This is a genomic window from uncultured Fibrobacter sp. (genome assembly GCF_947305105.1).
Taxonomy (GTDB): domain Bacteria; phylum Fibrobacterota; class Fibrobacteria; order Fibrobacterales; family Fibrobacteraceae; genus Fibrobacter.
Genome location: NZ_CAMZCS010000016.1, coordinates 1 through 57,671, shown reverse-complemented (window position 1 = coordinate 57,671; position 57,671 = coordinate 1). Strand labels below are relative to the sequence as shown.

At 51.4% G+C, this 57,671-nt stretch carries 44 protein-coding genes and 1 pseudogene (1 of these 45 running past the window's edge); 23 read left to right on the top strand and 22 right to left on the bottom strand.

The window, feature by feature from the left end; genetic code table 11:
• The 4 genes from Q0Y46_RS08990 to Q0Y46_RS08975 form a co-directional block, all read right to left on the bottom strand.
• Positions 1-663: the 5' portion of a hypothetical protein gene (locus Q0Y46_RS08990; RefSeq protein ID WP_295679391.1), read on the bottom strand. The gene continues 324 nt to the left of window position 1, outside the view; the window shows 663 of its 987 coding nt (coding positions 1-663); it begins with the start codon at positions 661-663; the stop codon falls past the left edge of the window.
• Between the two features lie 5 nt (positions 664-668).
• Positions 669-1,139, bottom strand: a complete 471-nt coding sequence (gene ssb, locus Q0Y46_RS08985; protein ID WP_295679393.1) for a single-stranded DNA-binding protein — start codon at positions 1,137-1,139, stop codon at positions 669-671.
• 236 nt (positions 1,140-1,375) lie between these two features.
• Positions 1,376-2,626, bottom strand: coding sequence for a lamin tail domain-containing protein (locus Q0Y46_RS08980; RefSeq protein ID WP_297946768.1), 1,251 nt, complete (start codon positions 2,624-2,626; stop codon positions 1,376-1,378).
• Positions 2,627-2,708: 82 nt separating this feature from the next.
• Complete coding sequence (locus Q0Y46_RS08975) at positions 2,709-3,200, bottom strand: peptide chain release factor-like protein (protein ID WP_295679398.1); 492 nt, start codon at positions 3,198-3,200, stop codon at positions 2,709-2,711.
• 51 nt (positions 3,201-3,251) lie between these two features.
• Between Q0Y46_RS08975 and Q0Y46_RS08970 the strand changes: the two genes are divergently transcribed.
• The 4 genes from Q0Y46_RS08970 to Q0Y46_RS08955 all read left to right on the top strand — a co-directional run bounded on the left by Q0Y46_RS08970 (position 3,252) and on the right by Q0Y46_RS08955 (position 9,841).
• A complete protein-coding gene (locus Q0Y46_RS08970) occupies positions 3,252-3,917 on the top strand; it encodes a hypothetical protein (RefSeq protein ID WP_295679401.1) in 666 nt (221 codons plus the stop codon).
• 26 nt (positions 3,918-3,943) lie between these two features.
• A complete protein-coding gene (locus Q0Y46_RS08965; RefSeq protein ID WP_297946767.1) occupies positions 3,944-4,792 on the top strand; it encodes a hypothetical protein in 849 nt (282 codons plus the stop codon).
• A gap of 81 nt (positions 4,793-4,873) precedes the next feature.
• The gene (locus Q0Y46_RS08960) at positions 4,874-8,971 is read left to right on the top strand and encodes a C25 family cysteine peptidase (protein ID WP_297946766.1); all 4,098 of its coding nucleotides are present in this window, start codon (positions 4,874-4,876) and stop codon (positions 8,969-8,971) included.
• A 3-nt stretch (positions 8,972-8,974) separates the two neighbouring features.
• Positions 8,975-9,841, top strand: a complete 867-nt coding sequence (locus Q0Y46_RS08955) for a hypothetical protein (RefSeq protein ID WP_297946764.1) — start codon at positions 8,975-8,977, stop codon at positions 9,839-9,841.
• On the opposite strand, the gene Q0Y46_RS08950 is transcribed toward Q0Y46_RS08955, so the two are convergent.
• Entirely contained in the window at positions 9,842-10,723 is an 882-nt protein-coding gene (locus Q0Y46_RS08950) for a YicC/YloC family endoribonuclease (protein ID WP_295679411.1), read from the bottom strand.
• A gap of 140 nt (positions 10,724-10,863) precedes the next feature.
• Between Q0Y46_RS08950 and Q0Y46_RS08945 the strand changes: the two genes are divergently transcribed.
• Positions 10,864-11,766, top strand: a complete 903-nt coding sequence (locus tag Q0Y46_RS08945; protein WP_295679414.1) for an FISUMP domain-containing protein — start codon at positions 10,864-10,866, stop codon at positions 11,764-11,766.
• A 28-nt stretch (positions 11,767-11,794) separates the two neighbouring features.
• Here Q0Y46_RS08945 and Q0Y46_RS08940 read toward each other — a convergent pair whose 3' ends face one another.
• Both Q0Y46_RS08940 and Q0Y46_RS08935 read right to left on the bottom strand, forming a co-directional pair.
• Positions 11,795-13,588: a homoserine O-acetyltransferase gene (locus Q0Y46_RS08940; RefSeq protein ID WP_297946761.1), complete on the bottom strand. Its 1,794-nt coding sequence runs from the start codon at positions 13,586-13,588 to the stop codon at positions 11,795-11,797.
• Positions 13,589-13,646: 58 nt separating this feature from the next.
• Complete coding sequence (locus tag Q0Y46_RS08935) at positions 13,647-14,609, bottom strand: GNAT family N-acetyltransferase (RefSeq protein WP_297946759.1); 963 nt, start codon at positions 14,607-14,609, stop codon at positions 13,647-13,649.
• Between the two features lie 267 nt (positions 14,610-14,876).
• On the opposite strand from Q0Y46_RS08935, the gene Q0Y46_RS08930 reads away from it, so the two are divergent.
• The 6 genes from Q0Y46_RS08930 to Q0Y46_RS08905 are packed head-to-tail and all read left to right on the top strand — an operon-like array spanning position 14,877 to position 19,697.
• Positions 14,877-15,290, top strand: a complete 414-nt coding sequence (locus Q0Y46_RS08930; protein WP_297946757.1) for an FdtA/QdtA family cupin domain-containing protein — start codon at positions 14,877-14,879, stop codon at positions 15,288-15,290.
• Positions 15,287-15,724: an FdtA/QdtA family cupin domain-containing protein gene (locus Q0Y46_RS08925; protein ID WP_297946755.1), complete on the top strand. Its 438-nt coding sequence runs from the start codon at positions 15,287-15,289 to the stop codon at positions 15,722-15,724. The genes Q0Y46_RS08930 and Q0Y46_RS08925 overlap by 4 nt, the downstream gene beginning before the upstream one ends.
• Positions 15,721-16,917, top strand: a complete 1,197-nt coding sequence (locus Q0Y46_RS08920) for a DegT/DnrJ/EryC1/StrS family aminotransferase (RefSeq protein ID WP_297946753.1) — start codon at positions 15,721-15,723, stop codon at positions 16,915-16,917. The genes Q0Y46_RS08925 and Q0Y46_RS08920 overlap by 4 nt, the downstream gene beginning before the upstream one ends.
• Positions 16,901-17,476 (top strand): acyltransferase, encoded by a 576-nt coding sequence (locus tag Q0Y46_RS08915; protein ID WP_297946752.1) that lies wholly within the window; start codon positions 16,901-16,903, stop codon positions 17,474-17,476. The genes Q0Y46_RS08920 and Q0Y46_RS08915 overlap by 17 nt, the downstream gene beginning before the upstream one ends.
• A 2-nt stretch (positions 17,477-17,478) precedes the next feature.
• The gene (locus tag Q0Y46_RS08910) at positions 17,479-18,747 is read left to right on the top strand and encodes an O-antigen translocase (RefSeq protein WP_297946751.1); all 1,269 of its coding nucleotides are present in this window, start codon (positions 17,479-17,481) and stop codon (positions 18,745-18,747) included.
• Positions 18,732-19,697, top strand: a complete 966-nt coding sequence (locus Q0Y46_RS08905; protein WP_297946750.1) for a glycosyltransferase — start codon at positions 18,732-18,734, stop codon at positions 19,695-19,697. Before Q0Y46_RS08910 ends, Q0Y46_RS08905 begins: the two co-directional genes overlap by 16 nt.
• Here Q0Y46_RS08905 and Q0Y46_RS08900 read toward each other — a convergent pair.
• The 3 genes from Q0Y46_RS08900 to Q0Y46_RS08890 are packed head-to-tail and all read right to left on the bottom strand — an operon-like array spanning position 19,694 to position 21,972.
• Positions 19,694-20,437 carry a glycosyltransferase gene (locus Q0Y46_RS08900; RefSeq protein ID WP_295679433.1) on the bottom strand — a complete coding sequence of 248 codons (744 nt, stop codon included), beginning with the start codon at positions 20,435-20,437 and terminating at the stop codon, positions 19,694-19,696. The genes Q0Y46_RS08905 and Q0Y46_RS08900 overlap by 4 nt on opposite strands.
• Positions 20,434-21,420 carry a glycosyltransferase family A protein gene (locus tag Q0Y46_RS08895; RefSeq protein WP_295679435.1) on the bottom strand — a complete coding sequence of 329 codons (987 nt, stop codon included), beginning with the start codon at positions 21,418-21,420 and terminating at the stop codon, positions 20,434-20,436. The genes Q0Y46_RS08900 and Q0Y46_RS08895 overlap by 4 nt, the downstream gene beginning before the upstream one ends.
• A gap of 18 nt (positions 21,421-21,438) precedes the next feature.
• Entirely contained in the window at positions 21,439-21,972 is a 534-nt protein-coding gene (locus Q0Y46_RS08890; protein ID WP_295679436.1) for a hypothetical protein, read from the bottom strand.
• A 171-nt stretch (positions 21,973-22,143) separates the two neighbouring features.
• Between Q0Y46_RS08890 and Q0Y46_RS08885 the strand changes: the two genes are divergently transcribed.
• Complete coding sequence (locus Q0Y46_RS08885; protein WP_297946749.1) at positions 22,144-22,701, top strand: hypothetical protein; 558 nt, start codon at positions 22,144-22,146, stop codon at positions 22,699-22,701.
• Positions 22,702-22,712: 11 nt separating this feature from the next.
• Positions 22,713-23,216 (top strand): hypothetical protein, encoded by a 504-nt coding sequence (locus tag Q0Y46_RS08880; RefSeq protein ID WP_297946748.1) that lies wholly within the window; start codon positions 22,713-22,715, stop codon positions 23,214-23,216.
• A gap of 112 nt (positions 23,217-23,328) precedes the next feature.
• Here the strand turns inward: Q0Y46_RS08880 and Q0Y46_RS08875 are convergent, their stop codons facing one another.
• Entirely contained in the window at positions 23,329-25,449 is a 2,121-nt protein-coding gene (locus Q0Y46_RS08875) for a glutamine synthetase III (protein WP_297946746.1), read from the bottom strand.
• A 272-nt stretch (positions 25,450-25,721) separates the two neighbouring features.
• Here Q0Y46_RS08875 and Q0Y46_RS08870 point away from each other — a divergent pair, with 272 nt between their 5' ends.
• The gene (locus tag Q0Y46_RS08870; protein ID WP_297946744.1) at positions 25,722-27,056 is read left to right on the top strand and encodes an endo-1,4-beta-xylanase; all 1,335 of its coding nucleotides are present in this window, start codon (positions 25,722-25,724) and stop codon (positions 27,054-27,056) included.
• 79 nt (positions 27,057-27,135) lie between these two features.
• Positions 27,136-28,227, top strand: a complete 1,092-nt coding sequence (gene leuB / locus Q0Y46_RS08865) for a 3-isopropylmalate dehydrogenase (RefSeq protein WP_072978351.1) — start codon at positions 27,136-27,138, stop codon at positions 28,225-28,227.
• 74 nt (positions 28,228-28,301) lie between these two features.
• Here the strand turns inward: leuB and Q0Y46_RS08860 are convergent, their stop codons facing one another.
• The 4 genes from Q0Y46_RS08860 to Q0Y46_RS08845 all read right to left on the bottom strand — a co-directional run bounded on the left by Q0Y46_RS08860 (position 28,302) and on the right by Q0Y46_RS08845 (position 36,635).
• Positions 28,302-32,333 carry a hypothetical protein gene (locus tag Q0Y46_RS08860; RefSeq protein ID WP_297946742.1) on the bottom strand — a complete coding sequence of 1,344 codons (4,032 nt, stop codon included), beginning with the start codon at positions 32,331-32,333 and terminating at the stop codon, positions 28,302-28,304.
• 210 nt (positions 32,334-32,543) lie between these two features.
• On the bottom strand, positions 32,544-34,481 hold the full coding sequence (locus Q0Y46_RS08855) for a nucleoside-diphosphate sugar epimerase/dehydratase (RefSeq protein ID WP_297946740.1): 1,938 nt from the start codon (positions 34,479-34,481) through the stop codon (positions 32,544-32,546).
• Positions 34,482-34,552: 71 nt separating this feature from the next.
• On the bottom strand, positions 34,553-36,043 hold the full coding sequence (locus tag Q0Y46_RS08850) for a hypothetical protein (RefSeq protein ID WP_297946738.1): 1,491 nt from the start codon (positions 36,041-36,043) through the stop codon (positions 34,553-34,555).
• A gap of 52 nt (positions 36,044-36,095) precedes the next feature.
• Positions 36,096-36,635: a hypothetical protein gene (locus Q0Y46_RS08845; protein ID WP_295679452.1), complete on the bottom strand. Its 540-nt coding sequence runs from the start codon at positions 36,633-36,635 to the stop codon at positions 36,096-36,098.
• Between the two features lie 298 nt (positions 36,636-36,933).
• Between Q0Y46_RS08845 and Q0Y46_RS08840 the strand changes: the two genes are divergently transcribed.
• From Q0Y46_RS08840 to mtgA, 6 genes are all read left to right on the top strand, one after another.
• On the top strand, positions 36,934-38,598 hold the full coding sequence (locus tag Q0Y46_RS08840; protein ID WP_297946736.1) for a diphosphate--fructose-6-phosphate 1-phosphotransferase: 1,665 nt from the start codon (positions 36,934-36,936) through the stop codon (positions 38,596-38,598).
• A gap of 199 nt (positions 38,599-38,797) precedes the next feature.
• Positions 38,798-41,752 carry an InlB B-repeat-containing protein gene (locus Q0Y46_RS08835; protein WP_297946734.1) on the top strand — a complete coding sequence of 985 codons (2,955 nt, stop codon included), beginning with the start codon at positions 38,798-38,800 and terminating at the stop codon, positions 41,750-41,752.
• A gap of 7 nt (positions 41,753-41,759) precedes the next feature.
• Positions 41,760-42,824: an acyltransferase family protein gene (locus Q0Y46_RS08830; RefSeq protein WP_297946732.1), complete on the top strand. Its 1,065-nt coding sequence runs from the start codon at positions 41,760-41,762 to the stop codon at positions 42,822-42,824.
• 64 nt (positions 42,825-42,888) lie between these two features.
• The gene (locus tag Q0Y46_RS08825; protein WP_295683313.1) at positions 42,889-43,452 is read left to right on the top strand and encodes a methylated-DNA--[protein]-cysteine S-methyltransferase; all 564 of its coding nucleotides are present in this window, start codon (positions 42,889-42,891) and stop codon (positions 43,450-43,452) included.
• Between the two features lie 3 nt (positions 43,453-43,455).
• Entirely contained in the window at positions 43,456-44,574 is a 1,119-nt protein-coding gene (locus tag Q0Y46_RS08820; protein ID WP_297946730.1) for a CHC2 zinc finger domain-containing protein, read from the top strand.
• Positions 44,575-44,592: 18 nt separating this feature from the next.
• Positions 44,593-45,645 (top strand): monofunctional biosynthetic peptidoglycan transglycosylase, encoded by a 1,053-nt coding sequence (gene mtgA / locus Q0Y46_RS08815; RefSeq protein WP_297946729.1) that lies wholly within the window; start codon positions 44,593-44,595, stop codon positions 45,643-45,645.
• On the opposite strand, the gene Q0Y46_RS08810 is transcribed toward mtgA, so the two are convergent.
• From Q0Y46_RS08810 to dnaX, 6 genes are all read right to left on the bottom strand, one after another.
• The gene (locus Q0Y46_RS08810) at positions 45,646-46,875 is read right to left on the bottom strand and encodes a GspE/PulE family protein (RefSeq protein ID WP_297946727.1); all 1,230 of its coding nucleotides are present in this window, start codon (positions 46,873-46,875) and stop codon (positions 45,646-45,648) included. It abuts the gene before it with no gap.
• 84 nt (positions 46,876-46,959) lie between these two features.
• Positions 46,960-50,103: an efflux RND transporter permease subunit gene (locus tag Q0Y46_RS08805; protein ID WP_295683322.1), complete on the bottom strand. Its 3,144-nt coding sequence runs from the start codon at positions 50,101-50,103 to the stop codon at positions 46,960-46,962.
• A gap of 13 nt (positions 50,104-50,116) precedes the next feature.
• Entirely contained in the window at positions 50,117-51,172 is a 1,056-nt protein-coding gene (locus Q0Y46_RS08800; protein WP_295683325.1) for an efflux RND transporter periplasmic adaptor subunit, read from the bottom strand.
• A 13-nt stretch (positions 51,173-51,185) separates the two neighbouring features.
• Positions 51,186-52,607, bottom strand: coding sequence for a TolC family protein (locus Q0Y46_RS08795; protein WP_297946724.1), 1,422 nt, complete (start codon positions 52,605-52,607; stop codon positions 51,186-51,188).
• 122 nt (positions 52,608-52,729) lie between these two features.
• On the bottom strand, positions 52,730-53,038 hold the full coding sequence (locus Q0Y46_RS08790; protein WP_297946722.1) for a YbaB/EbfC family nucleoid-associated protein: 309 nt from the start codon (positions 53,036-53,038) through the stop codon (positions 52,730-52,732).
• A 68-nt stretch (positions 53,039-53,106) separates the two neighbouring features.
• A complete protein-coding gene (gene dnaX / locus Q0Y46_RS08785; RefSeq protein ID WP_297946720.1) occupies positions 53,107-54,834 on the bottom strand; it encodes a DNA polymerase III subunit gamma/tau in 1,728 nt (575 codons plus the stop codon).
• A gap of 465 nt (positions 54,835-55,299) precedes the next feature.
• Here dnaX and Q0Y46_RS08780 point away from each other — a divergent pair, with 465 nt between their 5' ends.
• Positions 55,300-55,677, top strand: coding sequence for a hypothetical protein (locus Q0Y46_RS08780; RefSeq protein WP_297946718.1), 378 nt, complete (start codon positions 55,300-55,302; stop codon positions 55,675-55,677).
• Positions 55,678-55,779: 102 nt separating this feature from the next.
• The gene (locus Q0Y46_RS08775) at positions 55,780-56,418 is read left to right on the top strand and encodes a hypothetical protein (protein WP_295683333.1); all 639 of its coding nucleotides are present in this window, start codon (positions 55,780-55,782) and stop codon (positions 56,416-56,418) included.
• 146 nt (positions 56,419-56,564) lie between these two features.
• On the opposite strand, the pseudogene Q0Y46_RS08770 reads toward Q0Y46_RS08775, so the two are convergent.
• A pseudogene (locus Q0Y46_RS08770) lies at positions 56,565-57,671 on the bottom strand (phenylalanine--tRNA ligase subunit beta); the annotation flags it as partial.

Genomic DNA, 57,671 nt, shown 5'->3' with positions numbered 1-57,671 from the left:
GATGTTCGGCGGAATCAGCTCAAAGTCGTCGATGGAGGCTGCGATGGTGCGCATGCGGTCGATAACTTTGTCCGTCTCGTTGATGTAGCTGTTCAGGCGGCCCTTGGCAGCTTCGGGCGAGCCGGGCTTCGCGTTCTCGTAGGTTTCCGCTGTACTGGCATGGCCGGTCGAGAGGTATGTTCCTGTGCGGGCCACAGTCCCTGACGGGTCCACTTCTTGTGCAGCTTCGCCGTTGTTGAATGACTGGATGTAGTCTTGGTACTTCGCGTTAAGTTCTGCAATCTCGGAAGCGGACTTGTCGGAGGCGATGATGAATGTCGGGCGTTCCCAGTAGGCAATGCCGAGGAAGCCTGCAAGCATTAATGCGGCAAAAATGGCGTTGCCCGCCTTGGCTGCGCTGTCTTCGCTGCGAATGACATACAGGATGCCGAAAAGAAACATGCTCGCAAACGCGAGGAGCACGCCACCGTCCGTGTTGTAGGTGACAATGGTGTTCTTCATAAAATAGAAGATGCTGTCTATTGCCACGAGGAGGAGCGAGAGCAGCGTTCCCAGAAGTTTCTGGTTGCGCGTCGGGGCGGATGCGGACATGAGTATTGTGACGAACGTAATCCCGAGGGGGAGTACGAACATCAATGCAATTTCGGCAACCTGCGTATTCATAGGACTTAGAACGGGAGGTCGTCGTCACCTTCGGACATCTGGGGGTCGTATGCCGGAGCGGGTGACTGGCTGTAGCTGTTGGACTGGTTGTAGCTGTTGCTCTGGCCATAGCCGCCAGCGTTCGGGGCGCCGCCCTGGCCACGCGGGGTGAGCAACTGGAACGTGTCCATGTTGACTTCGGTAGCGTAGCGCTTCTGGCCCGTGGTCTGGTCGGTCCAGCTGCGGTTGGTGAGGGTCCCTTCGACATAGAGGCTCATGCCCTTGCGCACGCCGAGCTGTTCGATGATGTCGGCAATCTTGCCCCAACCGACGATGTTGTGCCAGTCGGTCTGTTCCTTGGTTTCACCGTTATTGTCGCGGTAGCGGCGGGAAGTTGCGAGGGAGAACGATACGCGCTTGCGTCCGGCGGGATTGGCTCGAATTTCCGGGTCCTTGCCAATGTTGCCGATGAGCATAACTTTATTCAAATAAGCCATATTTTTATCCTGTAATAATTTTGCTTTTTTTGCGTGGGCAAAAATAAAAAAAATTGGGTGTCAATTTCTGCCCTTCGCTAAAAAATGCGGGGTTAGTGCCGTTTTTCCCTTTTTTTTGCAAAAAAATGGGGGGTGCGGCGGTGTTTAAAAGCCTTGCCGGGGCTTCCGGTGGCGGTATCGGGCTTCTGTGTCGGGTTTATCGGGTTGTTAGTTTGTTTGTAATATCTGGCGGCCTCCTATTCGCAGTAGTCCAGCTTCCCTGGGGTCGGTTCGCTCAGGCACCAGGATTCGCCTTTGTCGCGCTTTTGCCATTTACGGATGTTCAGTTGGGAGCTCTGCCCGTACTTGCTCGACCCCATGGCCGGGATGACTTCCAGGTGCAGGGAATCGGGCTTGTCGGCGTAGTACAGGGAATCGAGGACGGTACCCATGCACTGCAATACAATGGCTCCCTTGGAGTTGGCGAGGCCCTTCCATTTATCGGTGTTCTTGTATTCGTCGGGGGCCCTTGCGCTGAGCTCGGCGAGTACCAGGATGTCTCCCGGGTTGATGCGTTCCGGCACGATGGCGCAGGAACTGCTTGCTACGGAACTGGTCCCGATAGTGCAACCCTCCAGGCTCAGGGTGTCAAGGCTCCCGTTGTACAGCTCGATGAACTCGTATTGCGACGAATCCTTCGTGTTGACGGCGGTGAACACCTCGGTCACGACGATGTCGCCCACGGCCGGGTAACGGGAGTATCCGGGCAATCGGAGCGAGATGTCCTTGCTCACCTCGTCTGTCGTGGAAATGGCGAGTTGCACCTTGGAGCGGATCGACTTCACCGTGAACTCGGGAACGGGAGTGTCTTCGGTGAGCAGGAACGTGTCCTGCATGCTGTAGATGGTCTTGCCGGCGCTATCCTTCAGGAGCAGTTTTATCTCGTAGGTCTCGCCGAGGGGGAGCATACCACTTGCAAAGACGGCGTTGACTCCGTCCATTGTCATTTTGTAGCTGTAGCTCGTGTCGTCGGTCGTGAGCGAGAGTGTACCGCTACTGACTCCGGCCGGGTTGCCGAACCCGAGGGGGATTTCCACGTACACGAACCCTACGATGGCGTGCAGGGGGATGGTTACATCTACGCTGCTGCCGGCCTCGATTTTTGTCACGATTTCGCCCTCTTGCATAAGCCCTCCGTTTGCGTAGAGCTTTGCAGAAAGGACCCAGCGGTCATGTGGGAACAGGTCAAGCTCGAAACTGCTGTCCTTGTTGTCGTGGACGATGTGCAGGGAGTCTGAGCCGACGCAGTCGAGCACGATGCTGTCGAGGCGCGGTGCGGCGGTGTAGGCAAGCTCGACCGATACCTTCGAAAGTTCGACCGATTTTGCATTTGAACTGCTGGATTCGTCGCTGCACCCGCTGATGGGGCCCAGGGCGATGAGGGTTGCCGATGCCAGGGCCACGAGTGTGGCTCTGGAGGTGTTTTTCTGGTTCTTTTTTGGACTCATATTACCTCCTTATGGAATGGTCCGATGTCTATAGACGTTTTAAGGAGGATTTTTGTCCTAATTTTTTGAAAAAAATTTTCCTTTATAGGTGTAAACGGCCTTTTCCCTGTGCTTGGCGGCTATTTTGGAGCTTTTCTGCGCAGGCCTTGTCTTGCCGGATAATTTTTACGAGGGCGCTCGGAGTGAGGCCGAATGCCTGTGCCGCCTCTTTCGTGTCGCCGTTCTTTTGGGCCATTCTGTCGAAAACGTGGGCTATGAACAGCGGAAACAATGCGTTTGACGGCTGGATGTGGCCGTTACTGCCGGGGAAGGGAATCTCCACAGCGGGAGGCGTCTCTCGGACCTTGAGGGCGAGTGCCATCTGCATTTTGCGCAGAGCATGTGTCTTATTTTCTTTTGCGCTCCTGCCTTCGCACGATTTGATTTCTAAATTGTATTGCCGCAAGGTGAGCATGACGCCCGTGTTGGTCTTGTTCCTGTGCTGGCCCCCCGGGCCGCTGCCCTGGAACCCCTTGAGCGTACATGCCCCGAGCAGTTCGTCCAGCGTCATTTTAAGATAGGTATCGCGATGCATACTTTAAAAAATACAATTCTTTGTGCCTTTTCCGTGGCGATTCTTTCGGTTATGGTTTCGTGTGCGGGTTCTGCCGGCGGTGCGGCTCCCTCGTCCCAACCCCAGGAGTCCGCGTTGGTCAAGGATGCGAAATACCAGGAACGCGAGCAGGACAAGAAGGCCTTGCTAGAACAGATGTTCGTAAAATTCCAGAACTCGATTCGCATGAATGTCGAGGCCGACTCGTTGCTCGCCTTGATGACCGATACCTCGGAATACTGGATTGATTCGTTGGAACAGCATGCCCGGACTTATACTTCGGAAAATCTCGATACATGCCAGTTTTACGAGGTCTACGCCATTCTCCTTTATCGCCTCTATGAACGTGAGCACTTGTTTATCAGCCCGGACGACAAGATGGTCTACCTGTTGCTTTCGAAGAGTGGCATGGTCAACAAGCTTTCTAGCCTGAAACTCGGCCCGATGGAAGTGAAGAACGACCGTGGCAGCGTTGGCCTTGCCTCGAGCCCCAAGGTGCCCATTATGATTTTTGAATGGGATGATTCCGCCTGGAAACTTAACTTGCCTCAGACGCTCCCGCTGATTACGAAGGGTATAGAATCCATTGCGGTAAAGAAAAGCTGGTCGAGCAAGAAGCTGGCGCTTTACTGGCTCGACAAGGAATACCATCTGACGTATTCCCGCCTTGACGATTCTCTTTACGAACCTATCTACTAATCCTGCCGGAAGGCCGTTTGAAACCGATGAAATTTCGCTTTTTTGCCCTTTCCCTGCTCCTGCTTGCGAGTGCCTGTTTTGCCGCATCGGCAAAGCCTGTCCCTGTTTTGGCCAAGTTCAGTTCCCCGAAACCTTTTTCAGGGGAACGCTTGTTCTTTGTGCTGGATTCGTTGGGTGAAGGTGGCAATTGGATGGAATGGGACCCCAAGGGAATCAAGGACCCGTCCGTGGCCAACGCGATTTCGTCTTTGGGGGCGAAGCCCGAGATGGTCTGGATCTTGAGCGAAAGGAAAATGCCGCTCTTTGCGGCCCTTGTCGCGCAGGGAGCAGGTGAATTGCTCGTGTTCTGTGAACTTTCGGCACTGGATGCAAAGCCCGAACCGCTCAAGTTGAATGAGGTGATGGACCCTAACGTCGTCTTCCGTGATTACAGACAAGTTTCTCCAAACGAGTTCGTCCACCGGGATAAGGAAAATTTGAGGGTGATGGCGACCGAACAGCGAATCCGTTTTGCCTATGTCAATCCAGACAAGGAACCGCTCAAGTTCGATGCCAATTTTTCGACAAAGACGATTGTGGAAAAAAAGGCCCTGGTCCGCGAATACATGGATTTCTTGAAGTATGAGTATTCGCTGATGCTGCGGGCTTTTGTGCAGTCGACTCACGGGATCTTTAACTGGCAACCGTGGCACTGGTACATGCCCGAATGGTACTCGAAGTCCTTTATAAAAGACGACGAATTGGAGGCAATCCTTGCTGCCGGGAAGTCTCCTGGATTTTTTACGGTGTTTAAGGCGAAAACTGTCGGCGGTGAACTTGTTGTGTTCCGGGCAAACGGAAACGGATTTGCCGAATTGGTGATAACAACGCCATAAATGGGAATTCAAGGCGCTTTTTGGACGTCGAAAGCCTTTTTTTGAAAGGGCTCATTTTCTATCTTATAATCCGTGATTTGTATGTTCAAAAAATCTGCCTTTTTTGTTCTGTTCCTTGTCGTCTGCGGTCTGGCGTCAACTGTTGTCGAGGATTCCCGTTCCCGTTTTGTCGTGGATGATGACGTTTACGAATCCAGCGTGCATCGTTGCGAAAATGGCGATGGGGCTCGGTTTTTCCCAGAAAATGCGGTGGTTTCTGAAGAGGATGGAGGAGTATACCGCGTTTACCGCGTTGCGCTTCCGTCGAATGCGAAGCCCAGTGTCCGTTTAGGGAAGGTGAAATTGCTCCCGCTCGGTGCTCCGTACTGCAAAGAGGCGTCGCTCAAATTCCGGCCCCTGACGGTCGGCAACCCTTATTTGCGTGACGGCTTGTGGATTGTAGAAATTGTTGTCCCGCTCCTTGAAAAGCGTGGGAACTCGGTTTCCCTCCGCAAGAGTTTTGAACTGACTGTTGAATTTGCCGGTGGAGCCCCTTCTGGAGTGTATCCTGGCAAACGTGCTGTTGACCGCGTGCTGAACCGCAAGTCTGCCGCGCGTTTTGGTGTCGATCAGGGCAAGTCCCGCAAAGCTTTGCGCCGCAGTGCCCAAAGCGAGCTGGATAACGTGGAGTTCTTGGCAATGTTCATGGTGGGCGATCGCGAGGTCGCCTCGTTCACGGAGGATGGATTCTACGCGGTCGAATTCAAAACGATCCGTAATGCGCTCATGGCGTTGAATCGGCAAGAAGAACTGGATGCAATCCGTATAGATAAGATTTGCCTTTACGGAGGAAATCCTGATACGCTTACCGAGAGGGTCCCGGGAACATCTCTGCTCACGCCTAACCAGATTTTTGAAATTCCTATTGAAATTCGTGACCATTCCAAGGATTCTCCTGCTCCTGATGGTTATTTCGGGCCGGGGGATTCTCTTTTGTTCGTTGGCTACGGAACCTCTATTTGGAAGCGGATGGATCGCGAAAATCCTGAATACAAAAATGGTTCCATGGATTATTTCCATTCGTATTCGCCTTACTCCTTCTACCAATACTTCTCGTTTGGCTACAAGAAATCGGGTTCGGGTTTGCGAATCTCTTCGTTGCCTTCTCCGGCTGGGAGTGGCAGTTCTGTCAAGTTCTTGCGTTATGTCCGTGGCGAAAAAGATGCGGTGCTGCGCGACACCTATTACGGCAAGGATCTTGAATGGGACGAAGAAACGGGTAAGGAATGGTTCTGGCATTGGCACGGCCGGTTTGATACGACAAAGATTTCTTATTTGGAACAAAGTTTCCCCCAGACAAAGAACTTGCTTGGCTTTGTTGATGGTGGCAAAAATTATGTAGCCGTGAGTTATTTCCCGTACCGTTCCGTTTTCAAGTCTTCTGCCGAACGTACGGATGACCAGCCTCAAAACACCTCGCTGTCCACCACTTCGTATGTGGATAGGATGCAGGGGATAAAGTTCTCTTTTGATGTCAATGGCAGGACTTTCACAACGAGGACGTTAATCCCGGGCGGGAATTTCCGCTTAGATGATGTGGGGCTCAAGGCTAATGGAAATACATATTCGTTGACGATGCTGCCCAACGATGTCCAGTTTGATCGTTTTGACGGCTATACCGTGGCATACGAGTGGAAACCCACTGCCGATACGGCTGAATGGATCCTGCCCGGATCTGTAAGCGGCGTAATCCAGATTCCTGTTGGTGGCGATGCCAATTTGCGCTTGATGAAGTTCAAAGATTACGAGCCTCTCGGTTTGTTGAAAATAGAGAAAGGTGTCGCAAAGGATAGTATTGCCGCCGGGGAAGATGTCCGGTACTTGCTGTATCGTGATGGCGTGTATCGTCCAAACTCCATGATTTCTGTCGAGGGAATTCCTGGACGAATTCAAGGTGCATTGAAAAATCTGTCTGCAATCAACAACAAGACGGAATACTTGGTTATTTCGCCGACGGAATTCGGCAATACGGCCTATGAACTGGCTGAGTTTCGCTCGAGTGATTCCGCCATTGCTTCGTTCAAGACGACGCTTGTTCTTGTGGAAGACATATACCGCTATTACAAGGGGGGCTCGCTCTCTCCGGTCGCTATCCGCAACTATATCGCCTATGCCAAGGGCGTTTGCCCGAACCTCAAGTACGTGCTCCTTGTCGGGTATGGTCATTTTGATTATCGAGGATTCTATTCGCGTTTCCCCAAAAATTTTATTCCTCCGTTTGAAAATGAAGCGGTGGTTTCAGAGGATTTCTACGGGGTTCTGGATTCCGGCCATGCCGCTATTTATGGAACGGACGACATCGATGTTGCCGTGGGGCGCTTGACGGTTGTGAACGATTTGGAATTTCGAAATTATTTGAAGAAGGCCAAGGAGTATGAGCAGGTCAGGAAGTACGATCATTCCTCATGGCGCTCGACACTTATTTTGACGGCGGACGATGCGAGAAATGGGACCGATGTGGATAAAACGGAACACACAAGGATTCACGAAAGTGTTAGTTCAATGATTGATACCTTGTCCGAAAAAAATAAATACCGTTGGAACCAGAAAAAGATTTACTTGCTGAACTATAAAGAAGATGCGGCCGGGCAGAAAAAGGATGCAGCCCAGCATCTGGTGGATGCGTTGAATCAAGGCGCTTTGATGACGACTTATTTTGGCCATGCCTCGGTAACGGATTGGGCGGGCGAGGGCTTGCTTAAGACATCGTATGTGTCTCGATTGACCAACAAGAAACTTTACACGATTCTGAATTCGTTCTCGTGTTCCACTTCTCGATTTGATAACGGGAAAACGGTATCGTTGACTCATTCCTTTGTGGTGACGCCGGATGTGGGCGCAATTGCTGCTGTTGGCGCTACACGAGAAACATTTGCCTCGCAGAACGAACTTTTTGCGAAGAGGTTCCTTGCGACTGCACTGTTTGAACCTAAGGCGACTATTGGCGATGCCCTGCTTTCGGCGAAGAATCAAAAATTCCAGACGGATTATCCCAACTATCGTTACAATACGGGGCATTATGTCCTGTTTGGTGAGCCGGTGCTAATGATGCCCTACGGAGAAGGGAATATCACTCTTGATGAGGAAATCGATACGCTGAAGGCATTGGACAAGGTCTCGTTAAGCGGTTCCGTGAAAGGTATCGACAACGGAATGATTCACTTGTCGCTGCGCGAAGGCCGTTACAATAAGAAAATGTATATCGGATATGAAAAGGGGGCGGCCAGTTTGTCGGCAGATACGATCGAAGTCCCCTTTGACGGAGCGCTGATTTATTCGGAAGATGTTGAGATTGCCAATGGGCGGTTCAATGTTGAATTTGTGACTCCACGGAAACTGGCGTTTGGTGACACGGCTGTCGAGTTCCAGGCTTGGGCGTATTCAAACGATGTAAGGCCCATTGCTCGCCATTGGAAAAAGGGAATCGTCATTTCGGGTATGTCCTCGTATGCGGATTCTATCCATGACGAAACTCCTCCCACTATCCATATACAGCCTTGCGTTAAAGAAGGGCGTGCTGCAGACTTTGCCGATGGGCAGATTGTGGTATTGCAGTCTCCTGGGTGCTTGCAGGTTATTATCGAGGATTCTACGGCGTTGGATTATCGCGAACAAGCGGACGAAGGTATTTCCTTTGAAATTGAAAAATGGCAAACGCCGTTCCATCCCTACCCATATCAGGAGCAAACGTCCAAACGTGCGGTTGTCAAGATGAATTTCTCTTCGGAATTCTATCCGGCGGGGCGCTATGTGTTCAAGGCGGTAGCGTACGATGTGATTGGCAATCGCGGCGAGAAGACGGTGACGGTCGATATTACAGATGACATGACGTCGGGACTTGCCGATGTGTTCAATGTGCCGAATCCGATGGGTAAGAAGGGGACGACCTTCTACTTCAAGAACTATGCCATGAACAGGACGTCAAGGGTGAACATTTTCATCTATAACCAGAACGGAAAACTGGTCAAGGTTATCAAGAATGCTGTTTCTGGGTTGACGACTTGGGATGGTCGAGATAATCATGGCAATTTGCTCGCTAATGGTCTCTACCATTATGTTGTCAAGAGCGATGTCGAAGCTACGGAAGATTTCAAGAAGAAAACTTGGAAAAAGAAACAGAAACTATTGATTTCGAGGTAAGATATGGATTTGCGTGAAAAACCGGGCAAGGTACAGAAATTTTTGGAGCTGATGCTTCGTTTTAGGCTGATTGCTTTGGTGGTGATGGTTGTCGCGACGGTTTCCTTTGTGGCGACGGGTTGGCAGGAAATAGTGTCGTTTCCGCTTTTTGTTTCCGAGGCGTTCGGCATGTGGTTTGCCGAAATTGAATCGCTGTCGGCATTTTTTGCTTCTGCTCAGTATATTTCCGTTGCGGCCATTGCTTGCTTCGTGATGCTGTTTGTCTTTGGCGGTGTTCGTGCGGGGATTGCTTCGATTGTTTCGACCGCAGTCTGTTTTGCTGCGTTATTCGTGCTGGACGGCGGCGAAGGTGTAGTGCTCCCGATGTTCGGGATTCTCGCACTGGTTGCTTTGGTGCTGTTCTTGTTTGTCAAGAATTCCGTTGCCTGTGCCCTTTTTCCGTTTGTCTTGTGCTGCCTGTTCCTTAAAGGTCTGTTATGCCTTGGCCCTTGGGGTTTGAGTGAAAATCCGATCGAATTTTGGTGGGCGGCGTTCTCTATATTCGCGTTTGCCAATTCCATGGCGTTTGCGCTTGTGGTCGGGAAACACCTTGGTGCTGGAGTTCCGCAGGCGGGCGCTTTGGTAAAGGCTGCAAGGCAGATGCTTGTGCCGGTGTTTGTCGGTGCTCTGTTGCTTGTCGTGGCTCTTGTTCAGTCAAGGGCGGAGGGTATGGCCGGAACGTCGTGGCTGTTTGCCTCGCTGCGTTACTTGGCCTTGGTTGTGTGGTTCTTCGTTTTCTTCTTCCCGATTACGTCGTTTGCCCCGTGGGAAAAACTCCGTGCGGGTTCTCGCCGTGTCCAGATGAAGGACAAAAAGAAAGGACGGAAATAACTACGCAATATTCAGCGACTGCTCGCGGATGCACTCGATCTCGTTCTTGAGTTCGATGGCAAGCGCTGCAATGTCGGCGCTCTGGCACTTGGTCCCAAGCGTATTCGCTTCGCGTCCCATTTCCTGAAGGATAAATCCGAGGTTCTTGCCCTGCGCACCGCCCTTCTTGAGAGCGTCCAGGAACAGCTTGTTATGGCTGTGGAACCGCGTGATTTCTTCGTGGATGTCGAGCTTGTCAGCCATGATGCAGGCTTCTTGCAATAGGCGTACGTCGTCGATTTCGCTGTCCTTCATCAGGGCGTCCACGCGTTCCTTGAACTTGACTTTCCATGTCTCGATTCGCTGCGGGTCCAATACTTCGACCTTCGCGAGAACGTCTTCCAGGTGGGCGACGCGCTTTGTGAGGTCGGCGGCGAGGTTCGCGCCTTCTTTTTCGCGCATGGCAATCACGCCGTCGAGTGCCTTGTCAAGTTCTGCCTTCAGGTGCTTTTCCCAGGCTTCGTTGTCAGCGCCTGCATCGGTAAACTGCAATACTTCGGGAATCGCGAGGATATGCTCGAGTTTGATTTCGCCTGCGATACCGTACTTGGCCTGCATGGCCTTGGTGATTTCCACGAACTTGCTCACTGCCGTCTCGTTGTAGCACACGGGAATGTTCCCGATATTGCCTTCGCCGAGCGTGATAGAGAGGTTTACCGAGCCACGGGCAAGTTTTTCTTTGATTTGCGCCTTGAAGTCGTTCTCGAGGTAGGCGAAGTTTTTCGGGATTTTTGCAGAAATTTCGAGGAAGCGGCTGTTCACGCTGCGCACTTCGATAACGCAGGTGGTTCCGTTCAGGGTGGATTCGCTCTTGCCGAATCCGGTCATAGAAATAATGGACATGCCCCAATTATAATAAAAAAGAGCGCTCCATTTGTTCATTAGAGGAATAATTCAACTTTGATTGTAGATTCTGGTAAAGGCGCTTGATTTTCGTTGTTTTGAACTATATATTTAGGAATGTCATAAGAAGGATGAACATAATGAAAAATTTGTTGTCTTTGGGAGTTTCTGCATTTTTATTTATGGCCTGTAGCGACACAGGGTCTGTTTTTGAAGTTCCGCTTCCCGGTTCTCTCGATTCAGAAGAGCCGGTTTCTTCTTCCAGTATCGTTAAGAAATCGTCCGCCTCAAAATCGAAAGAGGATTCTGAGTCCAACAAAGGGGAAGATAAAAGCGAATACAATTCCAGTACAGGAATCTTGAAAGATCTTCGCGATGGTCAAACTTACAAGACCGTGGAGATTGGTGAAGGTGAAAATGCGCAAATCTGGATGGCGGAGAACTTGAATTATGCGTATAAGGTCCAGACGGCACAATTGGATTCATCTAGTTTCTGCTACGATAACGAGTCCAGAAATTGTGAATCTTATGGGCGTATGTATTTGTGGAGTGCCGCTATGGACAGTGCTGCCGTTTTTAGTAATGCAGGCGAAGGTTGTGGGGGAGTGGCGGGGGTTAATCCTAGTGTCCAGAATTGTAATATAAGCGGAGTTTTTCGTAGTGTTTGTCCCAAAGGATGGCATTTGCCTACGGGTGATGAGTGGCTCCAATTGATTCATACGGTTAATGAGTTGAAGCCGGATGATGATGCGGGTAGGTATTTAAAATCCAAGAGTGGTTGGAAATTAAAAGAAGGCGTGGACTACAATGGCGAAGATACCTTTGGATTTAATGTTATGCCAGGGGGAAGTGGTCATGCAGGGTATCTTGGACGTGGTGAAATGGAGTTTTCAAAGATGGGAGAGATTTGTTTTTTCTGGACTGCTGATAAATACGATGAAGGATCACCGGGAGCCATAGGTTTTTATAACAGTACGCACTACAATTATTTAGTTGGCCAAATGCCTGTGGGTTATCACTATATCCGATGCCTAAAGGACTAGTCCGAAAAACGCGAGCAGGAGAAGCTTTCTACTTCTTGCTGATAGTCGCGATGACGTGTTCGGCGCCGAAGTTCGGGATGCCGATGGCGGTGAGGAACTTGCTCAGCGTGTGCTCGCTCTGGAAGTTGATGTTCTCGATGCGGAACCCTTCCTTTTTGCAGAGCGTGTAGAAGTCCTTTACCGTCAAGAGGCGGATGTTCGGAGTGTCGTACCACTCGTAGGGCAGTTCCTTGGACTTGGGCATGCGACCGTGGAGCATGAGGCTTCCGCGGGTAGTCCAGTGTCCGAAATTCGGGAACGTGACGATTGCCTTCTTCGCGACGCGCAACAGTTCGTTCAGGAGCGCCACTGGGTCGCGGATTTCCTGGATGGTGCGGTTGATAATCGCGTAGTCAAAGCTGCCGTCCTTCAAGTCCGAGATGCCGCGGTCGTCCAAGTCGCGCTGGATGACCTGTACATCTTTTTCGAGACAGTCCAAAATGCCGGTGATGTTCTTCTCGATGCCGAAACCGGTGACCTTCTTCTTCTTGGCGAGGAAGTCGAGCAAGTCGCCGCTGCCGCAACCAAGGTCAAGTACGTGGCTGCCTTCTTTCACGAGTTTGCCGAGCAGCTTGAAGTCGCTCTCCTCATGGAATACGGGCACTGCCTGCGTGCCTTGTTGCGGGATAATCTTCGAATCGAGGAAACGGCCCACGGCCTTTCCGAGTTCACCCACTTCGATGAGGAATCCATCGTGCCCGAACTGCGTGTCGAGTTCAAGGCTCGTGACTGACTTGCCCACGTTCAAGAGTGCACTCGTGATGCGGCGGCTTTCGTGCGGCGGGAACAGCCAGTCGGTGGAGAGGTTCACGTTCAGCACTTCGGCGCCGATATCCTTGAAGGCGTTTTCGATGCTGCCGTATTCCGTTTCCAAGTCGAATGCGTCGGTCGCGTGCGCGATATGCAAATAACTGTTTGCGTCAAAACGGTCCACGAACTTTTTGCCCTGGTAGCGCAGGTAGCTTTCGATGGGCAGGTTCAGGTCGAACGGGGTCGAGTACGTGACGGCGTGGCTCTTGTTCTCTTGCGCCTGTGCGCGTTTGAACTTTTGTTCCATGCCGATGGCCGAAAGGTAGGTGATGTGCGCGAGCTTGCGGGCGTTTGCGAGGCCCACGTCGGGCTTTTGCGCCTTGTCGTAGTAGTCGCCGCCGTTGAAGTCCGGGTCTTGCGTAATCACGTCGCGGGCCACGACTTCGAATCCGAGCGCCTGGCTCGAGAAACGCGGCGAACTTGCGATGATTACGATGCGCTTCACTTGTTCGGGGTAGTAGATTGCCCACTTCATGGCCTGGAAACCGCCCATGGAGCCGCCCAGGACGCAGTAGAATTCCTTGATGCCGAGCCCGTCGGCGAGTTCCTTCTGTGCATGCACCATGTCGCCGATGGTGATGATTGGGAAGGTGCTGCCGTAGGGTTTGCCCGTGCGCGGATTGATGGTCGCGGGGCCTGTGGTGCCCTTGCAGCCGCCCAGAATGTTGCTGCAGACCACGAAGAAACGGTCCGTGTCGATTGCCTTGCCGGGGCCGATGAGTTCGTCCCACCAGCCGGGTTTCTTGTCGTTCTCGGTGTACCAGCCGGCGGCGTGCGCATCGGCGGTGAGCGGCGAGCAAATCCACACCGCGTTGTCGGCGGTGGCGTTCAGCTTGCCGTAAGTCTCGTAACGGATCGTCAGCGCAGGGAGCGTGCTTCCGTTTTCCAGCACAAAACCGGCCTCGCCATAGTCCTTGACGAAGTCCTTCGGCTCCACGGGGCCGATGCTGGATTTATGCAAATATTCACTCATATGCATAAATATAGTAAAAAGATGGTCGCTGCTAATTATAGTTTCTGGCTATGGTTGGCTATATGCTGTAAATCAGGTTCAGAGAGGCCTTGGCTCCGAGCGATTCCTTGAACTTGAACAGGGGTAGGTTCAGGTATTCGCCGCAGTTTTCGGTCGAGATTCCCCACGAGAACTTCTTAAAGCCATCGTGAGCGGCTTCGCGCATGACGTTCACGTACATGGCGGTTGTCGGGTGGAACTCGCGGATTTCTTCGTTCGGGGCGATGTATTGCGCATGTCGGACGTTAGCTTGTTTGAAATCAAATAGCATCATCCCGGCGACAAACGTTCCGCCTTCCCAAAGGGCACGGAACTTGACTTCTTGTGCGATGCGGTTGTGTCGCAAGTCTAGCAGTTCTTCGAGCGTGTGTACGGGCTTCACGTTGTACTTTGCCTTCGAGATGCACAAGTGCCTGTAGAATTCGGGCATCTCCGCATCGGTCATGTCGCGGTATTCGAGATTGTGCGGAAGCGACTTGCGGAATACCGAACGGCAAGTTTTTTCGCAGTTCTCGAGCGGGTCGGTACTCGCATCGAGCGTGCATACGGCGCTCAATTCGGTCTGTCTCCTGTAACCGCGGTGCTCCAGGGTGTATTCCAGGAGGGCTGTCGAATCTAGGGCGAAGAGGCTCGATGTCGGGCGCATCTTGATTTTTTTACAGATGCCCTTCAGGTATTCCTCTGCACATTCAATGATGTGCATGATCCGTTCTGCGGTATAGAAATTCTTGGAAATCACGGGTCCGCCGAAGGTGGAACCCTGATGCGAAATCCATTCGCCTGCATCGGTCAAGTTGCCGGGGAATGCGGCCACGATGGTGCCGCTCGATTCCAGCAAGAACGAGGCGTCCTTGAAACGGCCCTGCGGATGGTAGTTCAGGAACCGTCTGGTCTGCAAAAACGTGCCGTTCACCGATTCGCTCATCACGAACCGGTCCCAACGCGCTTCTAGGTGCGAATCGTACGGTAAAACACTGAACATGCGATAAAGATACAAAAATTTGCCCGACGGAAAGCTGTGAGCCGTGAGCAGTGAGCCATGAGCTGTGAGTGATGGGGTTTGAGGGGAAAGCCTTCCCCTGGCTCGCACTATCGTTGCTCACCACCCCTTCTAGCGGGCATGACATTCCCTAGATCCTGGCCGCTTTTCTTTCGCCTAAAACTCCGCATTCCCCTAGCCCCTAAATCCTAGATCCTAAATCCTAACCACACCCCACATCCTGAGAAATTTGTATATTACTTTCGTATTATGCCGAATTTTGAAGAAAAAGCGCAGATTGTCCAGTTGCCCAAGTTCCTTGACGAACGGGGCAATTTGAGCTTTTTGGAATCGGGCAAGCACATTCCCTTTGAAATCCGGCGCACTTATTGGATTTACGACGTGCCGGGTGGTTGCCTGCGCGGGAGCCATGCGTTCAAGACAGAAAAGGAATTTATCGTTGCGCTTTCGGGCAGCTTTGACGTGGTTGTACACGACGGCGTCGAAGAAAAACGCTATTCGCTTTCGCGTTCCTATTATGGACTCTATCTGCCGCCGATGCACTTTAGGACTCTTGACAATTTCTCGACCAATTCGCTTGCGCTTGTCGTTTCGTCGTCGGATTTTTCCGAAGAAGACTATATCCGTGATTTTGACGAATTTATCCGCGAGGTGAAAAAATGAACGAGCAGGATTTGAAGAACGCCAACATTGGCATGTGCTCGCTCATTGAACTCCCGAGGATTAGCGAACGTTCGGGGAGTCTGACGCCTATCCAGAACTCGAAGGAGGTCCCCTTCGATATCAAGCGCGTGTTTTACCTGTACGATATTCCCGGTGGCGTGACGCGTGGCGGCCATGCCCACAAGGAATGCCACCAGTTGTTGGTGGCGGCGAGCGGCGCCTTCGATGTGAAGGTTTCCGATGGTGAAAACGAGAAGGTCTACCGCCTTGACCGCCCGTATTTCGGGTTGCACATTCCGCCTGGAGTCTGGGCCGAGGAACTGGGATTCTCTTCGGGTTCTATTTGCTTGGTGCTCACTTCGCACGAATTCAACGAAAACGACTACTGGCGCGATTACGGCGATTACCTCAAGTTCAAGAAGGGGCATGAATGATGAAGATTCCCTTTTTGGACTTGAAGCAGGTGAACGCTCCCTATATGGATGCCTTGAAAGAGGCAGCCTCGGCAGTCGTGGAATCGGGATGGTACATTCGCGGTTCTTACTGTGAAAAGTTCGAGAAGGAATTCGCTTCTTATTGCGGGTTTGCCCATGGCGTGGGTGTCGGGAATGGTCTCGATGCGCTGACGCTGATGCTTCGTGCTTCCATTGAACTCGGGTGGCTCAATCCTGGTGACGAAATCTTGGTGCCGGCGAATACGTATATCGCGACGGTCCTGGCTGTGAATGCAGCGGGCCTTGTCCCGGTGCTTGTTGAACCCGATGAAAAGACTTTCAATATCGATCCGGCGAAACTGGCGGATGCGTGTACAGAAAAAACGCGTGGAATCTTGGCGGTTCACTTGTATGGTAGGCTTGCAGATATGCCTGCTATCTGGAAATTTGCCAGCGAATGCGGATTGCTTGTTTTCGAAGATGCAGCGCAATCTCACGGAGCATTTTTAGACGAGAGACGTGGTTCGACAAGCTCACCAACCGAGACGAGAGACGAGAGAAAGGTTGTAAAAAGTGCCGCCATTGCTTACAGTTTTTACCCAACGAAAAACCTCGGGGCGCTCGGCGATGCGGGTGTGGTCGTAACCGACGACGCGGAACTAGCCAATGTGGTGCGGATGCTCGGCAATTACGGCTCCGAAAAGAAGTACGTGAACAAGTATCGCGGAGTCAATTCCCGCCTCGACGAAATTCAGGCGGCCTTCTTGCTTGCGAAACTCCCGCATCTTGATGCGTGGAATGCACGTCGTCGCGAAATCGCTGCCCGCTACTGTAGCGAGGTGAAGAACCCGCTGATTCTCCTTCCCGAAATTCCTGCCGACCCGCATGAGCACGTGTGGCACGTATTCACGATTCGCACTCCGGACCGCGCTATTCGCGATGCGCTGCAAAAGTTTCTTGAAACCCGTGGCATCGGGACGCTAGTCTTTTATCCGATTCCTCCGCATTTGCAAGAAGCTTATGCGACTCGACCCGATGGGGCGAATTTCCTGTTGCCCACGAGTGGGCTTTCTGCGAAGTTCCCGATTACGGAGGCGATGGCCGACACCATCATCAGTATTCCCGTGTCGCAGGTGCTTACGGATGATGAAGTTTCTGAAATTATTGGAGCATTGAATGAGTTTGTGTGCTAGAATTATCCGCAAGCTGGTACGTACCTCGCGCGTATGCTTTTACAAGAGTATATCGACCGCAAAACCCAAAGGTAAGTTCCGCTCCATTGCCCCCGTACTCTGTGAAGGCAAGGGCGACATTGTCGTGGGCGAGGGAACCAGCTTTGGCTTTATCGAGGATGCGGATTTTTGGACATCTTACGTGTTTTTAAACCCGCGTAATAGAGAATCTTCGATAACGATCGGTAAGGGTTGCCAAATTTGCAACCGCTTCAGTGCGGTTTCCGAAGGCGAAGGAATAGAAATAGGTGACAACGTTCTCGTGGGTTCTTCCGTGACCATTCTCGATAGCGATTTCCATGAAATCGATCCTGAAAAACGCATCGGCGGGACTCCTAAGACGGGGAAGGTCGTAATTGAAGACAACGTTTGGATTGGCGACCGCGTGACTATCCTCAAGGGAACGGTTATCGGTAAAAATTCTGTAGTGGCCGCGGGTGCCGTCGTTTCGGGCGAGTTTCCGGCGAATGTCGTCATCGGTGGCGTCCCGGCAAAAGTCATCCGGGAAATAGGCGGTTAACGGTGGATCAGTCTTCAAAAATCTGGAAGCTGTTTTTTGGCTCGGGTTCGGTGACCCTCTTCAACACGCTCCGTGCTTTTGTCATCAATAAATTGCTGGCTGTTTTTTTGCCGCCTGCGGCCTTTGCCTGCGTGGGCCAGTTCATGAACTGGATGAACGTCGGGCAGGCGACATCTAGCCTTGCCATGCAGAACGGCTGGGTGAGCCTTACCGCACAGAACAAGGACAATCTCAAAAACCTGCACGGCGTTTGGCGCGGAGGCTTCCGCCTCACGACTTTTGCGACGGTATTCACTTGCGTCGCAGCGGCGATTTTCTGCTTTGTGGCTCCGCTTGAAAAAATGTTGCCGGGCGTGCATCCGCGCCTTGCGCAGGCGGCTATCTTGTTTGCGCTCCCGGGAATCCTTGCAACAAACATCGTCACCATTTGTTCTTCGGTGATGAACGGTCTTGGGCTTGTCCGGCGCTGGGCCCTTATTCAGATTGTCGCCTCGCTGTTCCAGATGCTTTGGGTGGCATTCTTCCTTTATACGGGGCGCCTTTCTGTACTCTCCATTATAGCCACGCAGTCTGTGGTGGCTGGCTTCTTTGCGGCCCGTGTCGCATCGCGTGCCGGGTTCAATGTCAAGACGTTCAGGCAATCGGTTTTGGATATTCGCGGCCCATGGCTGTCTTATGCGGTCATGGGGCTTGTGCCGATGATTGTCGCACCACTCGTTCTCATGTTCGTACGCTCACTTGTGGGCTCTGAACTCGGTTGGAACGCTGCCGGTATTTGGCAAGGCGTCTACAAGATTTCTGACTTTTTCGCATCGATTTTCTCGGCGATTCTTGGTGTGCTCATTCTGCCGCGTATCCGTCGCGAAATGACTCTAGAAAATTTCCGCAAGGAATTTTATCCGGTTTTTGCTCGCATGATGGGCTTTACGCTTGTTTTTTGTATTGCGCTTTATTTTGGCCGGAGTCTTGTCGTGGCGATCCTCCTTTCGGGGAGCTATGCGCCTGCAGCGGATTATATGCCGATACAGCTTCTGGGCGATTTCTTCCGTTCGGGTGGATGGTGTTTTGGTATGGTGTTGATTGCCCGTCGCGAAACAACGCTTTTCCTCATCATCGAGGTGGGTGCGAATTTGCTATTTGCTGTTGCCACGTTTGTTGGCCTCCGTCTGTTTGAAATGCAAGGCCCCATGCTTGCCTATGCCCTTGAAAACTTCGTGACAGCTATCGCTCTTGCCATCTCTGTCGGGAGGCTCAAGTGGAATACTCCATAACGAACATGTTTGCCGAAAAGATGACAGAGAATGTCTATGTGAAGGCTTTTGCGCAGGGCGTTGAAACGGAACAGCGGGAACTCCCGCCACTCGTGTCGGTTTTGCTTGCCAGTTACAACCATGAGAAATATATCGAGGCGTCGGTACGCTCTGTGATGGAGCAGAAAGGCGTCGCTTTTGAACTCATCGTCATTGACGACGGCAGCTCAGATTCTTCGCCGGAGATTTTGGAACGGTTGCAGGCGGAACTTGGTTTTACCTATATCCATCGTGAAAACAAGGGCCTCATGGCAACCATGAGCGAACTCCTTTCGCTTGCTCGCGGGAAATATTTTTGTTCGTTTGCTTCTGACGATATTATGCCTGCAGGTAGGCTTGCTGCCCAGGCCAACTATCTGGAATCGCATCCCGAAGACCCGATTTGTTTTGGGCAAATTATTCTCATGGATGCCGATGGCAACCATGGTGATGAACCTGATTCTCGATATACGCGCTCTATCCCGCGAATCACTTTTGAAGAGTTCTTCCTCGGAAAGCGAGAAGTCCACGGTTGCTCCGAGATGATTCGCCTAGATGTTTTCCGCGAAATGGGTGGTTACGACCTTGAATATCCTTTCGAGGATTTTCCCCAGTGGCTCAAGTTCCTTTACAAGTACGGCTCGTTGCCTGTTTTGCCTACGCTGTGCTGCTACTATCGTGTCCATGGCGACAACATGTCGTCTGATCGGGCGTTGATGTACGGCACCTTTTTGAAGGTTCTTTCGCGGTACAGCAACCACCGGCTCTATCCGGAAGCGGTTAAAATCTGGAAATCCCACTGGTTTTCGGCTTTGTGCTATTCCGAAAAAAAAGAGGCGTTGAAACGCCTCCCGGAACTTTGGTCGTTTTCGCTTCCTTTCTTGAAACGGTTCCCCAAGCTGTTCATTCCGCGTTTTTTGCTCAAACGTTAGCGGAATATTTTTTTGAATGTCCCGGCTAGGCCGAGCGTTGTGATATTTGTCCACAGCGAAAGGGGGAGGGAAAGGATTTTTGCAATGGGACGCGGGAACGTGCTGAACAACTTTTGCCTGCGCTGGATTCCCTTACGTATGGATTCCGGGCGCCAAGTGCTTTGGAAATGGTGGATGCAGTAAGTCGCATCGGTAGAGCGGATTTTCCCGTCGATGTAGCTCTTGGGCGAGAACGCTTCTTCAGGGAATATGTCTAGTTCTTGGAATGGCGCAAAAGCATCGGCGAGAATCTTGGGGAGCACCATGTCGTCGATTTTGTTTTCGACATATTCAAAATGTCGCTCACGATAAAATTCGAGTGCCGCTTTTATGGGTTTGCATTCCGGTTCGCTTCCCATTACGGCGCCTTCTATGCGCTTGGAACCGTTTTCATAACCGAAAAAGTCGCTGCGCTTTAGCAGGTCGCCAAAGGGGCGTAGAATTTCCACGTCGGTGTCGAGGTAGATTCCCCCTTCGGTGTACAGTGCATATAGCCGCACAGCATCGGCTGCGAAAGCCCATTTTTTTTGTTCCAGCGCTTCTACGACCCAGGGGATTCCCGTGGCGCGGGCTTTGTCGGCATCCCAATGAACCCATTCGAAATCGGGCAGGAATTTATGCCAACTGTCAAGGCAACGTTGTACGCTATCGGGGTAAGGCTCTCCAGAAAACCAGCAGTAGTGAATTTTTTTCGGAATCATCCGAACCTCTTCATGACCAGTTCCAGGAACTTCATGCCACCAAAAGAACACAGGGCGGCCACCTTGTTGCGGACTCTGGAATTCCCGTCCAGGAGGCATTGCATGCGGAATGCGTTGATCCAGTGCCAAGCGCGGCTCCTGTATTCGGAAAATTCCTCGGTGTCGGGAGTGCGCATCAATATGCTGAATCCTGCACTCAGCAGGGAGTTCTCAGCTGCTTTTAAAATGCGCTGGGCAGCCTTCTTGTCCAAGGCGTCCTTGTTTTCGCTCGCTTTGTCGAAAAGGTCTTCGCAAATGTCGAGGAGAACAGCCGTTTTCATACCCCCTTGATTGGCGAGCGCGCTATCGGGGTGTTTCCGGTAATAGTACAAAGTCCGGTTCACAAGGGCTATCCGGTCCACCTCATTGAAGATGGAAATGACGGCAATCAAGTCTTCGAACAGTGTCCCTTCCTTGAGTTTTCGGCCTTTCCAAAGTTCCACGCGGAATATCTTGTTCCAAAGGGAATAATCAGGAAAGTTTTTCTGGTACAGGCACCGCTCGACGGCTTTGGGTGCGGTAATGGCACGCGGTTTGGTCTTGCTTGTGGGGAGAATGTCCCCATGATGCAGTTCTCCGCTGAACGTGCGCTTTTTGCCGCAGGCAATTTTTGTTTTGCAGGCTTTGGCCGCAAAAAGGAGGTCGTGCAACATGGACGGCGCTGCAACATCGTCGCTATCCACAAAAACAATCCATTTACCCGAAGCATGTTTCAATCCGGTGTTGCGGGCTTTTGACGGGCCGCCATTCTTTTGCTCGAAAACTTTGAATCGCGAATCGTTTTCTGCAAAGGACTGCGCTATGGAGAGGCTGCCATCGGTAGAGCCATCGTCAACAACCACGGCCTCAAAATTCCCGAACGTCTGCGTTGCGATGCTCCGCAGGCATTGTTCGAGATATTTGGCCGTGTTGTACACGGGAACAATGACAGTTATCTCCGGCATACCAACCTCAAAAAAATCTTAGGCGCCCTTCTTGGCAAGGACGATTTCGCCCCAGCCCATCTGGACAAACGCTCCGGCCCTTACGAGGTCGCCTTGCGCCTTCTCGTAATCTTTCAGCAGGGCGTTATACTCCGATACATCCTTCCGGAGCCTGGCACCCCCCTTGGCCTTGCGTTCCAGCCAATCTTGCTTCCATTGGGCTGCGGCAGAAAGTTTGTCGCAGGATGTTTCCAATGCGTCAAGGTAGGCGGGGACCGCTTTCAAGAACGTTGCTTCAAATGGTTTTGACTTTTTCTTCGCTTCGTCGACAAGATTCTTTTGTTGTCTGCAATTCGTGGCGATTTCGCCCATGAAACGGACAATTCGGTTAAAATCCACCTGCGGCCATATCATGTTGAACGGCCATATTTTTTTCCAATGGAACTTGAACATGGACTCGTGAGCGGTATTCTTCGCCTTCACGAGTTCTTTCAGGTTGTTGAAAATGATTTCGGACGGGAGCATATCCCGTTCGACTGCATTTTCGGCAGGTTTCTCTACATCGGTATTCATATATAAATTAATATACATATGGAACAGGTTCTTGCGGATTCTCCTAGCGTAAACTTTCGTTAACTATTGGCTTTTTTATTCGGATTTGGGCTATTTTTTACCATCTTTTGCTTGCTTTTTATATATTAGGATGTAAATTCATAAAAAGAACACCTTACTTAAGGAACCTTTATGGACAAGAAAAAACTTAGAATTTTGATGATTGCCGACATCGTCATCATCGTGGCACTCGTCGTCGTCATGATGGTGCTCAAGGGTCAATATAACGACCAGGCCCAAAAATCTGTCAAGGAACAGGTGGATGCCTATCTTACGGTCACTAACGGAGTTCTCCAGGAACAGTGGAGGTCCATCGACCAGTACGGCATGGCGTTCAAGCTGCTCTATGCGACGCTCGCCGGCAACAAGACCGAAGCTTCGTTCAAGAGCGCAGTCGCCGCTATCGAAGGCGACAAGGATGCGCGCGTTAGGCAAATCGCTTACATGTATTCCGCTGCTGGTGTGAACGACAAGGCCCAGAGCCTGATTAGCGAAAAGGCCGGCCTCGCCGACAAGTTCCTCCTCAAGTCCGAGGGCGGTGTCTACGAAGTCGCCTGCGGAAAGGACTGCTCCATCAGCTTCACCTTCGCGAAGGGCAAGCTCAAGTCCACCGACTACAAGGCTCTCGCCGAATACAAGATGGAAGACCACTTCAAACTCGAAGCTCCGGCTCCGTTCCACTTCGAATAAGGAGAATCACGATGAATTTGAAGACTATCACCATCGCTCTCACGGTTCTCGTTTTCGCGGTCCTCGCCACGGTCATCATGCAGAAGGGCAGCTACGTCTCCCAGGCAACCGAACATTACGAAAAGACAACGGGTAACTCCTTCAACGGCACGTCCAGAATTCTCAAGTTCGTGAACGAATCTATCGAGACGAACAAGACTCTCTGGCTCATGACCTGCGACGCCATCCAGAATGTGAAGACGGCAAAGCAGATGGCCGAACTGGAATCCAAGTACTTCCCGGGAATCAAGGGCAACATGAGTATCGCCCAGAAGAACCGCAAGTTCGAAGCCACGATGTCCTACTACATTGTCTCTTACTATGACAAAGTCGAAGTAGACAAGAAGACGGATGTCAAGACTCTCACCGGGCTCACCGCTATCGACGTGAACGCCTTGCTTGGCAATGTCGCTATCGCCAAGGCCGCCGACGAGGAAGAAGGCGAAGAGGGCGAAGAAGAAGCCTCCGAAGAATAATTTCAATCAAGAAATTGAAAAAGGAGACGCTTCTGCGTCTCCTTTTTCTGTTAAAAAGAAATCCGTCGGCACGAAACCGACGGACTGCATTTATGAGGTTCAGCTTGGAGTATTAATAGATGAAGAGCATCTCGCGATACTTCGGCAGCGGCCACTTCTCGTCGGGGACGATGCTTTCGATCTTGTCCACGATGATGCGGAGGTTTGCCATGGCGTCGAGGATTGCTTCGTGCTTGTCGCCGAGAGCAGCTTCCATCTTGGCGATGGCTTCTTCGAGGCCCTTGAGCTTTTCGCCGAGTTCACGAGCATAGCCGTCCACAGCGTAGAATCCCTGGGTCTTGGCCATTTCGTTTGTCTTGAGCGCATTGCCGTAAGCGCAGAGCACCTGCGGGAGAACCACGTTCTTCGCGATGTCGAAAGCGATCTTGCCTTCGATATGGATTTTCTTGTGGTAATCTTCCATATTCACTTCGTAGCGGGAATCGAGTTCGCGCTTGTTGAACACGCCGTACTTTTCGAACAGGGCCACATTTTCCTTCTTGGTGAGAGCCTGGAGGGCTTCCATGGTGGTGCGGATGTTCGGGAGGCCGCGCTTGGCTGCTTCTTCCACCCATTCGTCGGTGTAGCCGTTGCCGTTGAAGATGACCTTCTTGTGTTCCTTCACGATCTTCTGCAACAGGTTCTGCAGTTCTTCGTGGAACTTGTCGGCCGGGACGTTCTGCATCTTGTCGGCGATGAGGTCGAAGGCTTCGGCCACAATCGTGTTGAGGATGACGTTCGGTTCGGAGCAGCTCTGGCTAGAACCCGGAGCGCGGAATTCGAACTTGTTGCCGGTGAAGGCGAACGGAGAAGTACGGTTACGGTCGGTAGCGTCGCGCGGGAGCGGCGGCAGCGTATCGGAACCGAGCTTGAGTGCACCGGCCTGCTTGCTGGACTTCGGATCGCCCTTTTCAAGCTGGTCGATGACGTCGGCAAGCTGGTCGCCGAGGTACATGGAGATGATTGCCGGAGGAGCTTCGTTGGCACCGAGACGGTGATCGTTACCGGCGCTAGCGACAGCCATGCGGAGCAGGTCGGCGTGGGTGTCGACAGCGTAAATCACGGCGCAGAGCGCGGTGAGGAAGATGGCGTTCTGGTGCGGGTCCTTGCCCGGGTTCAAAAGGTTGGTCTTGCCGTAGTTCACGGACCAGTTGTTGTGCTTACCGGAACCGTTGATGCCGGCGAACGGCTTTTCGTGCAGCAGGCACACAAGACCGTGGCGGTCTGCGACCTGGCGGAGCACTTCCATAATCTGCATGTTGTGGTCGCAGGCGAGGTTCACTTCTTCGAACATCGGAGCGAGTTCGAACTGGGCCGGAGCGACTTCGTTGTGGCGGGTCTTGGCAGGAATGCCGAGTTTCCAGAGTTCCTTTTCCACATCGTTCATGAAGTTCAAGATGCGTGCCGGAATGCTACCGAAGTAGTGGTCTTCCATCTGCTGGTGCTTTGCAGGTGCTGCACCGAACAGCGTGCGGCCAGCCTGGTACAGGTCGGGGCGCTGCAGGTAGAAGCGCTTGTCGATCAGGAAGTATTCCTGTTCGGCACCGAGAGTGACGGTGACCTTCTGTGCGGCAACGCCGAAGAGACCCATGAGGCGGTCGGCGGACTTCTGCAAGGCCTGAATGGAACGGAGCAACGGAGTCTTCTTGTCCAAAGCTTCGCCAGTGTAGCTACAGAAAGCGGTCGGGATGCAAAGCGTGGCGCCGTTGCCGTGACGCTTGATGAAGGCGGGGGAGGTCGGATCCCAGGCGGTATAGCCACGGGCTTCGAAAGTAGAACGCAGACCGCCGCTCGGGAAACTGGATGCGTCCGGTTCGCCGACGATGAGGTTCTTGCCGCTGAAGGCCATGATGGCCTTGCCGTTTTCGGGTTCCAGGAAGGAGTCGTGCTTTTCGGCGGTGGAACCGGTAAGAGGCTGGAACCAGTGCGTAAAGTGAGTGGCGCCGCGGTCGATGGCCCACTTTTTCATGGCATGGGCGACTTCGTTCGCGATGCTTGCGTCAAGCGGTGCGCCTTCGTCGATGGTGGCAAAGAGTTTCTTGCAAATATCCTTCGGCAAGTAGGTGCGCATGGCCTCTGCGTTAAAGACATCCTCTCCGTAAAAGTCGAGGCTTGCGGGTGCTGCGGGCATCACGCCTTCGGCGGCTTCGCTCGCAATTTCCTTGATGGCTTTCAGCCTATATTCATTGCTCATGGCAATCTCCTAGTGTTAGTTTTGTTTTCGGTGCCATGATTGCAAAAAATGTGCCAAAAGTGTATAATGGCAATTTTTGTCTAAAAACGCCTTTTTTGCGTCATTACAAAAAATTGAAGTTTTTCGTAATTTGAAAAATAAGATGAATTTTTACAAAATTTGTAAAAACGTCGTGGTGGCAACTATTGATTTTGTTATGGATGTTTTGTCTATGATTGTCAATTCATTCTTTAGTGGAACCGAAAAAAGAGGATATATGTTTATAATGGTGTATGATAAGTTCTAGAATTTCAAAAATTGTATCCTTCGCGCTGTTCTGCGCGTTTACAAGTGTATTTGCAGGCCCCGGCCTTGCCGACGGTGCAGCCAAGTTCCTCGGCAACATTCCGGTCGATGGCGAAGTTCCCTCCGATTTCACCGAATACTGGAACCAGATTAGCCCCGATAGAGAATGCGTATGGGCGCAAGTCGAAGAGAATCGTGGCGAATACGACTTTTCCAAGTGCGACGCAATTTACAACTGGGCAAAACAGAACGGAGTCCTATTCAAGTTCCGCACGCTCGTGTGGGGTTCGCAATACCCAGGTTGGATTCGCAACCTAAATGTCGAAGAAACCAAGGAGGCCATTACCGCCTGGTTCGATGCCGTCGCAGGGCATTATCCCGACCTAGAAATGATTGACGTGGTTGCCGAAGCTGGCCGTCCATCGCAGAACCAGTACCATTCTGGATTTGGAGTCAACAACCATTTTATCGAAGCCCTGGGCGGCGACAACGATGGCGATTACAACTTCGTGACTACGGCTTTCAAGATGGCTCGCGAGCGCTGGCCAGATGCGATTCTCATTTACAACGACTTCAATACATTCCAATGGCAACGGGATGTTGGAATAAAGCTTATCAATACAATCAGGAGGAACGGTGCTCCTGTCGACGGTTACGGATTGCAAGCCCATGATTTAATGACAACGGGATCTGGTCCCAAGACCTGCCTCAACATCGACATGCTTAAAAGGTTCCTCCAAGAAATTATCGACAGCACACAGATTCCGCTGTACATTACCGAATACGATATCGAGTCTATAGACGATAAAATTCAGGAACAATGCTACTCTGAACAGTTTCCCCTCTTCATGGAAGAGGAAAATATTGCAGGCATTACCCTTTGGGGCTACATTTACGGCAAGACATGGCTATCTTGTGAAGGACAGGCGGAAGGATGTTCCGGCATCATCAAGGACGGCGTGGACCGCTCGGCCATGACGTGGCTCAAGCAGTATTTCGCGGAGCACAAAGCCGACACTAAGAACAAGTGGATTCTCACATCCGAGTTTCCGGGAGAGAAACCAACGGAAACCGGCAACAAAGACTCAACTATTCAGAATCCCCCATTGGCAATCAGTAACGCATGCCACCTGCAGGCGAAAACCCTTCAGGCATACGACGTATTTGACCTGAACGGCGTCCGACTCGGCCGCCTGCGCGCCTACACCATGGACGAGGCCGTTTCGATACTCAAGAATACTAGCGACATCAAGGTCCAGGGCGTCTACATGCTCCGCTCCGTGAGGAACGGCACCGTAAAAAGCGTGCGGATTCAACAATAAACCTAACCACCAACCACTAACCACCAATCACTAAAATTGTTATCTTTGCATCGTTCAAATTATAAACCAAGGATTAACAATGAGCAAGAATTACAAGATTGCAGTGCTTCCGGGCGACGGTATCGGCCCCGAAGTCATGAAAGAAGCTGTCCGCGTGCTGGACGTCGTTTCCAAGAAGTTCGGTTTCGACGTGAACGCCGAATGGGCAAATGTCGGTGGTGCCGCCTATGACGAAAGCGGTTCTCCGCTGCCGGAAAGCACCCTCAAGCTCGGTGAAGCTTCTGACTGTATTCTTTTCGGTTCCGTGGGTGGCCCGAAGTGGGAACACCTTCCGCCGAACCTCCAGCCGGAACGCGGCGCCCTCCTCCCGCTCCGCAAGCACTTCAAGCTTTTCTGCAACCTCCGCCCGGCCCGTGTCTATAAGGAACTCGCTGGCGCATGCCCGCTCCGTGCCGACATCGTTGGCGACGGCTTCAACATCCTCACCGTCCGCGAACTGACGGGTGACGTTTATTTTGGCCAGCCGAAGGGCCGCGAAGGCGTTCCGGGCTCCAAGGAAGAAATCGGCTTCGACACCATGAAGTACAGCCGCTACGAAGTCGAACGCATTGCCCGTTTCGCCTTTGACGCCGCCATGCTCCGTAACAAGAAGGTTGCCAGCATCGACAAGGCCAACGTGCTCACCACAAGCGTGCTCTGGCGCGAAGTCGTGAACGAAGTCATCAAGGACTACCCGGAACTGACTCTCGAACACCTCTACGTGGACAACGCTGCCATGCAGCTCCTCAAGCGCCCGCGTGAATTCGACGTGCTCCTCTGCCCGAACCTCTTCGGCGACATCCTCACCGACGAATGCGCAATGCTCACCGGTTCCATGGGTCTCCTCCCGTCCGCTTCTATCGCCGAAGGTTCTTTCGGTCTGTACGAACCGGCCGGTGGTTCCGCTCCGGACATCGCTGGCAAGGGTATCGCTAACCCGCTCGCCCAGATCCTCTCCGTGGCCCTCATGCTCCGCTACACCTTCAAGGAAGAAGAAGCGGCCAAGGCTATCGAAGCAGCCTGTGAAAAGGTCATTGCCCAGGGCTTCCGCACTGGCGATATCTACCAGGAAGGCTGCACCAAGGTCGGCACGACCGGCATGGGCGACGCCATCATCGCTGCTCTCGGCTAATTCGCTTTATTATCAGGATATAAAAAGGGTCGCCGATATTTCGGCGGCCCTTTTGGCAATGTTTCAGTGACGGACTAACGCCTGTTTATGGGAATGCTATATACCAATTTAAGTTTTCCATTTTGCTCAACGTAAACGTCTAGGAATGAGCCGAAAGACCCCGCTCTGCCAATTTTATACAGCTTGTACTTTTCTGAACCCGCAGGAATTTTGTACGACCTAGAGAAGAGTTTGAGGGGGAAACGAATCGTTTTTTCAAATCGCGGAGCGCAGATTACCTTGTAATGTTGGAGATGTTCTGTCGCATTAAGCCAAGAAACTCGGAGACGCAGAAAATCATCACAAGAGGTATCCACGGGCAGATTGGCATATGCCTCATTGCAAGCCCTGTTTACGCGAGAAATATTGACACCGTCGCTTTCGCGGAAAACGTCTACACGGAAATTCATCCCTTGGATATACGACTTGTACCAGGATACATATTGAGTCGCACCGGAATAAATGTCAATGTAAGTAACAGGCCTATCACCAGAATACACTTTCAACTTTGCCGGAACAACGAAGTTTCCCGAAATAAGCGGAGCGTAAACCTGTTGCTCTTCATCGCGAGGCGAATCGATGTTATAGGATCGTTCGAATACGTATTCTTTACCTGCATTGAAATGGCCTTTCGGATTGAATGTGACTCCCAAAACCGTTTTGTTTTCGTCAACTTTGTCGAAGGTAACGCTGGTCATCATCTTTTGTTTTCTGGCAAGTTCGCCAAATACACTGACAATTTCGGGTCTATTCAACCTTGTATAAGGAATAATACGATGTTCTTCAATTGGAATTTTATCATTATTTTTGTCTAAATCTTTGTTATTAACAATAATCCGACTCGGCCAACCTGAATTAAAATCATAGGAAGCCATTTTCATATCAATAGCAGGATTTTTCTGATAAAGGCGATAATCCGTAGTAATCTTCGGAGTAACAAACCAAGGCATCGCTATCCAGAATCCTTTTGGTCCATTCTTGGATAGGCGCCCTTTTGACATACAGCAATCCAAAAGCAAAGCATCACGGAACAAAACCTTTTTTTCGCCCAAAATAAATCCTAAGTCGCGTAATTTGGAAACAGGGAGGCGAACATTATCACACAACTTAAGAGAATACGGTTTTGATGGCAAAGGCTCGCTCGGATAGAAATCTACATCTACATTGTCATTTACAGTAAAACGATACAATTTGATTCTACCGATACGAACCCCCGTCAAAAGGAACGGATTTGTTTCAGACGCCAAAGCCGAGGTGATAAGACGTGGTGCTCTTCCGCAAGTGATTCGTTTCATTTCGTTGGCGGCATCTTGGATGGCCTTATAAACATCCTGATTATATTCCTCTTGGTAAACCTTCTTGAATTCAGTTTTTGTGCCGTCGGCAGACAATTTGAAAACCCTATGGTCAAATTTTTCGTTCGAGAAACTATGATCATGGTAGTTCAGATAGGCATACATCGATTTGGGGTTGCAAAGCCAAGTATGAAGAAGGAGTTCCTTATAGTATTTATGGCTGCTTACGGCCAAATTCGAAACTTCTCCGCTGTTGCACAATTCAATAAACTGATCCCGATCCTTTTTTTTATCGTCTACATCATTCGTTTCGGGAGAGTAATTCGCATAGCTACTAGAAAGCGACTGATGAGTTTTACAAATTTGCCATGTCCAATAGTAAACGCTGGCAATAAAAGGTTGCGGACTCTTGCGGGGATTGGAAAATTTCGCAGTTCGAGCACAATTCACCGTAGTAACCAAATAAGAAAACGGAGAATCGTCATCAGGGAGCGCTTTCCAATTGTCCATACAGTGTTTATAAATACTTTTACTTGCTAAAGCATATATTCCTGGAATACTCGTCATCTTGGCAGGCAGCTTCACATTCCCTCCCAAGTATCGTTCAAATTCATCACTATAATGAACATAGCCCTTACTTTCGCTTACAGCGTGTGTTGAACAAACCATTTTTGGGGAATACTTACGAATGGGTGCCATCATAAACATGTCAAAAACACCCGCATAATATTCCAAAGCAACTTGATCCCAGATATTTAAATTGCGTCTTTCCGGATAATCATTGGCATACACATAACTATATTGATCAATGTTCGACAAGGCAACGGAATCAAGTTTATGGCCAGTTTTTTTTGCGACGAATCCTCTTGTCAATAGTTTGTTGAAAATATCCCTATAACTACCGCGAATTTCCATTTCCTTGCGACGTTCAAAGGCATTCCAGAGAGAATTCCACATTCTATGGAATATGTCACTGTCGTCGTCGGCATCAACGGGGCTGTTGTACACAGGGTGGCTGTCGTCGATAAAATCGTCTTTCAATTCCATACGATGGACATTTTTCATGTCATGAGCCGTGTTGCGCATCATTTCGATATCGCAGGTCACGTAGTCAATTTCGACTCCGTATGCAGCGACCGCTGCGAATACTTTGTCAAGTAAATTGGCAAGAGCCTCGCATCCGGAGATGTTTTCATGAACATCATGCCCTTCTTTGTGAACATACGGGTTGAAGTACAGCATTTCGAAGATTTTGTTGTATTTTTCCTTGATTTCATTGGGGACATTCTTTATCTTGGGCGCGTTGAAATGAATTGGCGCATCGTAGAAGAAGAATCCATCGCCACTGAACTTGTCTTCTGTACTCAAATCGTCTTCGCCAAAATAGACCATCGAATACAGATAATCCTTTTCATAGCGAATATCCCTCAATGTTTGTATCCTGTCATCCAAGGCTTTCTGCCACTTCTGTTTTTCCTCTTCGGTTTTCGCTTTTTTTATCTTCGCTTTATAACTATCGGTATCATCGCTCATTTCTATTTCATCGGCAATTCGAATGGGCCCACCCATCAGCCATCTCAGTACCGAGTTCCCGTCTATTGAAATACAGCGATGCTCTTTGGGTTGCTTCAAGAGATCGCGGACAATTATCCTTGCAGCTTTTTCAGGAGCAATCTCTACAATACTCTTGCAATCGGCATAGATTGAATCCAACGAAAAACCATCATGTAGATTACCGTACTCGTGGTGGCTGCGGTAGTTCACCAAATTCTTGTGCGAGTAGGGTCCTGCATCCAAATTGACCTTTTTCTCCAGAACATCCACGTCAGATAACAAATTTTTCGACCATACATATGTTTCAAAGCGAGAATTCTTTTGTGATTCAATCGGAACGCAAAGATCGAAAACCCCTACGGGTTCGTAATGGTGAAGAGTCTTGAGGAAAGCCTTCTTGCGAGAGATATGGAAGTTCTTGGGATTGCAGAAGAATCGGAAATCGCGAATCCATGGGCGAAATTCTGCCACAGGCTTAAAAAAGACCGCCTTGTAGGACCTGTAGTCCATTCCGTTCGACCAAACCGTCGAGGAGGCTTGCCATAGGAAAATACCATTCTTAATTTCTTTTCCATTAAAACCGACCCTTCCACACATGATTCTAGATTCACTGAGGCGGCTTCCATCACGAACAATCTCGGCTACTGGTTCTTCCAAGAAGTAGTATTCCCCTTCTGTTTGATATTTGATTGGTTCTACAATCGGTTCCGATGTTGCCGATACAATTAAATAGAGCTTCTTCCCGGGATTTTTTTCAAAGAAATCGACACAAACGTCCATTTTGACAGGATCGGTAAACCCCAAGCGTTCACGCTTGTTAAGGTCCTGAACCTGGATTGTCTTGTTCGAAACCATTTCATGCTTCACTTCGGCAAAATTGTCTGAAAGACCGCCTTCGATGGAGAAAAATCCACATACATCCCATGCATACCGTTTGGGATTGTTTTTGATTTCTTGGGCAACATAAATATCGGTATCGGTAGTTTTTGATAAAATGGATAATTTTGATATTTTCAAGCGGGGTACGCCAACAGGGATTTCATAAATAAAAAGCCATTGTTCTTTCCACAGTTCTTCATTATCTGGTATGTGAAAATTTCCAGCGTCACCCATGGCCCACCGATTATACTGTTTCACAGGGGTTAAGGCTTCATACGGACGCTCTAATTCGTCGATTCGTTTGATCGTGCTAAGTTTTTCCAGATTATGGATAATCATTGATAGCTCCTTAGTATAAATTTGTTAAAAACAGCGAAAATAAACTAAATAAAAAAAGTAATTTTGTATTAAAAAAGTATATATTTGTGGAAAAAGTTCAATTCAGCGAATTGAACCGTTGTTTTTGTTATGTCTAATCCTGTTTTGTAGGGGGATTTGGCCGAACTGGATGCAATTTATCTAGATGCAGGCTATTAACTTGCCTGCAAACTAGGCTTTTAGCACATTCTTGTTGTATTCTTCGGGTGTCGTGAAAGTGGGGACGATCTCGTGCAAGGCACTGATGGCCACGTCGTCCTTATTCTCGGCTGCGGCGCACTTGAGCTTCCACAGGTCGACGACAAACTTGTCTGCGTCAATTTCGATCTGCTTGCCGATAAAGAGGAGCTTGTTGCGCGTGCTCTTGAGCCCTTCTTCGTTCATCAGGAGTTCTTCTTTGATTTTTTCGCCGGGGCGGAGTCCGGTAAACTTGATCTGAACGTCTTTGTAAGGGACTTTGCCGTACATGCGGATCAGGTTTTCGGCGAGTGTCAAAATTTTTACGGGTTGCCCCATATCGAGCACAAAGATTTCGCCGCCCTGGGCGATGCTTGCGGCCTCCATCACGAGGCTCACCGCCTCGGGAATGGTCATGAAATAGCGGATGATGTCGGGGTGCGTGACCGTCACTGGCTTTCCTTGTTCAATTTGCCGCTTGAACAGGGGGATGACGCTGCCGTTGCTGCCGAGGACATTGCCGAATCGCGTGGTCACGAAGACGGTTTGGCAACCTTTCTGCTGGCTTAGGAACTGGACAATCATTTCGCAGCAGCGTTTGCTTGCTCCCATCACGTTTGTCGGGTTCACGGCCTTGTCGGTGCTGATCATCACGAACTTGTCGACCCCGTTAAACATGGCGAGCGTTGCCATGTTGAAGGTCCCGATGACGTTATTCTTGATTGCTTCCATCGGGCTTGATTCCATGAGGGGCACGTGCTTGTGCGCCGCTGCGTGGAAGATCACGTTGGGCTTGTACTGCTTGAGGATTTTGTTCATCCGGAAGAAATCGCGGACGCTTGCGATGAGCGTGACCAGGTCCAGCGAATCTCCGTAATCCATGATGAGTTCTTGCTGGATTTCGTAGGCGTTGTTCTCGTAAATGTCTACGATAATAATTTGCTTTGGGGAGTACTTGGCTATTTGGCGTACGAGCTCGGAACCGATGCTTCCGCCACCGCCGGTGACCATGCAGACCTTGCCCTCGATAAAGTCTCGGATTTCCTTGTTGTCGAACTTGACTGATTCTCGCCCCAGAAGGTCCTCGACCTTGATGTCACGAATCTGGCTCATGAAGTGCGTAGAACCGTCGTCTGACGGGGCTTCGAGCAATGATCCGATAAACGGGAGTACCTTTACTGGCAGTCCAGTTTTGCCGCAGATGTCTAGAATGACTTGGCGGTCTTTGGGTGGACAACTCGGAATGGAAAATATGATTTGCTCAATGCGTTCCAGTTGTGCAATTTTCGGGATGTCGCTCGTCGAACCGGCGACAACAACTCCGTTCAGTTTGGAACCCAGCTTTTGACGGTCGTCGTCGATAAGGCATACCGGTTCAATTTTATAGGCGTCGGTACTGACGTGGCCTTCTCGTGCGTCCACCTTATTATTGGCAATTTCGTCAAGCAACATCTTGGCCGCATTGCCCGCACCGATAATCATGGTGCGTTTGTTTTCCGCCTCTTTGGCTCCGGTAGCCACAAGGCTCACGAACGCACGCTTGAATATGTAGCGGAACATGCAAATGCCGACAGTTGCCACGGTCGCATGGAGTATGGCGAATTGCCAGGCGCAATCGCCCTTGATGGCAAGAACGAAAAGGTTTGCGATGACAATGCCCGTTACGACACCATAAATGCAGCTGAGATAATCTTTTGTGCTGAAGTAGCGCCACATCCTGTTGTATGCGCCAAAGAAGAGCAGGCTCCCGAAACAGCAGATAGATGTTGTCAGAAAAACGACGAAAAGGTCAGGCCGCCCAATGCGGTTGGCAAATAGCGGCAACGGATAGTTCACTATCAAGCCGGCGACAACGACGATAAAAGCATCGGCAACAGCCAGAATCCGCTTGCGGAGCCTGAAGTTGTTCAAAGTTTCTTTTATCTTTACCATATAAAGCGCCTTTTATCGTTCAAAGTAAAAATTCACGTACAAAATAGAAAATACTAAAGAAAAATTTTTTTTTACCACATAAATGCGACGCGTAAATAGACCGATTTTTCATCTACAAACGTAAATTCGGCAAGATAAACCATGTGTTGCCCATGGAAACTCACGGACGGGGCGATGGTGTAGGCCAGCGGGGCTCCGTGTATGAAGCGCTTTTCGACCGTCTTGTACGGATCGTCGATGCTGCTTCCGCTGTCGGTGCCTTTCCAGAGCCACTTGTTGTGAACTCCCGCAAAGATTTCACTGCTGGTAAGCCCCAAACGGGCATAAAGCGTCCAGTCGACGGCTAGGGAGTTTGGTCCGTTGGGGTTGCCAATCGGCATTCCAAGGTGGGCCATCTGCGCCTGGGCTGTGTCGTAATGGCTGTAGGTGTACGGCTCCACGCGGGATATTTCTGCGATGGTCCCGGTTTCGATTTTGCGCTTGCCCATGTAGAAGTCATGAGCGACTTGGATACCGGCCATTGCGGCCCAACGGTTGTTGCTGTACTTGTTCTCGTAAACCGCGTACGGCGATTCCATGTCGTCCAGGAAAAATTCGCCGTACACGCGGGCGAGGCCGAAAATCTGGTAATTCGCATCAAAGGCGATTGCCCCGTTATTTACTCGTTCGGTGTAGTTTCCCTTCTCTATAAATAAGGGCACAACGGGGACAAAGAGCCAGGGCTTGTTCTCGTTGTAGAGTATCTGGATTTCGCTTACGCCCAAAGAAAGGGCTCCAAGGGCAAGTTCATAGCGGTGGGCATACAGGTTGCGGTCGTTCAGGTTGTCTTTGCTGTAACTCCAGGAGTTGACCCGCAAGTCGGCGTATGCGCTGAAAACGCGGAGCGGCCCGAACGTGAGGTCGAGCGTGAGCATGTTGTATGGCAGGGCGAACTGGTTCAGGGTGAGGTTGTTGTAGTAGCCGGGGCCAAAATGCAGCACGTCGCGGGCCAACTGCAACCGGGCAAACGAATAATTGAGCCCCATGTGTGCACGATAGCGTGCGAAGCTCACGTAATTGAGGCCGCCGCGATCTTCTTTTTGAACATCGAACACTTCGTGGTCGTAACTTTGGGGCCGGTCTGCCGAATGAGCCTCGGAATAGATTCTCGCATCGAGGTCGAAATCGAGCGAATCGGCGTATCCGCGTACGAATAGTCCGCCGTCGAAAGCGGGCCAGATGGTGTCGCCCAGGGCCTTGCTGCTACGGTAATCAAGTCCCAAGACTGGGGATGCCGCAATGGCGTAGGTGTGGGCATCGGGGCCTGTGCCGAGAGAATCTGAAATATGGACGAGGGAACGGCGCTGCGCTTCGGAAAAATGGCTACGGAAAGACGTGTCGCGCTGCGGGTAGGTGAAAAAATGACGCCCCGGTTCCACTGTTTGGGTGTGGTACACGAAAAGCATCGGTGCATAGTCCAGTTGGCGCAGATTACGGGTGCGTTCGGAACCCAATATGGTGCCGCGGTAACCAGCGAACAAATCGGCGCACAGCAATAGACAAACGAAAAAGATTCGGCGCATTTTCCTTCCTTCTTTGGGACAATATAACAAAGAAAAAGGTAGGGTAGGGGCGCTACGCCTTTATGAACCGCTTATTCATCTCGACATCGAATTTTGTCATGAGATTGTTCCATTCCACCCTGTCGTTTGAGCAGTTGGTGATGAACGTCTTTTGCTGCTGGACAAGTTCCGTCATCTTGCGGATTTCGAGGGGGCGCAATTCGAATGCGTGAATCTTGCTGGCAAGTGCGGTACATTGCAGGGCGTTGATCATGTAGTCGAACATGAATTCTTTGATTTTTTCGATGACTTCAATTTCGTCTCTGCGGAAAAACAGGTACTTGTCGTAGAGAAGCATTTCTATTTTGTTCACAAAGACGCCGAACATGTTCACGTCTATTTCCGCATTCGGGGAGAGAATCTTGTCGTTGAGGCCATTGCTCACGAAAAAGTCGGCATTGAGAATTGCTGCACGGATTTGCGTCAGGTATTTCATGTGTTCGCGCCTGGCGCTCAAATCGGAACGGACCATCTCAATCACGACAGCCGTGACGAGGACGATAACGCCCCCGACCACCCCACATACGATTGATAAAAAACAATTTTGGTCCATTCCCATTCCTACCGAACGCAGCCAAATTTAGAATTTCGACCGCAATAGAAGGATGTTGTAATCAAAAAAACAGCTAAATGAATGGATTTTGCATTTTGTTGACGTTCTCGATAGCGCTATTTTTACCCCCTTGTTTGGCAGGGGAGGGAACTTCCTTGAGTGGGCTTCATGGGGTCAAAAAGCCTTTTTTCCATGTTTTTTTGCCCCATCGCACTCGTCTAAGTTTCTATATTTTCACCCGTAATTTTTAACCCTGCTCGTGCAATAATTGCCGGGCGAACTTCAAAAGGAAGAAACAATGGCTGACAATCTGTCCGTCCTCGGCAAGGCCCGCAAGGCCTACAAGCCGAAACTCCCCGCCGCTCTCCGCGACGGCGCTCTCAAAGTTGCTCTCGTGAAGGGCAAGCCCACCGAATCCGTCCGTGACCAGGCCAAGATCAAGGCTCTGTTCCCGAACACCTACGGTGCACCGTACATCTCCATGAAGAAGGCTACCAAGGCTGCTGCCGGTAAGGCCCTCAACGTGGGCGTGGTGCTCTCCGGCGGCCAGGCTCCTGGTGGACACAACGTGATTGCGGGTATCTTCGACGGTATCAAGAGCATCAGCCCGAAGAGCAAGCTCCTCGGTTTCCTCGGCGGCCCGTCTGGCCTCGAGAACGGCAAGTTCATCGTGATCAACGAAAAGATCATGGACGCCTACCGCAACACTGGTGGATTCGACATCATCCAGTCCGGCCGTACCAAGCTCGAAACCGAAGAACAGTTCAAGAAGTGCATGGCTGTTGCCAAGGCCCAGAAGCTCGACGCTATCGTGATCATCGGTGGTGACGACTCCAACACGAACGCTGCTGTTCTCGGTGAATACTTCCAGGCCAACGGCGCTAGCTGCGTGGTTTGCGGCTGCCCGAAGACCATCGACGGCGACCTCAAGAACGAATACATCGAAACCTCCTTCGGTTTCGACACCGCCGTGAAGACCTATTCCGAACTCATCGGCAACATCATGCGCGATGCCAACTCCGCTCAGAAGTACTGGCACTTCATCAAGCTCATGGGCCGTAGCGCTTCTCACATCGCTCTCGAAGCCGCTCTCCAGACCCACCCGAACATCTGCTTGATTTCTGAAGAAGTCAAGGCCAAGAAGATGAAGCTCAAGCAGGTTATCAAGGACGTTGCAGACGTCGTCGCTGCCCGTGCTGCTGCCGGCAAGAACTTCGGTGTGGCCCTCATTCCGGAAGGCCTCCTCGAATTCATCCCGGATGTCGGCGTGCTCATCTCTGAACTTTCCGAAGCCCTCGCTCATCACGAAAAGGAAGTCGAAGGCCTCGACACCGCTGCCAAGGTCGAAAAGCTCTGCCAGTGGGTTTCCAAGGCTTCTGCCGAAGTCCTCAAGAGCCTCCCGGCCTTTGTGCAGGCCCAGCTGATGCTCGACCGCGACAGCCATGGCAACGTGCAGGTTTCCCTCATCGAAACCGAAAAGCTCATCATCGAAATGGTGAAGAAAGAACTCAAGGGCCGCAAGAACTTCAAGGGCAAGTTCAGCGCTCTCAACCACTTCTTCGGTTACGAAGGCCGCTGCGCCGCTCCGTCGAACTTCGACGCCGACTACTGCTACAGCCTCGGCTTCACCGCCGCCGTGCTCGCCTTCAACAAGATGAACGGCTACATGAGCTCTGTCCGTGACCTCACGAAGGGTATCGAAAAGTGGACTGCCGGTGGCATTCCTATCACCATGATGATGAACATCGAACGTCGTCACGGTGCCGACAAGCCGGTGATCCAGAAGGCTCTCGTTGAACTCGATGGTGCTCCGTTCAAGTTCTTCGCCAAGAACCGCGACGTTTGGGCCACGACTGAATCCTACACCTATCCGGGTCCGATCCAGTACTGGGGTCCGAGCGAAGTGTGCGACGTTACCAATTTCACTATCAAATTGGAACGTGGTGCTTTGAAGGTTAAGTAATTTAGACTTCGTCTAAGTTTTAATCTCTGCAGTTCTCTGCAGAGATTTTTTTGTTTCTTACAAATTTTGTTTATTTCATTTTTACATTGCGACCGTTGGGCGAGGATTTGTTGCTGCTATATTTTTTTTACTATCTCTTTGCCCAAATGAATTGTATTTTATCTAATGGATGTTGTAATCTCGATTTTTTGGGGATTTTATGAGAAAACTAACTTATATCGCCTTTTGTATTGCATCGCTCACTGCGTTTGCTTTTGCTGACGCTCCTGAAATCACCCCGACTCTCCCGGATACCGACGAAGATGGGTGCTACCTGATTGAATCTGCCGATCATTTGTACGGATTCGCAGCCCTGGTCAACGGGAAACTTGAAGATACTGAACGAAACAAGTCTGCTTGCGGCATTCTCGTCAAAGACATCACGGTAAACGAAGACGTTCTTGATGAAGACGGCTCGCTGAAAGCCGACGAAGATGACCTCGCCCCCTGGACTCCGATTATGAGTTTCGGTGGTAAATTTGACGGGAACGGAAAGACTATTTCTGGACTTTATTTCAAGGGCGGCTCCAAAGACACTGTCGGCTTGTTCGGCTCGATTGGCAAAGATGGCAACCCTACAATCATTAAAAACGTGGGCATCGTAGATTCCTATTTTGAAACGGAACATATTTCGGGCGGTATCGTGGGTGTCGTTCGGTCAGAAGCCAAAGCGGATATTTTCAATTCCTACAATGAGGGAACGGTCATCGGCGATACGGCGGGCGGCATCTTGGGCTCGTCCAAGAACAATGCAGAGTCCGTTCATATTTACAATACGTACAACATTGGTTCTATCACGGGCAGCAAAGTCGCTGCGGGAATCGTTGGCGCTGCGGGAGGAAAAGTTTCTGTCGCCAATACATACAACCTTGGGGCTGTTTCTGGGGAAAAGGTTGTTAGCGCAATCATTGCACACGCCAAAAGCGATGCGACCGTTTCGATCAAGAATACGTTCGTTTTAGATACTTTCAAGGGTAAGGGCGATTCTTCTGCTCCCAAAGGTGCTACAAAAGCAACAAAAGAAGAATTTGAAAACGGAACGCTTGTCCTTGAACTCAGGAATTACAAGGATGGCAGTGTGGACGGTTCTGTATGGGGGCAAAATGTCAAGGAGGGTTCGTACCCTGATTTCAGCGGGAAAGTCAAGGGGGTGACCATTTCGAGCCTCACGCTTGTCGTTGCCAAGGACGACACGACAAAATCGCAGTACATTGAAGGGATCGAGAAAAAACTCCCTACGCCGACTCGCCAGGGTTACTCTTTCGAGGGTTGGTTTGACAATGATAGCCTCAAGGGTGAAGCCGTAAGTGCTATATCCAAGAAGGATGCGGGCGATTTGGTATTCTACGCAAAATGGGAAGAAGTTCTCTGCAAGTTGTCGTTGTCGGTCAACGACTCTGCAATGGGCTCCGTTTCGGGCGCCGGAAAATACTCCTGTGGCGAAAAGGTTACAATCAAGGCAACGGCTGTTGATGGGTATGTGTTCAAAGAATGGAACGACAAAGATACGACATCTTCGCGCTCCGTTACGGTCAAAAAGGATACTTCTTTCAAGGCGACGTTTAAGGCTCGTACATACAAGGTAACGCTCCACAAGGGCGAAGGCAAACTGGAATCGGAACTTTCTAGTTATACTTACGGAAAGGGTGCTGAACTCCCCAAGGCCACAAGGACAAATTACAAGTTTGACGGATGGTTTGACAACGATGAATACAGCGGCGACGTTGTCGAAGAGATTTCAAAGACGGACAAGGGCGACAAGGAATTCTGGGCCAAATGGACCAAGGTGGCTTCGTCGAGCAGTTCGTCCAAGCCGGCCTCAAGTTCTTCTGCCAAGTCTTCGAGTAGCAAGGGCAAGAGCAGCTCCAGCAGCAAGGGCAAAAGCAGTTCTAGCAGCAAGAAGGTCTCTTCTAGCTCTGTATCGAGCTCTTCTAGCGCTTACAACTATAGCCTCAAAAAGATTACCCCCAAGGAACCCAAAAAGGAAAAGGATTGCTATCAAATTGGATCGGTCGAGGAACTCTTTGGCTTTGCCGCCATCGTGAACGGTACGGATAGCATGACGCGTGATTCTGCCGCTTGTGGCAAACTGACCGACGATATTGTCGTTAACGAGGATTTGCTCAAGGATAACGGGAGGTTTGACGGACAAAAGACAGAAATTATTCTGTGGACTCCGATGAAAGATTTTGCCGGAAAATTTGACGGTAACAAGAAAAAGATTTCTGGCCTGTTCTACAAGGATTCTGCCAATGCCATTGGCCTCTTCGGCTCCATTACGGGTGGCTCGAAAAAGGAACCTGTCGTTATCAAGGATCTTGGCCTTGTCGATTCGTACATCGAGGGATATACGTCTGTCGGTGGCATTGTCGGTACGGCAACAACGGCATACCTTTCTCTATTGAATGTCTACAATGCTTCTACCATCGTCGGTTACAATAATATCGGTGGTCTCTTAGGTTCTGGTATTGTGGATCCGAAGGAGGACACGCTTAGCAAGTACACATTGACTATCACGAACTGCTATAACACAGGGATTGTCGAAGCTACGTTTACTGCAGGTGGACTTGTCGGCATTGCTGGTGAAGTTGTTTCTTTGACAAATTCGTATAACTTTGGCAAAGTTTCTGGGGCTGAACGTGCCGATGCTTTAATCGGTTTCAACTATATCGGTATAAAGATTTCTATTCAGAATACCTTCTATTCTAGCAAGCAGTCTTCTCGATATGGTGGAAATTCCGCAGAACCAGAAGATTTCAAGAATGGCACCGTTTTGAAAAAGTTGCACGATTGGACTAGGGATGCGGACGGCTCTGTATGGGGCGAGGCCGAGGGGAGTGACCTGCCTGCCTTGACATACGAGAAGAAGAAACCTTCGGAAAAAGATGCCATTGCAAAGGCGCTTCCGCTCCAGCGCTTTGGCGTCCAGGCTCTCGGGCATGCTGTGACTATAAATGGCGTTGAAGCTGGGACAAAGGTGGTTGTTTCCGACTTGCAAGGCCTCCTTGTTGCCAAGGAAGTTGCAACAGGTCATGGCCTGACTGTTAACATTCCGCATTCGGGTGCCTACATCGTCCGGATCGGGAACCAGGTCAATAGGGTGACAATCAAATAAGCGGGTAATGGCAAGCCAATCATCTATAACGGAATCTCAAGGCCGCCGTGAAAAATATGCGGAATGGCTGCGCATCATTGCGGCCTTCACCGTTGTGTTCCAGCATACAGTAACCTCCGCTTGGTATGATACTCCTGTAAGTTCTCCCGATTTCTTTGCGCTGAACTTCTTGAACAGCCTGTCCCGATTTGGGGTGGGCGTGTTCATCATGATTAGTGGTGCATTCATGCTTTCTCCTAAGTATGCGCATCCACCCAAAAAAGTTCTCACATACAATCTTCCGAAAATCATCATCTTGATTGTGACATGGGGGCTTGCCTACGGATTCTTGAATGTCATTTGCCAAAGCGGGGATTGGGTGGATTATCTCTCCGCTCCAATCACGTTGTTCACAAAACCGGCGACCCATCTTTGGTTTTTGTACACCTTGGCGGGTCTGTATTTGATAACGCCTGCTTTGAGGGTGTTTACACAAAACGCAAGCCCGCGCATGGTATTGTATGTCATCGCGTTGTTCTTCACGTTTGGTTTGGTTCTACCGACGGCGAACCATCTCCTTTTTAAGCTGGCAGATGTTTCCATCTATAAGAACATCGGCATCCAGGGTAGTACAACATTTGCTGGATTTTATCTTTCTGGATTCTACATCGCCCATTATGGCCTTGGGCCAAAAGTTCGGAAAATTCTTTATTCGCTTGCAGCAATTTCTTGGTTTGTCTCATTTTTCTACGCGACCTATTTCAGCATTGCGAGGGATGCGCCCAATGAATATTTCTTCGGGAACTTCCGCCCCATGACATTCCTCATTGCTGCGGCTATTTTCTGTTATTTCAGGACTAAATACGGAAATACGACCACGGATGATGCAAAACTCATCGATATGTCAAAATGTATGCTTGGTGTCTATCTTGTTCACCCCATGTTTATCAAGGCTTTTTACGGTTTGCATCTCTCTATTCTTGTCCCTCATCCTATTGTCACAGCCCCGCTTATGGCCGTGGTTTTCTTTGGGTTGTCGCTGTTCGTTGTCCGGATGTTCCGCAAAATCCCCGGGATGCGCAAAATATTATAGACAACCCGCAAAGGATAGGGCTTTCTCCGAGACATTTTAGGGTAACTGAATTTATATTTATCACATGGCTGTCATGGACGAAAGATTTACAGAAGTACACCACAGGAACATGTGGGGGGAATGGGTCTTTCGTTTCGAGGGGGCGAACCTTTGTGGGCTATGCTATATAAGCGATAAATCGGGAAAATCTCGGGCTATTCCTAGCGAGGTCAAGGCTTGTGCGAGCGCAGGAGCCATGCCGGACGAACGTTTGAACCGCAAAACCGCTGCTGCCTACAAAAAGGCCGCCGCAGAACTCAACGCCTTCCTCAGAGGCAAATTACGCACGTTTACAATCCCTATAACCATTATCGGTACAGAATTTCAAGTTCTGGTTTGGGAAAAAGTGCGCGAAATTCCTTATGGCGAAACGCGTACATTCCGGCAAATTGCTGTTGATGTTGGCCATCCGGGAGCCGAGCGCGCCGTCGGGAACGCTCTGCATGCGAATCCGCTACAAATCATTATCCCTTGTCACCGCGTTATCAGCAGCAATGGGGGCCTTAGCGGGTATGTTCTTGGTATGGATTTCAAGAGGCGCCTGCTTTGTATGGAAGGGGCTATCCAGGATGAACTGGAATTGGAATAGAGGATGACCAACGAGGAACTGAAACAATTTAAGGAGTCGCTTTCGATAACGGCGGTCGCGAAGGCTCTGGGCATCGATGTTGTCCATGGGCGTTGCCACTGTTTTTTTCCGCAGCGCCATGCGCATGGCGACCGCACTCCGTCTGTTTCTTTTTCCGAGGAACGCGGAACGTTCCGTTGCTGGGTTTGTGACGATGTCCGCGGCGACGTGATTTCGCTAGTCCAGCTATGTAAAAGCATGACGTTTGTTCAGGCTGTAGAATGGCTGAAATCGGAATACTCTTTTTTGCTTGGTGCATCGAAACCGGCACGCAGGTCTGCATTATCGGCAGGGGAGGGGGGCGCATCCGAAAAGCCGAGCCAATCCCGTGCCCGTGAACCGGTGCTGCGCGAACCGGAAATTGAACCACCGCAAAAGCCCTTGATAAAAGAAGAAGACCGCCGGAATCTGATTTTCTCCTTCTTGAAGATGCTTTCGCCAATTGAGCATACTCCTGCTGGAGCCTATCTTTCGCGAAGGCGAATCTACAAGCCCGTCTGGGACAAGATGCGCATCCGCACGATTGCCGATTACGAAGAAATCAGCGGCCGCCTCAAGGAGATTTATAGCCTTGAAGTCTTGCAGTATGTGGGCTTGTTTAACGAACGGGGCAATTTGCGTTTTTACAAGCATCCTTTGATTTTTCCGTATCTGGATACCAAGATGCGTTCGTTCTATTTTCAGGCGAGGGCCATTGACAAGACGATTGTGCCGAAGGAACTGAATTTGCGCGGGACGGTTCCGTTCCCGTACAACGTGTCGGCCTTGGACGAAAAGCCCGGCTGGGTGTACCTTTGCGAAGGTGTCGTGGACACGCTCACCTTTATCGGTAGGAATGTGCCTGCTGTGGGTATTCCCGGAGTCCGCTCGTTCAAGATGGAATGGCTCCCGCTGTTCAAAAACAAGAGCGTGGTGCTCTGCTTGGACAAGGACGATGCCGGGAGAAGCGGCATGGAATACATTCAGGATGTGTTTGAACGTGCCGGAATCCGCAGTACAATCCTCGGGACGGGCATGGAGAACCTTTCTTCGGCTATGAAAGAGGGTGAAGACATCAACGATTGGTTCGGCCGCCGGAAATAATCTATATTTATACCTCCCATGAAAGTGAATATTGCTAGCGTCAAGAAGTTTTTTTCCAAGGTCAAGGATCTTTGGACCCGGTTCAAGAATTTCAAGGTCGTCATTGTCTTTGCTTTCATTGTCAAGTGGCTTTATCGCCTGATCAACTTCATCATCCGGCAGGCGCTCCTTATCCTCATCCTCTATTCCGCCGCGTTTACGATTGCCGCTTCTTACTTTATGTACAAGGGCTTTGTCTACGTGTACGATTTGTACGATGGAGTCGTCTCGTTGAAGAATGACCAGCCGGAGATGAGCAAGTACATGCAGGCTCTGTTGGATTCCAACCCCAGTTTCGAAATCAAGCATACCTATGTTCCGCTGGATTCTATCCATGTCAATTTGCGCAAGGCCGTGATTGCGAGCGAAGATGCCGGCTTCTATTTCCACCCGGGTTTTGATATTCGCGCCATTTCGGAGGCGCTCGAGGCGAACCGTGTGTCGGGCAAGACAAAGTTCGGCGGTTCGACGATTACGCAACAACTCGCGAAGAACCTCTTCTTGAGCGGGGAACGTTCGTGGGAACGCAAGTTCAAGGAACTCGCCTACGCACTCCTCATGGAGCATGAACTCGGTAAGGATCGTATCTTGGAGCTTTATCTGAACTACGCCCAGTGGGGCAAGGACATTTTCGGTTGCCAGGAGGCATGCCTCACGTACTACAAGAAGAGCTGTAGCAAACTGAGCGTGGACCAGGCCATTAACCTTGCGGCGATGCTCGCCAGTCCGGGGAAGCACCACCCGAATATGCGCGAAAGCCAGTTCATGGCAAAGCGCCGTGCCGTGATTTACCAGAACATGTTCCCCAAGAAGGACAGTCTGCTTGTGGATTCGCTGCGCCAGCTGATGGCTCCGCGTTCGTCTTCGTCGCAGGCGTTGGATGCGACCGCTCCCGTGAATGCCCATGATAAGCCGGCCAAGGGTGGGCATTCGTCTGCAGCGAAGTCTCAGACCCCCAGGGACAAGGCTCCGAAGGAAAAGTCCGCAGCCAAGGACTCTGCCGCTCAAAAGGCCAAGAACAAGAAAAAGTAGTTACGAGCCGAACACGCGGGCGATTTCGCCCATGTCGGTAACGCCTTCGCGTACAAGACGCAGGGCGTTTTCTTTTAAGTTGCCATCGACATAGGTGCCGTTGGGGCGGAGGAATTCGACGGCGACGATACGGCCCTTGTAGTCGCTTGTTTGCGGGGTGCACTTGCGTAGCAGGCGCTGGGCGACGATGCCGATGAGCGATTCTCGGAATAGCTTGGGGGCAATGCCGAGGTCTTGCAGGCGTGTCTCTGCCGCGCGGGCGCTGTTCGTGTGGAGTGTCGCAAGTACAAGGTGGCCGGTCTGTGCCGCCCGCAGCGCTATCTGTGCGGTTTCGCTGTCGCGGATTTCTCCGATGAGGATAACGTCTGGGTCTTGCCGCAAAATGGAGCGGAGCGCCGCGGCGAACGTGAACCCGCATTTTTCGTTGACCTGTACTTGGTTCGCTCCGTGCAGTGTGTATTCCACGGGGTCTTCTATCGTGGTGACGTTGATGTTGCGATGGATGATTTCGCGAAGGCCTGCGTAGAGCGTGGTCGTCTTGCCACTGCCCGTGGGCCCGGTGATGAGGAATAGCCCTTGTGGGGCGCTGAAAGCGTTGCGGAAGGCTTGCCGGATTGTCGGGGAGAATTCCAGGTCGTCGAGCGTCTGCGCGTCGTCGTTTGTGGGCAACAGGCGCAGGACACATTTCTCTCCGTGTTGTACCGGGAGCGTGCTCAGCCGGACGTTTGCCTGTGTATGTGCCCCTTGGAAGGTGAAACTCCCATCGTGGGGGAGGCGGCGCTCGGTGATGTCGGCTTGCGCGAGCAACTTGAGCCGGATGAGGATGGGGTCGGCAATCCAGGCGGGGAGCGTCTTATAGTCGTGTAACAGACCGTCTTTACGAAAGCGCACCTTGAGTGATTGCGGGTCAGGCTCGAAATGGATGTCTGTTGCTCCCTGTTCCAGAGCCTGTTCCACGATAGAATCTACGAGGCTGATGACCGGCATCGAGTCAGACGAGGCGTTTCGTTTTTTCCCGCTTTCCAATTCGCGCAGTAGCGCCTCCGAACTCTTTTGCGTATCGGCGCGGAGCAATCTCCGGATTTCGGCTTCGGTCCTCTGTACGGGAATGATTCGGCATCCGGTTTCTGTGCGGATCCTTTCGAGCAATAGCTCGTCGTAGATGTCGGTAACGGCGACACGCATCACGTGACCGTCACGCGATTCCCCTCTGAAGATATTTGTATTCATGCGTTCGAAACTACAAAAAGCATCATAAAAAAACAAGCCCCGCCGGCAGGGATGCGGGCGGGGCCTGTTGCAATTTTTTAGCGGTTATGCCTTAGAGTGCAACCTGGTCTGGATCTTGTTCTTCATCTTCTTGGCCTTGCTCGTGAGAGCGTTCGGGAGCCAGAAGAATGTGGGCACCAGGTACATGGTCAAGATGGCTGACACGATGAGGCCGCCGACCGAGGCGATACCCATCGGCTGGGTCATGGCGGCCACGTTACCACCGAGGGCGAACGCCAGCGGGAGCTGGGCCACCACGGATGCGAACGTCGCAAGCACAATCGGCTGGAACTTGGTCTTTGCCGCGGTCATGATGGCCGAGCGGCGTCCCATGCTGCCACTGCGTAGTAGCCTGTTCGCTTCGTCAAGCAATAGAATGGCGTTGTTCACCACCACACCGATAAGCATCACGATAGCCATGAGGGCAATCATGGAAAGCGCCTTGCCGGTGAGGATGAGGGCGATAATCACGCCGATAGCACCCATCGGGATAGTCGTCATGATGATGAACGGCTGCATGAAGCTTTCGAGGAGGGCGATAAGCAAGATGTAGGTAAGGAGGATTGCCATGATGATGGCCACCTTGAATTCCGCCACCATGTCGTTCTGCATGTCTGCCTGGGCACCGAAACTGAAGGAGATACCTTCGGGCAATTCGTCCTTCATGCTTTCGGCAAGCGCGCCCACCTTGCTCATGACTTCACCGGTCGTGTGGCCGGGCAACAGGTTCATAGAAACGTCAACACGGGTACGCTTGCGCTTGCGGTCGATACGCGTCGGGCCGGCACCGTCTTCGATGAAGAACAGCTCACTGGCGTTGACGTATCCCTTCGGGGTCAAGATGGGGAGCATCTCGACGTCGGCATGGTTCTTGCGGTCTTTTTCCTGCATGCGCACATAGACATCGTATTCTTCACCGTCTTCGGTGTACTGGCCAGCTTCGTAGCCGCTCACTGCAATGTAGTTGTAGGTAGCGACGGTCTGGAGTGTCACACCGTAGTCGGCAAGCGCCTGGCGGTTCGGAATCAAACGAATTTCCGGCTTACCGGCTTCATAGCTTGTCTTGAGGTCCACTATGCCTTCAATCTTGTCCTTGATGCGGTCCATTACGATTTCGGACGCCTTGATGACGGAATCCGCGTGTAGACCGTTGATTTCGAGCACAACGTCACCTGCGGAGTTGTTGCTCATTTCGGAGGCGGATGTGGACTTGATGGAAATGTATGCGTCCGGGATGTCAGCGAGGTAGGGGCGCAGGGAGTCGACAATCTGGTCGGTACTGCGGGTACGGCCTTCCCAGTCCTTGAGGAGCTTGACACGCATCGTGGCCTGGTTCACGGTCGTAAAGCCGTTCGAACCACCGACGTTCATGCTGTAGTGCACGATTTCGGGGACCCCCTTGACTCTTGCTTCGATAATGCGGGCAACGCTGTCGGTCGTTTCGATATTGGTACCCACGGGCATTTCGAGCTTGATACCGATCATGCCTTGGTCCTGCTTCGGCATGATTTCGACCGTCAGGAAGTTCTTGGCCAAACCACCGACAAAGACAATCATGCCGACGAGGGCTGCAACCTGGAAAAGCACGCCCGGCACGGAAAGGCAGAACGAAAGAGTCTTCAGGTAAATGAAGCGGATGCCGTTCATGATCATCGGGAACACGCCGAAGATGATTTCGCCGATAGAACGCTTATCTTCGATGATGTTGCCGAACTCGTCCTTCTTTTTACCCTTGAATAGGTATGCCGCCATGAGCGGGGTCAAGGTGAATGTCACGAGGAGCGAGACGAAGGTGGCGAACACCATGGTCAAACCGAACGTGCGGAAGAAGATACCGGCGATAGACTTCATGAAGGCAATCGGCACGAACACGCACACGTTGGTGAGCGTGGATGCCATGATGGCGACCATGATTTCGGAAGTGCCCTTGTAGGCGGCTTCCTTCGGCTCGAGGCCGAGTTTCAGCTTTTCGTTGATATTTTCAAGCACCACGATGGAGTTCGTAACGAGCAAGCCCACAGACGACGAAAGAGCCATGAGCGACATCATGTTGATGCCGAAGCCTGCGAAGTACATGAGCGTAAAGGCACCAATCACGGAAATAGGCATCGTGAGGGCGGCGATAAGCATGGTCGAGAACTTGCCGAGGAAGAGGAGCAAGAGGCCTGCCGTAAGCCCGATTGCAATGATGATATTCTGGATAACGTTGTGGATGGATTCGTTCACGGCTTCGGACTTGTCGTACACCAGGTGCAGCTCGAATCCTTCGGGGAGCGTCTTCTGGATTTCGTTCATGCGCTTGATGACGCCCTCGGAAACCTTCACCACGTTTGCGTCGGAACGTTTCTTGATATCGAGCGAGACCGAATTCTGACCGTTGAAGCGGGATGCGGATGTCACGGTTTCGATGGTGTCCTTGACCACCGCGATTTCGCTAAGCTTAATCACGCCCTTCGCCGTCGGAATATCCATGTTGCGGATTTCATCGAGGTCTTTGAACTTGCCGGCCGTACGCACGGAGGTGTTCTTGTGCTTGCCGATAACTTCACCGACCGGGTAATTGACGTTCGATTGTCCGAACAGGCCCATGATGGTCGCAATGTCCACATTGCGGTCAATCATCTTGTCCTTGTCGAGTTCGATGGAAATCTGGCGGGTCGTACCACCGAAGATGTCGACGCTAGCCACGCCGGACACGGCTGTAAAGAGAGGCTCGATATCGTCTTCGACCTTCTGACGAAGTTCGGTAGAGTTCAGCGGACCCGTAAACGAAATGGCCATGATGGCAGCACCGTTGATGTCCACCTTTGCGATAATCGGAGCCTGCACGGCGTCGGGGAAGTTCACCGACGCGAGGTCGATCTTGGAACGCACGTCGTTTGCTGCCACGTCCACGTTCACGCCCATGTTGAACATGGCGACGATGATGCCGTAGTTCTCAAGGCAGATGGACTGCACGTAGTCGATACCGTCCACCAGTTCTACTTGGTCTTCGAGCGGCTTGATAATCGTTGATTCAATTTCTTCAGGGTTTGCGCCCTGGTAGATGATGGTCGCGGTGACCACGGGGACGTCGAATTTCGGCATCAGGTCCACCACCATCATGGAATAGGTATAAAGACCGAACACCACCACGGTCAAAATGACCATGAGCATGGTTATCGGTTTATAGATACTGGCCTTAATCATTCAGCAAAATCTCCTATTCAACCACCAGCACCTTGTCGCCGTCGTTCATGCGGGACTGGCCTTCGACCATGACCGTTTCGCCGGAATTGATGCCTTCGAGAATCTGGACATCGTCCTGGGTCTGCACACCGAGCTTGACAATCTTGCGCTTGGCCTTGTTGTCTTCGGTGACGGTCCAGATGGCGTTGACTCCGTTACGGTAGACGACTGCTTCGAGCGGGACGATGACGCCTTCAACTTCGCGGGTGTCGACTTCGGCGGTGACGTACATGCCCGGGAGGAGATTCCTGTCTTTGTTGTTGAAGGTGACCTCGACCGGGAAGAAGCGGGTCTGCGGGTTGGCTGCTAGCGGAACGAGAGTGACTTGACCTTCGATCTTGTTGCCGTTCAAGGTGACCGTTGCCATGGTGCCCTTCTTGAAGTAGCCGATGTCCTGGCTGGTGACGTTCAGCTTGAGGATGACCTGGTCGAGCTTGGCGATGGTGCAGAAGACTCCGCCAACACCCGGGGCTTGGCCGACCTGGTAGTTGAGTTCCGTGACGACGCCCCCTTCGGGAGCGAGAATCAAGGTGGCGCGGCGAGCCGTTTCAAGGTTCATCTTGGCAATTTTCAGCCCGGACTCTGCCTGTTCGAGGTCCTGCTGGCTCACTCCGCCCTTTTCGTAGACTTCGCGCAAGCGGGCGATGGCCTTTTCTTGCAGGTTCACCTGTTCTTGGGCTTGCTGGTAGCTAGTGTTGTCGCCTGTGAAGAGGTATTCGGCGAGTACTTGGTCCTTCTTGACTACGCTGCCCACGGCAACGTAGATCTTGGCGAGGGGGTCTCCCATCTTGGAGATTGCCTTGTTTTCTTGCATGCCTTCGATAGATCCGCTGAACTTGCGAATGTCGTTCAGTTTGGCGATGCCGGCTTTCACGACGCGGGCGGGCTTGCCCTTTTCCTTCTGGATTTCTTCGATAGTCGTGACTTTCTTCTTGTCTTTGTTCTCGTCTTTCTTGTCGAAAGCTTCGCAGCCGACGAGGAGAAGCGAAATTGCACTGAGGGTGGCGATGGATTTGATGATGTTGTTCATGTTCTTCTTCCTCTTAATATTCTCCGGTAGCCTGCAGTAAGGCGTTATAAGCGTTGTTCCAGTTCAGGACCGCTTCCATATAGTTGAGCTTCGCGTTGCGGAGCTTCATTGTGGATTCGAGCAGGTTCAGTTGGGTTTCCTTGCCCACGTTGTAGGAGGCTTCGGTCAATATCTGGTTCTTCTGGGCCAGTTCCACAGAACGCTTCTTGATGCCGAGCTGCTGTTCTGCGTCGTTCAGGTCGTTCATGCAGGATTCGATTTGCAGGCGGAAACCGCGTTCGGCGGATTCCTTCTGGATTTGCGTAGAACGCAGGCTGGATTTTGCCTGGGTGACCTTTTCGCGGGTCTGCATGCCGTTAAACAGGTTCATGGTCGCGTTCAAGGCAATGTACTTGTTGATGTTCTTGTCCCAGTCCGGGGCGTCCCAGTCCTTGATGGAGTTCTGGTTGTTTGCGTACTTGAGGCCGCCAATCAGGACGACCGTGGGGCGGTAGTCGCCTTTTTCCAAGTCGACGAGTTTGGACTGGATTTTTTCGCTTTCTTCCAGTTGGGCCAGTTCCTTGCGGCGCTTCTTGACGTTTGCCATGGAGGTGTCCGGCAAGGGGAGGTTTTCTTCTGGGCTCCTGAGTGTACCCTGGAACTGCACATCGGCTTCGAAGGGAAGCCCCATGGTCAAGAGCAGGTTGTTGCGGGCAACGACTCTGGTCTTGTTTGTCTTTTCCAGGGTGGATTTGAGTTCATCGAGCTGGAGCTGTGCGCGGATGACGTCCAGTTCCGTGCCGAGACCGCTCTTTTGATTATTCACGGCCAGGTCGACATAGTTTTGGGTCAGCTTGATGCTTTCTTCGAGGATGACAATCGAAGAATCCATGAAAATGAGCTGGTTGAAGGCTTTTTCCACGTTGTAGCGGACTTCGGCCTTCTTGTTGTCGAGGGCGATTTCGCTTACGTGCTTAGCGGACTTGGCGATTTCGATGCCAGTTCCCACTTTTCCGCCGGAATAAAGGATTTGGGTGGCCGTCACGCCGACGCTTGTCTGCCAGCGGTAACCTTGGCTCTTCATCCCGTAAATGAGTCCGTCCATGGCGGGGCCGATGACTTGCTGGTCGTAGGCGTTTGCGTTCGGGTGGCCGTCGTCGTCGGTCGCTTGGGCCATGCCCTTGGCAGCATTGGTCAGGTCGCTGCTCTTTTTCACGTCGTCAAGCCCGAAAATACGGGTCATTGTGGCGCTCAAGTCGATGGACGGGTATGCGGCTCCGTAGCCTCCTTCTACTTTGGAGGACGTCGAAACCAAGTCTTCTTGTGCGGATTGGATTTCCGTTGATTTTTCGAGAGCGATTTTTACAGCTTCTTCGCGGGTGTAGACCGTTCCTGCCCAAGAGGGGGCGATGAGGCCTATCGCGATAGCTGGAAGGATTACGTATTTCCTTGGCATTCCTGCTCCTAATATAACTAATTATAATAATGCGCCAAATTTACTAAAAAAACGCCCCTTTTTTAAGGGCGTTTTTGCGGTTTGCTGGATAAAATGCCGTTTTTGACGGACAAATGGAGGGATTACATGAGTCCGGGAATCTTCATCCCGCCGGTGATGTCGCTCAGGCTGGACTGTGCCGCGTCATCCTTTTTCTTGACGGCGGAGTTCACGGCGGCCATGATGAGGTCTTCCAGGGCTTCCACGTCGTCTTTGTCGACGGCATCCGGGTTGATTTTGATCATGGTGATGACCCCCTTGCCGTTCATGGCCACTTTCACCATTCCGCCGCCGGCTTCGGCTTCGAAACTCTGGGCCTTGAGGTCACTCTGTGCCTTCAACATCTTGTTCTGCATTTTCTGAAGGTCTTTCAACATTTTGCTCATGTCCATAGGGGACTCCTTATCTGTTTTTATAATCTGGGTGAAAACTTAAAAAATTTTGTGTGCGTTAAGCCATGTTAGCTGTCCTGTTCCATGTATTCGTCGGCCTGGATTGGGGCCATGCCGGCCAGCTTGCGCGAATAGACGAGTTCTGCGGCAAACAGTTCCTTGAGGCGTGCGAGGGACGGGTCTTTTTGGAGGTCCAACTCGAAAGGGCTCATCTTGGCGGCGAGGCGCTGTTGCAGTTCCGTTTCGGTGTAGGCTCGCGTTTTGACGCCCAGTGTTATGGCGGTTTGCAGCAGGTCTTCCAGTTTGTTTTGTAGGCGCTGGATGTATTCCGGGTGCTCCATGAACTGCTTGTAGCCCCAGGAGGTCGGTTGTGCCGTATCGCCAATGAATACAAGCGATAGCGGGAATGGCGTGGCCTGGAGGTCGCCTGCTTCGAGGACGGTGCCGTTCAGTGCTGCCGAAAATACGAGGTCCCCGTCGTCGGCGAAGGAAGAGAGGATCGATGGCCAGGCCGCCGTGATTTCATAACGGGAATAAGTCCCGTTTCCGCCATCCCGAAGACTTGCGAAGGGGTCACTGTAAGACGCCTTGGCCTGTTCCTGGGCGTCTATCATGGCGGAGACTTCAGTTACTTTTTTTTTTAACGCCTCGGAATCGGCATTCCTGGGGTCGTTTATCGCTGCAAGCGCCCTGCGGAGGTCCGTGAGTCGGTCGAGCCAAGCCATTCGCGCGAAGGTGGTCTCTACGAGGAGTCGCGGGTTCGTGCTGTAGCGCAGCGTGCCCTGCAGATCGATGAGCATTTTGCTGATGCGAAGCAGGTCCCCGTTCGAAAGTTCGGGAGCCGTCGACTTGTATTTAGAATAAACTTCATCCGAGATGTTCAGCGCGTCGGCGGTAAATGCGTCGAGGCGGCTGTAAATCAGGTTGCGCAGGAACTTGCCGAAACCGTCAAGGAGCGGGGTAAACTCAATGCCAATCTTGACCGCTTCGTCGACCATCTTGAAGCAACCCTTGAGGTCGTGGGCGGCGATAGACTGGATCAGGGCGAAAAAGAGCTCTACAGGCGGGATGCCGAGGATGGAACGCACCGATTCGGCGGTCATCTCGTTGCCGGTAAAGGCGTAGGCCTGGTCAAAATAGGTGAGACCGTCACGCATGGACCCGTCGGCCTTCTCGGCGAAGATGTCGAGGGCCTCGTCGGAGGCGTTGATGCCTTCTTGCTCGCAGATGAAACGCAGACGGCTGCGGATCTGGTCGATGGTGAGGCGCTTGAAGTCAAAGCGTTGCACACGGCTCAAAATAGTCTGCGGAACCTTGTTGACTTCGGTCGTTGCAAAGATGAAAATCACATGCGGAGGCGGTTCTTCGAGCGTCTTGAGAAGGGCGTTGAAGGCACCTGTCGAGAGCATATGGACTTCGTCGATGATGAAAATCTTGTATTTGCCAATGACAGGCGGGTACTGGACGCGCTCAATCACGTCACGGATGTTGTCGACGCTCGTATTGGACGCCGCGTCGATTTCATAGACGTCCATCGGGTTGCCGCCCGAGATGTCTTTGCAACTTTCGCACTCGCCACACGGGTGGAGCGGGTCGCCGCCCTTGCAGTTGAGGGTACGTGCGAGAATACGGGCCGAGGTGGTCTTGCCTACACCGCGGGTGCCGGTAAACAGGAACGCATGGTGGAGACGTCCTCCCTCGATTGCGTTCTGGAGCGTTTTAGCGATATGCTCCTGACCGACCATGTCGGAGAAAGATTGTGGGCGCCACTTTCGCGCCATTGCTACGTATGCCATGTTGGGCAATATAGTAAAATAGTAGGAAGTGGGAAGTAGACAGTAGACAGTGGTTAGTGGTTGGTGGTTAGGGGCTATGAGGTCGCTTCGCTTTGAGGTCGGTCGCCGAAGGCTCCCTTTGAGGTATGAGGTAAGGTAGGAAGTAGGCAGTAGACAGTAGGAAGTGGTTGGGGGCTAGGATCTACCTTTGACCACTTAGTGCTTTAGCACTTATGTGGGCATGGCCACCTTTAGGTGGTGGGCTAGGGAGAAATATCACGGCTTCGCCGTCTTATATTGACGCACGAAGTGCGTGATTCTTTTCACTAGCCGCTAGTCTCTATTCTCTAGTCTCTCGAATACTCATTGCTCATCGCTCATGGCTCATTGCTCATAGCTCACTGCTCACTGCCCGAGCCTCGAGCCCCGAGCCTCGCGCCTCGAACCTTTTTTCTTATATTTCAAATCATAACTACGAGGTCTACGATGAATCCGAACATGGCTCTATTGATTCTCTCCTGGCAGGTGGCTTGCCTTTATCACGAAAACGAGACAGACAAACTTCTGCCCGGTTCCGCTTCGGCGACGCAGGCCGAAAGCGATGCTTTGGACAAAATCCATGACGAACTGACCCCGGATGTGTCTTGGGACGATTTTAACGATACCTATGGGCGTTTTTCCTCGGCAAAGGATCGCGTGACTGCTTGCGTCGATGCTTTGAAAAACGAATCGGGAGAATTCAAGAGTAAAGTTCTTGAATCCATGCTCAAGATTGCGGATGCTTCCAAGGAAAACGACAACGAGACGAATGTATCCCCCGAAGAGATGGACTTTATCCAACAGATAAGGGAAGCGCTAGAATAGTTGGGTTTTAATAGTTGAAATAATTCCAGTACAGCCCTATCCTTGGGACGAAGTTGTCCTTATTTTGCTATTTTATTCGTAAGCATTAAAAAAGGGGGTGCAATGGAAAAGAAATCTGTTTTTATGCTTTTGCTTGCCTGTATGCTCTTGATCGGGTGTGCACCAAAGCTTTACGTGGTTGATCCTTCTTGGGTACTGAAGCCGTCTAGGGTGAAGGTCCTCTTTACAGAGCCTGGTATTGGAAGCCCTAAAGACTTGGCTGATGACCTTCCTAGCTATGTCAATAATTTTTCGGATTGGTACAGGGCTCAGCTTGAATCCTTCCTCAGAGCATCCTCCCAAGGAGTCGCCTATTCTGTTGAAAAAGTTCCCCGCGAATTTGTTTCGTACGAATTTTCGGATATAGATGGCTCGAGTTTTAAAACGCCGAGACCTAAAGTACTGGATGGTTCGGCCGATGTCTATCTTGTTATGGACGATTTGTGGATCGGCAGGGTTAAGGACATGTCTTGTTCCGGCCCAATGGGACCGGGCATGGCGGGTCCGTCTTGCTATTCCAAAAAAAGCCTTACGGGAAGTGGGCGTTACGCCTATTTTGATGGAAAGACTGGTGCTAAACTAGGTTATGGCGATATCAAGGCGGAATCCTTCTTTACTTTTACGGTCTCATTGGACGACTGGATCAATGTTGTGAACAAGACCGTAGAGATTATGCTCAAAGATACTCCTATTGCGAGATAAAATGCAATAGTGCACGTTGCATAAATTCTAAAAGACGTAAAAAAGAAAGAAGCCGATTCCAAAAGAACCGGCTTTAAATATTTAATCTGCTCTTGAGCCCCGAGCCTCGTGCCTCGAGCCTGGAACCTCAAGGCCCGAGCTCACACTTATCTCAGCACAATGTCGCCGTTTGCGACGAGCTTGTCACGCAGCTTGTTGTGTGCCTTGTTGACTTCGTCGTCGGTAAGCGTGCGGTCCATGGCCTGGTAGGTGAGGCTGTAGACCATGTTCTTCTTGCCGGCTTCGATCTTGTCGCCTTCGTAGATGCTCTTGAGGACAATCTTCGCGAGGTTCTTCGGGTTCAGTCCCTTGATGCGTGCGATGATGTCTTCGTGGGTCATGGACTTCGCGACTTCGAGCGAGATGTCGCGCGTAGAAGGCACCTGGCGGCTGAAGGCTTCGAACACGATCTTCTTGTGGGTGGCGTGTTCCATCTTGTCCATGTCGAGTTCCATCACGTAGGTGGTGTAGCTGATGTCGTTAGCAGCCATCACGGAGGGGTGGAGTTCGCCCATGGTGCCGAGCACCACGCCGTCGGCGAGGATTTCGGTCTGCTTGCCCGGGTGCAGGAAGATTTCAGGCTTGGCCGGCACGCGGAATTCCACAACGAGGCCAACGCGCTTGAGGAAGCTCTGCACGAATCCCTTGAAGGCGGCAAAGTCAATCTGGGCGGGCTTGTCGTTGAGCGGGTTTGTATCGAAGTTGCCTGCAATCGTGAGCGCGACGAGGTTCGATTCGTCGAAGCCCGGATCGCGGACGTCCTTGCGGTCGCGCTTGAACTGGCCCTTGGCCACTTCGAACAGGCGCACGGAACCCGGACGGTTCTTTTCGTTCTCGGCAACGGCCTTCAGGAGGTTGGGGAGGAGCGAAGTCGGAACGACGCCCAGTTCATCGGAAAGCGGGTTGAGGAGAGCTGCGGGCTTGCTGCGGCGGTCGTCGCTTTCGGGGCCGAAGAGGGCCTCGGTGCGTGCCTTGCTCGTGAAGCGCAGGCTCAGGCATTCATGCAGGCCCATTGCGGAGAGCGTCTTGCGGATCTTGCGGTTCAAAACTTCAATCGGCGGGAGCTCGTTCGGCTGCATCTTGAAGGACGGCAGCGTGTACGGGATGTTGTCGAACCCGATGAGGCGGGCGACTTCTTCGATGAGGTCCACTTCGCGTTCGAGGTCGGGGCGGAAACTCGGAATCTTGAACGTGATGGAGTCCGCCGTCTTGGA

What these genes read in the sequence shown, in the direction of transcription:
- Q0Y46_RS08840 (WP_297946736.1), top strand. Translation starts at nt 36,934, where the DNA reads ATGGCTGACAATCTGTCCGTCCTCGGCAAGGCCCGCAAGGCCTACAAG.
- Q0Y46_RS08855 (WP_297946740.1), bottom strand. Translation starts at nt 34,481, where the DNA reads ATGGTAAAGATAAAAGAAACTTTGAACAACTTCAGGCTCCGCAAGCGG.
- Q0Y46_RS08950 (WP_295679411.1), bottom strand. Translation starts at nt 10,723, where the DNA reads ATGTCCATTATTTCTATGACCGGATTCGGCAAGAGCGAATCCACCCTG.
- Q0Y46_RS08790 (WP_297946722.1), bottom strand. Translation starts at nt 53,038, where the DNA reads ATGGACATGAGCAAAATGTTGAAAGACCTTCAGAAAATGCAGAACAAG.
- Q0Y46_RS08970 (WP_295679401.1), top strand. Translation starts at nt 3,252, where the DNA reads ATGGTTTCGTGTGCGGGTTCTGCCGGCGGTGCGGCTCCCTCGTCCCAA.
- Q0Y46_RS08880 (WP_297946748.1), top strand. Translation starts at nt 22,713, where the DNA reads ATGAATTTGAAGACTATCACCATCGCTCTCACGGTTCTCGTTTTCGCG.
- Q0Y46_RS08955 (WP_297946764.1), top strand. Translation starts at nt 8,975, where the DNA reads ATGGATTTGCGTGAAAAACCGGGCAAGGTACAGAAATTTTTGGAGCTG.
- Q0Y46_RS08920 (WP_297946753.1), top strand. Translation starts at nt 15,721, where the DNA reads ATGATGAAGATTCCCTTTTTGGACTTGAAGCAGGTGAACGCTCCCTAT.
- Q0Y46_RS08860 (WP_297946742.1), bottom strand. Translation starts at nt 32,333, where the DNA reads ATGATTATCCATAATCTGGAAAAACTTAGCACGATCAAACGAATCGAC.
- Q0Y46_RS08830 (WP_297946732.1), top strand. Translation starts at nt 41,760, where the DNA reads ATGGCAAGCCAATCATCTATAACGGAATCTCAAGGCCGCCGTGAAAAA.
- Q0Y46_RS08980 (WP_297946768.1), bottom strand. Translation starts at nt 2,626, where the DNA reads ATGAGTCCAAAAAAGAACCAGAAAAACACCTCCAGAGCCACACTCGTG.
- ssb (WP_295679393.1), bottom strand. Translation starts at nt 1,139, where the DNA reads ATGGCTTATTTGAATAAAGTTATGCTCATCGGCAACATTGGCAAGGAC.
- Q0Y46_RS08775 (WP_295683333.1), top strand. Translation starts at nt 55,780, where the DNA reads ATGGAAAAGAAATCTGTTTTTATGCTTTTGCTTGCCTGTATGCTCTTG.
- Q0Y46_RS08885 (WP_297946749.1), top strand. Translation starts at nt 22,144, where the DNA reads ATGGACAAGAAAAAACTTAGAATTTTGATGATTGCCGACATCGTCATC.
- Q0Y46_RS08960 (WP_297946766.1), top strand. Translation starts at nt 4,874, where the DNA reads ATGTTCAAAAAATCTGCCTTTTTTGTTCTGTTCCTTGTCGTCTGCGGT.
- Q0Y46_RS08810 (WP_297946727.1), bottom strand. Translation starts at nt 46,875, where the DNA reads ATGAATACAAATATCTTCAGAGGGGAATCGCGTGACGGTCACGTGATG.
- Q0Y46_RS08875 (WP_297946746.1), bottom strand. Translation starts at nt 25,449, where the DNA reads ATGAGCAATGAATATAGGCTGAAAGCCATCAAGGAAATTGCGAGCGAA.
- Q0Y46_RS08945 (WP_295679414.1), top strand. Translation starts at nt 10,864, where the DNA reads ATGAAAAATTTGTTGTCTTTGGGAGTTTCTGCATTTTTATTTATGGCC.
- Q0Y46_RS08935 (WP_297946759.1), bottom strand. Translation starts at nt 14,609, where the DNA reads ATGTTCAGTGTTTTACCGTACGATTCGCACCTAGAAGCGCGTTGGGAC.
- Q0Y46_RS08925 (WP_297946755.1), top strand. Translation starts at nt 15,287, where the DNA reads ATGAACGAGCAGGATTTGAAGAACGCCAACATTGGCATGTGCTCGCTC.
- Q0Y46_RS08930 (WP_297946757.1), top strand. Translation starts at nt 14,877, where the DNA reads ATGCCGAATTTTGAAGAAAAAGCGCAGATTGTCCAGTTGCCCAAGTTC.
- Q0Y46_RS08805 (WP_295683322.1), bottom strand. Translation starts at nt 50,103, where the DNA reads ATGATTAAGGCCAGTATCTATAAACCGATAACCATGCTCATGGTCATT.
- Q0Y46_RS08850 (WP_297946738.1), bottom strand. Translation starts at nt 36,043, where the DNA reads ATGCGCCGAATCTTTTTCGTTTGTCTATTGCTGTGCGCCGATTTGTTC.
- Q0Y46_RS08835 (WP_297946734.1), top strand. Translation starts at nt 38,798, where the DNA reads ATGAGAAAACTAACTTATATCGCCTTTTGTATTGCATCGCTCACTGCG.
- Q0Y46_RS08940 (WP_297946761.1), bottom strand. Translation starts at nt 13,588, where the DNA reads ATGAGTGAATATTTGCATAAATCCAGCATCGGCCCCGTGGAGCCGAAG.
- Q0Y46_RS08825 (WP_295683313.1), top strand. Translation starts at nt 42,889, where the DNA reads ATGGCTGTCATGGACGAAAGATTTACAGAAGTACACCACAGGAACATG.
- Q0Y46_RS08895 (WP_295679435.1), bottom strand. Translation starts at nt 21,420, where the DNA reads ATGCCGGAGATAACTGTCATTGTTCCCGTGTACAACACGGCCAAATAT.
- Q0Y46_RS08800 (WP_295683325.1), bottom strand. Translation starts at nt 51,172, where the DNA reads ATGAACAACATCATCAAATCCATCGCCACCCTCAGTGCAATTTCGCTT.
- leuB (WP_072978351.1), top strand. Translation starts at nt 27,136, where the DNA reads ATGAGCAAGAATTACAAGATTGCAGTGCTTCCGGGCGACGGTATCGGC.
- mtgA (WP_297946729.1), top strand. Translation starts at nt 44,593, where the DNA reads ATGAAAGTGAATATTGCTAGCGTCAAGAAGTTTTTTTCCAAGGTCAAG.
- Q0Y46_RS08870 (WP_297946744.1), top strand. Translation starts at nt 25,722, where the DNA reads ATGATAAGTTCTAGAATTTCAAAAATTGTATCCTTCGCGCTGTTCTGC.
- Q0Y46_RS08900 (WP_295679433.1), bottom strand. Translation starts at nt 20,437, where the DNA reads ATGATTCCGAAAAAAATTCACTACTGCTGGTTTTCTGGAGAGCCTTAC.
- Q0Y46_RS08890 (WP_295679436.1), bottom strand. Translation starts at nt 21,972, where the DNA reads ATGAATACCGATGTAGAGAAACCTGCCGAAAATGCAGTCGAACGGGAT.
- Q0Y46_RS08975 (WP_295679398.1), bottom strand. Translation starts at nt 3,200, where the DNA reads ATGCATCGCGATACCTATCTTAAAATGACGCTGGACGAACTGCTCGGG.
- dnaX (WP_297946720.1), bottom strand. Translation starts at nt 54,834, where the DNA reads ATGGCATACGTAGCAATGGCGCGAAAGTGGCGCCCACAATCTTTCTCC.
- Q0Y46_RS08780 (WP_297946718.1), top strand. Translation starts at nt 55,300, where the DNA reads ATGAATCCGAACATGGCTCTATTGATTCTCTCCTGGCAGGTGGCTTGC.
- Q0Y46_RS08795 (WP_297946724.1), bottom strand. Translation starts at nt 52,607, where the DNA reads ATGCCAAGGAAATACGTAATCCTTCCAGCTATCGCGATAGGCCTCATC.
- Q0Y46_RS08820 (WP_297946730.1), top strand. Translation starts at nt 43,456, where the DNA reads ATGACCAACGAGGAACTGAAACAATTTAAGGAGTCGCTTTCGATAACG.
- Q0Y46_RS08845 (WP_295679452.1), bottom strand. Translation starts at nt 36,635, where the DNA reads ATGGACCAAAATTGTTTTTTATCAATCGTATGTGGGGTGGTCGGGGGC.
- Q0Y46_RS08965 (WP_297946767.1), top strand. Translation starts at nt 3,944, where the DNA reads ATGAAATTTCGCTTTTTTGCCCTTTCCCTGCTCCTGCTTGCGAGTGCC.
- Q0Y46_RS08915 (WP_297946752.1), top strand. Translation starts at nt 16,901, where the DNA reads ATGAGTTTGTGTGCTAGAATTATCCGCAAGCTGGTACGTACCTCGCGC.